Here is a 55,483-nt window from a genome sequence, read left to right on the forward strand (position 1 = left end):
GGGTCATGATCTCGAATCTTCAGGTCAGGCGGCCGGCGAGCGTGACGACGCCGCCGAGGCACACGAGGTAGAGGCAGAGGTCGAACAGCGCCCGGTGCCAGACCAGGCGGTAGAGCCCGAGCGCGCCGATCAGCCGGCGCAGGACGAGGTTGACGAGGAGCGCGACGACCGCCCAGACCAGCAGGGCCGGCACGAAGACGCCGTAGAGGTCGATGTCGGCCATCAGGCGGCCTCCCTCGCGAGCAGAGGGGGGGCGCCGGCGGGCGGCGCCCCGGGAAAGAGCGCGCGGCGCAGGCCTGCGAGACCGAGCAGCGCCTCGCGCCGGCCCTCGGCCGCAGCCCCGGCGCCGATCGCCGACAGCGCCGCGTCGATGGCGGCGAGCAGGGACGCGCAGGCCGGGCCGCGCGGGCGCTCGTAATGCTCCGCCACCGCGTCGAGGGCGGCGTCCAGCGCCGCGACCGCGCCGGGGGGCAGGCCGTGGCGGGCCCGGCGCAGGGAGACGAGGTTCATGCCGACCCGCAGCGCCGCCAGGGTGTCGATCCGCGACAGGTCGCTGTCGGGCCCGGCGGCGGCCAGCCGCGGCACCAGGAGGCCGAGGCGGTCGAGCATCAGGTGGGCGAAGGCGGCCCGGTCGCCCCGCCCGCGCCGGCGCGCCGCCCGGGCGAGGTCGGCCCGGCTCGCCGCGACGAGGCGGCGGGCGCCGTGCTCGGCCCCGACCGAGCGCACCAGCCGGGTCACCACCGCGGCGAGGACGATGCTGACGACGAGCGCCAGGGCCGAATTGACGTAGGCGCCGAATTCCGAGGCGTAGCGGTCCTGGATCGCCAGGAGGGCGTTGCCGTTGACCCCGAGCGCCAGCCCCACCGGCATGGTGCGGGGAATGGTCATCAGGAGGCCGCACAGGATCAGGGGCGGGGCCAGCACCAGCACCAGGGTGGCGAAGTCGTGGACCTGCGGCAGGATGCCGAACAGCAGCACGCCGATCGCCACCGCCGCCACCGCCGTCCAGGTGGCGAAGCCCAGGATCGCCGGGGCCGGGTCGTCCTGGGTGGCGAAGAGGCAGCACAGGACCGCCCCCATCATCGCCGCGGTGGCGCCGTCGGGCCAGGCGGTGGCGATCCAGACGGTCACGCAGGCGAGGATGGCGAGGAAGACCCCGAGGGCGGAGCGCAAGGCCATGCCGTGGTCGCGGTGGCGCGGGGCGCGACCGCCGAACTCGCCCGCATAGGCGAGGGCATGGCGCGGCGCGCTCTCGCCGCGGGCGATACCGTCCTGGAGCGCCCGGCAGTCGCGGCCGATCGCCACCAGCTCGCGCAGGCGGTCGAGGAGGCTCGCCCGCACCAGCGCGCTCCAGAAGCCGGGCGAGGGCGAGGCGAGGCCGGATTCGTCGGCGGCGGCGATGCGGGCGAGCAGCGCGTCGGCCTCGGCCGCCGGGGCGCCGGCCTCCGACCACGCCGCGACGTCGGCCAGCAGCGCCTTCAGCGCCGGATCGAGGCCCGCGAGGTCGCGCAACGCCGCGATCCGGTCGGCCAGGGAGGAGAGGACCGGCAGCAGCATCAGCATCCGGCCGCGCAGGAGCTGGACCAGCGGCACCGCCCGACTCTGCGCCGAGGCGTCGTAGGCGAGATGGGTGGCGAGCGCGTCGATCTCCGCGGCTTCGGCCGCGAGGCGCAGGCGCCGGGCCCGGATTGCCGGCGCCTCGACCGCGCCCGACAGCACGTCGGCGGTCCAGCGCCCGGTCTCGCCGAGCCAGGCTCCGACCCGCGCCGCCAGCACCGGCCCGACGGATTCCGGCAGGACGAGGCCCGCCACCAGGGCGGCGCAGACGATGCCGAGCGTGATCTCCTCGGCCCGCGACACCGCGGTCTCGAAGATGGTGTCGGGCGCCGTCACCGCCGGGAAGCCGATCAGCGCCGCGGTGTAGCCGGCGAGCATGAACAGGTAGGCCCGCGGCGAGCGGTCGAGGAGCGAGAGGGTGAGGCAGGCGGCGGTCCAGAGCGCCAACGCCAGCGTCAGCATCTCGGGCGCGTCGACGAGGGGCGGCACCAGCACGACCGCCATCGAGACGCCCGCCACCGTGCCGATCACCCGGTACAGCGCCTTCGACCGGGTGGCGCCGGAGAGCGGCTGCATGGTGATGTAGACGGTCGCCATCGCCCAGTAGGGCCGCGGCAGGTCGAGCCACAGGGCGAGGCCGAGCGCGAGGAGGGCCGCGCCCGCGATCTTCAGGGCGAACAGCCATTGGCGCCAGCCGGGCAGCATCAGGCGCGCCCCCCGGCGGCGGGCGGGCAGGTGCCCTTCGGGCCCTGGGCCTGGAGCGCACGCAGGACCCGCAGGGCCGCCCGCAGGTCGTCGTCGCCGAGTTCCCCGAACACCGCCTCGCGCAAGCCATCGAACCGGGCCTCGATGGCGGCGGCGCGGGCCTGCCCCTCCGGGGTGAGCGCCAGCACCTTGGCGCGGCGGTCGGTCGGATCCTCCCGGCGGGTGACGAGGCCGGCCTCGCCGAGCTGGTCGAGGAGACGCACCAGGCTCGGCCCCTCGACACCGAGGGCGTCCGCGAGCGCGGTCTGGCGCAGGTCGCCGCCGAGCCGCCCGATCAGCAGCAGCGGCAGCGCCGTCGCCTCGGTCAGCCCGTAGGCGGTCACGACCTCGTCGGCGGCCCGGCGCCAGACGCGGCCGGACTGGAGCAGGGTGAGGGTAAGGGCTTGCAGGAGGTCGCGGCGCATCCGGTCGCCTCGCCGTCGCGGCGGTTGGTTGATCGTCCTCATTGATAGGATGCTAATTATTTGCAGGGAAGCGCTCCCGGTGCGAGGCGGCCATGCGCGCGGGGCCGGGCCATCGAACGGATCCCGCCCGCCGGAAGCGGCACGCGGTGGACGGGAGCGCCCGCGTCCCGCCGCCCGGCATCCGCGGCCCCGGGTCGCCGCCGCAGGAGTGCCCGCGGCGCCTTGCCCACATTCCGGGCTTGCGCTTCACATAAGCGTCTGCTTATCTGTTGCCATGGTCGAGGACGACATCTTCCGGGCCCTGGCGGACCCCACCCGACGCGCGATCTTCGAGAAGCTCGCGGCCGGGAGCATGAACGCCAGCGCGTTGCGCCAGGGCATGGCGATCAGCCAGCCGGCGATGTCCCAGCACCTCGCCGTGCTGCGCGGCGCCGGGCTCGTGCGCGAGGCGCGGCAGGGCCGTTTCGTGAACTACGACGTCGATCCGGCCGGGGTGGCGCTCATCGCGCAGTGGCTGGCGAAGTACCGCGCCTACTGGCCCGCCCGCGTCGATGCGCTCGAGGCCGTGCTGAAGGAGATGGACCAATGAGCGACGCGGCGCGCGACGAGCCCGGCCCCGGCATCGAGCAGGAATACGAGCTGAGCGAGCCGCCCGGGAAGGTCTGGCGCGCGCTCAGCATCCCGGAGCTGCGGGAGCGTTGGCTGCCCGGCGCGGCGCTGGCGGCGCCCGAGCCGGTCGCCGTCACGCCCGGGCGCGAGGTCAGCTACCGGATGCGCGAGGCCGTCCCGCCTCACGTCGAGAGCACGGTGACGTTCCGCATCGCCCCGAACGACACGGGCGGCACCTGCCTGCGCATCATCCACGCCCTGACGGATGCCCGGTTCGCACCGCCGACGACGGCCGCCGCGAACGGCAACGCCCCGGTGCTGCGCGCCGCCTGACGCGGCTCGTCCCGGGTTCAGGCCCCCAAGGTCCTGCTTCCCAAGGTCCTGTTTCCCAAAATCCCCTCCCGGAAGATCGGAGGTCGCCGATGCGCGACACGATGCAACTCGTCCCCATGGTCGTCGAGCAGTCCAGCCGCGGGGAGCGGTCCTTCGACATCTTCTCCCGCCTCCTGCGCGAGCGCATCGTCTTCCTCAACGGGGAGGTGAACGACACGGTCTCCGCGCTGGTCTGCGCCCAACTCCTGTTCCTGGAGGCGGAGAACCCGACCCGGCCGATCCACCTCTACATCAACTCGCCGGGCGGCGTCGTGACGAGCGGCTTTGCCATGTACGACACCATGCGCCACATCCGGGCGCCGGTTCACACGCTGTGCATGGGGACGGCCTACTCGATGGGCTCGTTCCTGCTCATGGCCGGCGAGCCCGGGGAGCGGGCCGTGCTGCCCAACGCCAGCATCCTCGTCCACCAGCCGCTGGGAGGGTACAAGGGGCAGGCATCCGACATCCTCATCCATGCCGCCGAGACCCTGCGCACCAAGCAGCGCATCACGCGGCTCTACGCCGAGCATTGCGGGCGGTCCTACGAGGAGTTCGAGCGCGCCATGGACCGCGACCGCTTCATGACGGCCGAGGAGGCGCTGGAATGGGGCCTCGTCGACCGCATCCTCTCCCCCGCGCGGGCGGGCGGCCTCGCCTGAACCATTTTCCGACGACTCGGATGCCGGTTCGTCGCGGACGATGCGCCGAAATCAGAGAACCAGGGCATCGGCCGGTTGCCACGCAACGGCAGGCGACCTCGACGGAGGTGGATGTCTGAGAACCGTTTGACTTTCGACGACACGATCGCGAGGGGGTTTTCTATCCTACCCTCCGCCTCATCCTGAGATGCTGGCGATCATAGATCACGGGCGATCGAAGATCGCTGAGCCTCGAAGGAGGGAGCCAGTGATCTCGGAGATTTCTGGAGCCCTCCTTCGAGGTCAGTCGATTTTCAATCGACTGACACCTCATGATGAGGTTGCTGATGGGATAGAGTGTATCTATCGGTCAAACAGGATCTGACACGCGGGCGTTCCATGAAAGCTCACGCCCTTTCCCGGACGACGGGCTGGGATCCTGGCGGCACGGCCCTGCCGCCCGGATCCACCCCCCCGACGCGCTCGACCGTGCCGGCGGCCGGAGGTCGGCGCGTTGGCCGAACGCGCCGCGGCAAGGCCCCTGTGGCGTCGCTCTACGGTTTGGCGGCGGACTCGCGCTCCGGCGTCCAGTCGACCTCGACCACCCGCTGGCCGTCCTCGCGGTTGTAGCGGAGCGCCGTCAGCCGCATCGCCAGCAGGGCCTTGGCGTCCTCGGCCCGCGGGCACTGGACGGGATCGTGGGCGCGGTGGGTCCGGTCGAGCATCTGCGCGAAGGCGGCGTCGAGGGCCGGCATCGCCGCGACGGTGGAGAACGGGGCCGAGAGGTAGACGGTGCGGCCGGGCCCGCGGGCGAGGCAGTAGCGCCAGTCGGCGACGGCCGGCGTGGCGGCCAGCACGGCACCCGCCAGGGCGCCGAGACGGAGGATTCTCATCGGGTCGATACGCTCGCAACGGGCCGCGGGGCGGCCCCGATGCACGCACCCTGCGGCCTCAGCAAGGCAGGATCGACACGGCGCGCGGGCCTGGGTCAGGCCCGGGCGGTCTCCGCCTCCGCCGCCTCGAGGCTCAGGCTCCAGACCCGGGCGCCGTCCTCGGCGACGAGCCAGGCCTCGCCGGTCCGGTCCCCGAACATCTCGTCGGCCCGCCCGAGCACTCGCGCCGCGGCGTGGCGCACCGTCGGCGCCTGGATCGGCAGGTCGTGCAGCGGACGGACCCTGCCGCGTTCGCGGACGATGGAGCGCAATCGATAGACGGGCATGAGGAACGAACTCCGTAAGACGGGCGGGGTTCTGGTGACCCCGGATGTCCGGCGTGAGCAGAAGCCTGGCTGTTTCGAACCCTTCCTCGCGCCCCCGCGGCTGCGGCGGGGACACGGCCTGCCTCCTCGTCCCGGCGGACGAGGTCGCGCTTCTTTTAGCGCCTCCCCCGGATCGTTCAATAGCTGACCTAGCGTTCGATGACTGTCGTTGCGACACGGTAAATCGTTCCGGCATGCCGCAGCTCCGCCGCGCCGGGGCCGGGGGTGGATCCGGGCTCCCCCACCCCAGGCCCTTGATCGCGCCGCATCTTTCGCCGCGCGAGCGGTATCCAGCGCCCGCGGAGATGCTCTAGGGAGAGGGATGGACGCGGCGCAGGCCGCCCCGGGCGCGCCGATGCCACCCCCACCAAAGGGGAAGGCGCGGACGGGGGTGCCGGCGCGGACGATGCGCCACCCGGACGGAACGCCGTCCGCGCGCGGGAGGGGGACGGACACGATGACGACGAGGGTCGCCTGCATCGGCGAGTGCATGATGGAGCTGTCGGAGCGGCCCGACGGCAGCCTGCTGCGCGGCTACGGCGGCGATACGCTGAACACCGCCCTCTACCTTGCCCGGCTCGGCGTCGCGGTCGACTACGTGACGGCGCTCGGCGACGATCCGTGGAGCGAGGAGATGCGGGCGGCCTGGGAGGCCGAGGGCATCGGCACCGACCGGGTGCGCCGCCTGCCGGGCCGGATGCCCGGGCTCTACATCATCCGCACCGACGGATCCGGCGAGCGCAGCTTCCACTACTGGCGCGACAGCGCGGCCGCGCGCGATCTCTTCTCCGGTCCCGGTGCCGCCGAGACCCGGGCGGCGCTCACGGGGTACGACCTCGTCTACGCTTCCGGCATCAGCCTGTCGCTCTACGGCGAGGACGGCCGGGCGGCCCTGGCCGAAACCTGCCGGGCCGTGCAGGCGAAGGGTGGGCGCGTCGCCTTCGACACCAACTACCGGCCCCGCGGCTGGCCCGACAAGGCGAAGGCACAGGAGGCTTTCCGCGCCGCGATGGCGGCGGCCGACCTGATCTTCGCCTCCACGGAGGACCTCGAATGGCTCTACGGGCCGGAGGGCGAGGCGGAGGTGCTGCGCCACCGCGGCCGCTGCGAGATCGTCCTGAAGGGCGGCGGCTCGCCCCCCGCCGTGCGGGTGCTCGCGGGCGGGGACGACGTGAGCGTGCCGGCCTCCCCCGTCGCCTCGGTCGTCGACACCACCGCGGCGGGCGACAGCTTCGCGGCCGCCTACATGGCGGCGCGCCTCGCCGGCCGGCCCCCCGCCGAGGCCGCCCGGCACGGCCACCGCCTCGCCGGCGCGGTGATCGGACACCGCGGCGCCGTGATCCCCCGGGCGGCGATGCCCGCCCTCCCCTCCCACCAGGACGACCAGCCATGACCGCCGAATCCCGCGCCCGCCGCCTCGACGCGCTGCTCGCCGCCTCGCCGGTGATCCCCGTCATCACCGTGCCGGAGCTCGCCCACGCGGTGCCGCTCGCCCGCGCCCTGGTGGCGGGAGGCATCACGACCCTGGAGATCACCCTGCGCACGCCGGTGGCCCGGGACGCGGCGCGGGCGATCATGGCTGAGGTTCCGGAGGCGGTGGTGGGCCTCGGCACGGTGCTGAATCCGGCCGACCTCCAGACCGCCCACGACCTCGGCGCCCGCTTCGCGCTGAGCCCCGGGGCGACGCCCGAACTCCTGGCGGCGGCGGCCGCCAGCGACATGGTGTTCATGCCCGGCATCGCCACGCCCTCCGACCTGATGCAGGTGCTGGCCGCCGGCTTCACGGTGGCGAAGTTCTTCCCCGCGGTGCCGGCCGGCGGCATGGCGGCGCTGAAGGCGCTCGGCGGGCCCTTCCCGCAGGCCCGCTTCTGCCCGACCGGGGGCATCGGCGAGGCCGACGCCAAGGCCTGGCTCGCCCTGCCGAACGTCGCGGCAGTGGGCGGCTCCTGGCTGGCGCCGGAGGCCGAGATCCGCGCCGGCAACTTCGCCGCCATCACCGAGCGGGCCCGGCGGACGCTGGCCGCCCTGCGGTAACACACTGGAAACATGCCCGCGCCGCCCCGGTGTGGCGCGGGCACAACGCCAACTTCGCAACTGCGAAGCTTCCCCGGATTTAAGCTTGGCTTTGGATCGTGGGCGTTTACGGCTTGGCTATCGGTTCCGCCGTACGGTGCCGGACGCGTTCGAACCGTCCCGTCCCGCGCTTCCCCATCCGAGAGGCTTTCATGCGCCGCTTCGTTCCCGCCCTGGCCGGGCTGGCCTGCGCCGTCACCGCCTGGGCGGCGCCCGCCGCCGCCTACGAGATCGACCCGCTCACCCGCCAGCCCCTGGACCAGCCGCTCACCGTGACGGTGCGGTCCCCCGCCGCCGCTGCGGCGGCCGTCGATCCCCTCGACGCCGCAGTGCCGAAGCTGAGCCCGATCCCGCGCGAGACGGTCGCCTATTCCGGCGCCTACGGCGCCGGCACCATCGTGGTCTCGACCGCCGAGCGCCGGCTCTACTACGTGCTCGGCAACGGCCAGGCCCTGCGCTACGGCGTCGGCGTCGGCCGCCCGGGCTTCACCTGGAACGGCGTCCAGACCATCTCGATGAAGCGCGAATGGCCGGATTGGCGCCCGCCGGCGCAGATGATCCGCCGCCGGCCCGACCTGCCGCGCCACATGAAGGGCGGCCCCGAGAACCCGCTCGGCGCCCGCGCGATGTATCTCGGCGGCTCGCTGTACCGCATCCACGGCTCCAACGAGCCCGAGACCATCGGCACCGCCGTCTCCTCCGGCTGCATCCGGATGACCAACGACGACGTGATGGACCTCTACACCCGCGCCAAGGTCGGCACGAAGGTGATCGTGCAGCGCTGATAGAGGTGCAGCATTCAAATTGATGGAAAAAGGCCGGCCCCGTGCCGGCCTTTTTCATGTTCGTGCGTCCGATATTCTTGATTGCATGGCGCGGGTGTCCCCCTCCCCCCTCTGCGGGGGAGGGTGGCCCGGCCGTGAGGCCGGGTCGGGAGAGGGGACGCCGCTTCCAGACAGGGCTGAACCGTTCTGACGGTCGCCCCCTGGATCAGCGTCGCGCTGCCCCTCTCCCGCCCGGCGCACGAGTGCTTCGCACTCGCAGCCGGGCGCCCTCCCCCGCAAAGGGGGGAGGGGAAAGCGCTAATCTTCCTAATGGCTTAGCATCCCTCACCGCCCCAGCCCAACGGCCTCCCCCGCATGTAGGCCTGGGGCGCCGCGCCCATCTCGCGGCGAAAGGCGTACACGAAGGCCGAGGTCGAGCCGTAGCCGAGCGTCATCGCGGTGCGGGTCACGTCCATCCCGCCGCCCATCAGCTCGATCGCCTTGAACAGCCGCAGGCGCCGGCGCCAGGTGCGCAGGCTCATGCCGAGCTCGGCCTCGAAGCGGCGGGCGAGCGTGCGGCCCGACAGGCCGACGGCCCGGCCCCATTCCTCCGGCCCGCGGGCATCGGCCGGCGCAGCGTCGAGCGCCTCGCAGAGCGCGGCCAGCGGGCCCTCGCGCGGCCAGGGTAGCGCGCCGGGCAGGGGCGCGGCGCGGCGCAGCTGGTCGAGGATCAGGGCGGCGACGCGGCCGGCATAGCCGTCGTGGTCCGCCACCCCGTCGAGTGCCGCCGCCTCGACGATGAGGGCCTGGAGCAGGGGCGGGACGCCGAGCACCGTCGGCCCCCCGGGAAGCCCCGTCCCGGCCGCGTCGGCGATCCACAGGCTGCGGAACTCGGCGCCGAGCAGCGAGCCGACCCGGTGCCGGTGCCCGGTCGGCAGCCACACCGCCTGCTCGGGCGAGATCACGAAGGAGCGGCCGTCCACCGCCACGGTCAGCACCCCGGAGACGGCGTAGACGACCTGGTGCCAGTCGTGGGCGTGTTCGGGAAAGGCGTGGCGCGCCGGGATCGACTGCACCCGCACCGTGAGCGGCCGCGGCGCCCGCGAGTCGGGCGGCGTCTCGATCGTCTCCCACCGCATGGCCGGGCTCCATTTTGGCCGCCAGTCTACAAGGGATGTCGCCCCGTCGAAATACGGACAGCCGACGCTCGGCTATGCAGGGACGGTTCACCGTTCCAGACCCGCGTCATGGCCCATTACGACCGCCGCTTCCTGCCGCTCTCGACCGCCTCCGATACCGCCGCCGCGCGCTACCGCGAGGGCATCGACCTGATGCTCGCCGCCTGGCCGGGCGCCGCCGAGGCGCTCGACGCGGCGATCGCGGCCGATCCCGGTTTCGCCCTGGCGCATGCCGCCCGGGCCCGCCTGCACGCGATGCGCGCCGAGCCGGCGGCGGCGCGGGCCCGCATCGCGGTGGCGGCCGAGCGGGTGGCGCGGGCCGGAACCGAGCGCGAGCGCAGCCACGTCGCGGTGGTGTCGCTGGCGATCGAGGGCCGGTCGGGGGAGGCGCTGCAGCACGCGCTCGCCCATGCCGAGGCCTGGCCGCGCGACGCCCTGGTGCTGTCGATGCCGCTCGGCGCCTTCGGGCTCCTGGCCTTCTCGGGACGGGCCGACCACGACCAGGCCCGGGTCGATCTCTGCGAGCGCCATGCCGCGGCTTACGCGCCCGACGACTGGTGGTTCTCGGTCTCCCGCGGCTGGGCCCTGACCGAGAACGGCGCCGTGGCGCAGGGCCGGGCGCTCACCGAGGAGGGCTTTGGCCTGCGGCGCGAGAACGCCAACGGCGCCCACGCCCTGTCGCACGCGCTGTTCGAGGACGGGGCCGGCGAGGAGGCCGAGGCGCTGATCGCCGGCTGGCTCCCGGGCTACGACCGCGCGGGCGTCCTGCACGGGCACATCGCCTGGCACGCCGCCCTCGCGGCGCTGGAGCGCGGCGACGCGCAAGCCGCCCTCGCGCTTTACGGCGCGCATGTCCGGCCGGGGGTGTCGGCGGGCCTCGCCCTCAACGTCGTCACCGACGCGGTCTCGCTGCTCTGGCGCCTCTCGGCCTACGGCCACGCCGTCCCGGCCGGCCTGTGGGACGAGGTCCGGGCCTATGCCGCGCCGCGCTTCGGGGAGGCCGGATTCGGCTTTGCCGACGCGCATATGGGGCTGCTCGCCGCCGCGACGGGCGACCGGGAGGGCGCGGCGTCGCGCATCGCCGCCCTCGCCGCCCTCGTCGAGGCCGGCACCCTGGCGGCGGGGCCGGTGGTGCCGGCAATCTGCCGCGCCGCCCTCGCCTTCGCGGACGAGGACTGGGATTCGTGCGTGCGGATCCTCGAACCCGTCGCCGCCGAGGTGGTGCGGCTCGGCGGCAGCGGCGCCCAGCGCGAGGTGATCGAGGACACCCTCCTCATCGCCCTGATGCGCGCCGGCAGGGCCGAGGCGGCACGCACCCTCCTCGACGCCCGCCTCCACCGCCGCCCCTCGCCGCGCGATGCGCGCTGGCAGGCCCGGCTCACCGCCTGACGGGACGAACGATGTCGAACCCCGCCCTCCCCGCCGCGACGGACTCCGCCGGCTCCGCCCCGTCCGGCACCGGCAACGTCCTGCGCCTCGCCGTGGCGCAGGCGCTCGCCGGCGCCAACTCGGTCGTCGTCTACGCCACCGGCGCGGTCATCGGCAGCCGATTGGCGCCGGACCCGGCCCTCGCCACCCTGCCGGTTTCGATCTTCGTGGTCGGCATGGCCGCCTGCACCCTGCCGGCCGGGCGCATCGCCCGCCGCCACGGCCGGCGCGCGGCGTTCCTCGCCGGCACCGGCTGCGGCGTGCTGGTCGGGCTCATCGCCGCGCTCGCGGTGGTGCTGTCGTCGTTCTGGCTGTTCTGCCTCGCCACCTTCTTCGGCGGCGCCTACGCGGCGGTGGTCTTGTCCTTCCGCTTCGCCGCCGCCGATTGCGTCGCGCCGGAGCGCCGGCCGCGCGCCCTCTCGGCCGTGATGGCCGGCGGGGTCTTCGCCGGGATCATCGGGCCGCAGCTCGTCAGCCACACCATGGCCCTGTGGCCCGCCCACCTGTTCGCCGCGACCTTCCTGGCCCAGGCCGCGGTGGCGGCCCTCTCGGCTCTGGTGCTGGCAGGCGTGCGGCTGCCGGGCCCGACGAGCGCGGACCTCTCGGGCGGGCGGCCGCTCGCCACGATCGCCCGCCAGCCCCGCTTCGTTACCGCGGTGGTGTGCGGGGTCGTGTCCTACCTGCTGATGAACTTCTTGATGACCGCGGCGCCGCTCGCCATGCACCTGTGCGGCCTGACGCAGGACGACGCCAATCTCGGCCTGCAATGGCACGTCATCGCCATGTACGCGCCGAGCTTCTTCACCGGGCGGCTGATCGCGCGCTTCGGGGCGCGCCACGTCGTGGCGGCGGGGCTCGCGCTCACCGGGGCTGCGGCCCTCGTCGGCCTCTCGGGGCTGGACCTCGCCCATTTCTGGGTCTTCCTGGTCCTCCTCGGCATCGGCTGGAACTTCGGCTTCGTCGGCGCCTCCGCGATGGTGCTCGAATGCCACCGGCCGGAGGAGCGCACCCGGGTCCAGTCGCTCAACGACTTCGCGGTGTTCGGCACGATGGCGGTCGGCTCGTTCTCCTCCGGCGGGCTCTTGGCCCATTACGGCTGGGAGGTCGTGCTGTGGGTGTCGTTCGGGCCGCTCGCCCTGGCGGTCGCGGCGCTCGCCCTGGCGGCCGCCGCCCGGCCCGCCCCGGCGGTCGGCTGAGGGATGCCTCAGCGCCGCCGCGCCGGCTCGCGGCTCAAGTTGCGGACCGCCAGTTCGTCCTCGTAGCGGGCGAACCGCGTCGCCTGTTCCTCGCCGAGGCGGCGCAGGAAGTCGAAGGCGTAGATCCCGGTATCGTGCATGTCGTCGAAGGTGAGCTTCACCGCGTAGTTGCCGACGGGCGCCACCGCCAGGATCTCGACCTCGCGCTTGCCGGGGATCCATTGCCGCTCGGAGGGGGCGTGGCCCTGGACCTCGGCCGAGGGGCTCTCGACCCGCAGGTACTCCGCCGGGAGCGCGTAGGCCGCGCCGCTCGCATAGGCGACGTGGAGGGTGCGCTTGTCGCGCGAGAGCCGGATCTCGGTCGGCCAGTCGGCATCCGTGGTCGCGTCGGGCATGGGTCCGCGTCTCCCTGCTGCGCCGGCGTCGCTTGCCGGTCGGCCTGCAAGCGCTCATATGCAGACGGGACGCCGGCCGCCAGTGCCGCGCCCGAGGAAAGCCGTCTCCGTCGAGGATTGCAGCCGCATGTGGGGCCCCCGTACCGACGATCCGATGCCGGCGGCGTCCGTGCCGGCACGGCCCGCGCCGCTGATCGATCCGTTCCAGCGCGCGATCACCTACCTGCGCGTCTCCGTGACCGACCGCTGCGACCTGCGCTGCGTCTACTGCATGTCCGAGGACATGGCGTTCCTGCCCAAGCGCGACCTGCTCACGCTCGAGGAGCTGGACCGGGTCTGCTCGGTCTTCGTCGAGCGCGGCGTGAGGAAGCTGCGCATCACCGGCGGCGAGCCGCTGGTGCGGCGCGACATCATGCGGCTGTTCAGGAACCTCTCGCGCCACCTCGCCTCCGGCGCGCTGGAGGAGATGACGCTCACCACCAACGGCACCCGCCTGCGCCAGCACGCCGCCGAGCTGGCGGATCTCGGCATGCGCCGGATCAACGTCTCGCTCGACACCCTCAACCCGGAAAAATTCCGGGCGATCACCCGGCGCGGCGACCTGCCGACGGTGCTCGACGGCATCGCGGCGGCCCGCGAGGCGGGCCTGAAGGTCAAGATCAACGCCGTGGCGCTGAAGGGCGTCAACGAGGACGAGATCCCGGCGATGCTCGACTGGGCCCACGGGCTCGGCATGGAGATGACGCTGATCGAGGTGATGCCGCTCGGCGACATCGAGCCCGACCGGGTCGACCAGTTCCTGCCGCTCTCGGTGGTGCGCGAGCGCCTGTCGGAGCGCTACACGCTCACGCCCCTGCCCGACCGCACCGGCGGCCCGGCCCGCTACGTGCGGCTGGAGGAGACCGGCGGGCGGCTCGGCTTCATCACGCCGCTCACCCACAATTTCTGCGAGAGCTGCAACCGGGTGCGCCTGACCTGCACCGGCCAGCTCTACCTGTGCCTCGGCCAGGAGGACGCCGCCGACCTGCGGGCGGCGCTCCGCGCCTCACCGGACGACGCCGTGGTGGCCGAGGCGATCCGCGAGGCGATCACCCGCAAGCCGAAGGGCCACGACTTCGTCATCGCCCGCCAGGCCAAGCCCGCGGTGGCGCGCCACATGAGCACGACGGGGGGCTGAGGGCCCGCTTCCCACCACCCCTCTCAGATCCGGAACCCCATCCGGAGCGCGCCCCAGTGCCGGCCGTGGACCCGGATCGGGCTCGCGACCTCGCGCAAGGGCGGGCGCCCTGCCTCGTCCTGCGGGCAGGCCTGGACCAGGAAGGCCCGGGTCGAGCGGGCCGCCGACAGGCCGATGCGGTCGTCGTAGAGCCGGCGCTGGCGGGCGTGCAGCGCGTTCCAGGCCGGGTCGCCGGTCCGGGGCGCCTGGGCCCGGGCGCGGTTGTGGACCGGCGCGTAGCCGTTGCGGTCGACCGCGATGCAGAACGCCGTGCGCGGATCGGCGAGCAGCAGCGGCTCGAGGATCGGCGGCAGGATGTCCTCCAGCACCGGCACCGCGGCGGTGAGATAATGCGGCGGCTCGATGCCGGCGACCGGCCGGTAGGTCGTGTCGAACAGGGCTTGGCGGGTGAGCCGGCCTTCGGCCAGCACCTGCTCCAGCGCGGCACCGACGGAAGCGGCGCCGCCCGTCGCCGCCGCGATCAGCGGCCGGTTCTCCTCCTCGATCGCCACCAGGGCGTCGCGCATGCGCTCCTCGGAGACGGCGTCGGCGAGCGTGCAGTGCAGGCCCCGCGGGCTCGTGCCGACGACGAGGACCTGCATCCGGCCGGGACCGCGCAGGTCGAGGGACAGACGGGCGCCGACCGGCGCGGCGCAGCCCTCCGGCGGGGTCAGCAGCAGGCCGCCGCGGCTCACGTCGAGCACCCGCCCGAGGCCCCAGTTGCCGACCCGGACCGCGAGGTCGACCGGGTAGCGGTCGTGCTCGCGCCGGTCGCCGATCTCGGCCTGGCGCAGGGACGCCACGGTGCGCCCGGCGAGCCCCCCGGCGAGGCCCGCGATGCCGGCGCCGACCGATTGGGCGGTCTCCATCCGCCGGGCCGCCTCGCGGGCGGCCGCCGCCGCCGCATCGGCGTCGCGGTCGAGGAGGTCGGTCGCGGCGAAGAGGTCCTGCGCCGTCCCGGCGAGGTGCCGGGCGGTCGCCGCCTGGGCGGTCGCCGCCGCCTCGGCGGTGGCGACCGCCGGGCGCAGGCCGGCGAGCGAGGTCGCGACGCCGCCCGCCGCCACCGCCCCGGGGCCGGAGAGGCGGCGGTTCAGGGCGCGCACCGCCTCGACCGCCCGGGCGGCGTCCGCGGACAGGAGCTTGAACTCCTCCGCCATCTGCCAGAGCGTTTCGCCGCCGGTCCCGGCGCGGACGGCCTCGACGGTGGCGCCGAGGGCGAGGCGGTTGGCCTGGCGCGCCAGGGTCGCCACCGCCTCGACGAGGCGGGCGGAATCCTGGGCGGCCTCGACCATCTCGGTCTCGAGGACGCGGCTCTGGGCGTCGGTGCGTTCGAGGTGGCGGGCGGCCTGGACCAGCACCCCGGCGAGGCCGTCGGCCTCCTCGGCGAGCGTGTCGGCGGCGGCCCCGAGGGCGAGGCCCCGGGCGCCCGCCGTCCCGGCCCCGGCCGCCAGGGCGTCGAGGTTCCGGGCGAGGGCGGCGGCGTCCGAGGCCGCGGCGGCGGTCTCGGCGCAGCCGTCCCGGGCCGCGACCCCGACGGCGCGGGCGGCCCGCACCAGTTCCGCCTCGACCCGGTCGACGGCGTCGCGCCCGGACCGGCCCGCATCGCGCTCCGGCTCCCCAGACGTCGGCGCGGCGACGGCGAGCGGGGGCAGGATCTCGACCGCGTCGGCGCGGTCGCGGGAGGGATGAGGCGGGCGGAAGCTCAGGCGCATGACCGGATGAGAGCGCGCGATTGTCTAAGGAGCGGTTAACCCTGACAGGGGGTTAGCGTCGGCGGGGCCGGGCGCCCGGCGGACCGCGCGAGTTGCGTCCGCGGGCGTCACCGTGGCAGGGTCCGCGCCGCCGTGCCCGATTCCGCATCGGGCCCGGTCCGAGATGCCCCCGGACGATCGTCCTCCACGAGAGAACCCTGCCGGATGAGCCGCCTGCTCTCCCGCCTCCTGCTCCTGTCGCTACTGGCCGCCCCGCCGGCCCTCGCCGAGGATGCGCCCTCCCCGCCCCCGCCCTCCCCGGTGCGCATCGCCACCGAGGGCGGCCGCCCGCCGTTCAACTACGTCGAGGACGGCAAGCCGGCGGGATTCGAGGTCGACCTCGCCCGGGCCTTGTGCGCCGAGGCCCGGCTCACCTGTACGGTCGTGCTCCACCAGTGGGACGGCATCATCAAGGGCCTGGAGGCCGGCGAGTACGACGCCATCATGGCGGCGATGGCGATCACCCCGAAGCGGGCCGCCCGCATCGCCTTCACCAAGCCGTACCTGCGGGTCCCGTTCTCCTACGTGGCGCGACGGGACTCCTCCCTGGCGAACCCGACCCCGGCGGCCCTGAAGGGGCTCACGATCGGCGTGGCGGCGCACGGGCCGCAGGTCGCCTTCCTGGAGCAGCGGGTGCCGGGCGCCACGATCCGCACCTTCGACAACCTCGCCGACGCAACCCTCGACCTGCGGGCCGGCCGGGTCGACCTGGTGCTCGGCGACAAGCTCGAGCTCACCACCTTCCTCTCCCGGCCCGAGGGCGAGGCCTGCTGCCGCCTCGTCGGCGACGTGCCGGCCGGCGAGCCGCTGCTCGGCGAGGGCGCCGGCATCGGCCTGCGCAAGGGCGACACCGCCCTGCGCGAGGCCTTCGACCGCGCGCTCGCGGCGCTCGACGCCGATGGGCGCTACGACCGCATCCGGGCGAAATACGTCCCGTTCGATACGAAGTGACGGATCGGCCCTCCCCGGGCGCGGATCGTGCGGGGAGAGGCGGCGCGCCGGTTTGACGGGCGTGGGCGCGGCTCACTACACCGGGGGCCGAGCGCCGCGGGACGACGGCGTGGGAGGACGAGCGCATGGCAAAGGTCGCGTTTCTGGGTCTCGGCGTGATGGGGGGGCCGATGGCCCGCCACCTCGCCGCCAAGGGCCATGACGTCACGGTCTACAACCGCACCAGGGCCAAGGCCGACGAGTGGGTGGGTGCCCATGGCGGCAAGGCCGCGGCGACGCCCCGCGAGGCGGCGGAAGGCCAGGAGATCGTCTTCGCCTGCGTCGGCAACGACGACGACCTGCGCCAGGTCACGACCGGGCCCGACGGCGCCTTCTCAGCGATGGGCAAGGGCACGGTCTTCGTCGATCACACCACCGCCTCGGCGGAGGTCGCCCGCGAGCTCGCGGCGGCGGCCGAACAGGCCGGCTTCGGCTTCATCGACGCCCCGGTCTCCGGCGGCCAGGCGGGCGCCGAGAACGGCGTGCTGACGGTCATGTGCGGCGGCGACGCGGAGACCTTCGCGCGGGTCGAGCCGGTGATCGGGTCGTATGCCCGCGCCTGCCGGTTGCTGGGGCCCGTCGGCGCCGGCCAGCTCGCCAAGATGATGAACCAGATCTGCATCGCCGGCCTGGTCCAGGGCCTGTCGGAGGCGGTGCATTTCGGCAAGCGGGCCGGGCTCGACATCGAGGCGGTGCTCGACGTGATCTCCAAGGGCGCCGCCGGCTCCTGGCAGATGGAGAACCGCGGCAAGACCATGAACGAGGGCAAGTTCGAGTTCGGCTTCGCCGTCGACTGGATGCGCAAGGACCTGTCGATCGTCCTCGCCGAGGCCCGCCGCAACAAGGCCAAGCTGCCGGTGACGGCACTGGTCGACCAGTTCTACGCCGAGGTGCAGAGCCTGGGCGGCGGGCGCTGGGACACGTCGAGCCTCCTCGCGCGGCTGGAGAAGTAAGGGCGGTCGACACGGTCGAACGCGCTTAAACCCAGCCTCCATCGTCATCCCGGGGCTCGCCGCGGGCGAGAACCCGGGATCCATAACCGCCGACGATGCAGTTTCCGGCGGATCGCGTTCCGCTTCGTTCTGAAACGTCAGCGTTTATGGATCCCGGGTTCCGCTGCGCGGCCCCGGGATGACGTGGTGGATTGGAAGCTCCGGCAGGACGATCTCTCGTCTACTTCCCCACCAGGCAGCTCACGGCCTTGCGCCAGCCGGCGAGCCGGCGCTCGCGCATGGTCGGCTCCATCGCCGGGGCGAAGCGGCGCTCCAGGCGCCAGTGGTCGGCGAAGTGCTCGGGCTCCGGGTAGAGGCCGCAGGCCAGCCCCGCGAGGTAGGCGGCGCCCAACGCGGTCGTTTCCTTCACCTCGGGCCGGTCGACCGGGGCGGCCAGCAGGTCGGCGAGGCGCTGCATCGTCCAGTCGGAGGCGACCATGCCGCCGTCGACCCTGAGCACCGTGGCGCTCCCCTCCCCGTCCGGCCAGTCGGCCCGCATGGCGGCCAGGAGGTCGGCGGTCTGGTAGCACACGCTCTCGAGCGCGGCGCGGGCGAGCTCGGCCGGGCCGGTGCCGCGGGTGAGCCCGAACAGGGCGCCGCGGGCGTCGGGCTCCCAGTGGGGCGCGCCGAGGCCGACGAAGGCCGGCACCAGGTAGACCTCCTGCGCCGGGTCGGCCCGCTCGGCGAGCGCGCCCGTCTCGGCTGCCGATTCGATGATTCCGAGCCCGTCGCGCAGCCACTGCACCGCCGCACCGGCGACGAAGATCGAGCCTTCGAGCGCGTAGGTGCGCCGGCCGTTCAGCTGGTAGGCGATGGTGGTGAGGAGCTTGTTCTTCGAGGCGACCGGCTGGTCGCCGGTGTTGAGGAGGGCAAAGCACCCGGTGCCGTAGGTCGACTTGACCATGCCGGGCCGGAAGCAGGCCTGGCCGACCACCGCCGCCTGCTGGTCGCCGGCCACGCCCCGGATCGGGATCGACGCGCCGAACAGCGCCGGGTCGGTCTCGCCGAAATCGCCGGAGGAATCGCGCACCTCCGGCAGCATCGAGGCGGGGACGCCCAGCAGCGCCATCAGCTCCTCGTCCCAGGCGCCGCGATGGATGTCGAAGAGCAGCGTGCGCGAGGCGTTGGTGGCGTCGGTGACGTGGAGCCGCCCACCGGTGAGGCGCCACAGCAGGTACGAATCGACGGTGCCGAAGGCGAGCTCGCCGGCCTCGGCCCGGGCGCGGGCGCCGGGCACGTTGTCGAGGATCCAGGCGATCTTGGTGCCGGAGAAGTAGGGGTCGAGGATCAGGCCGGTCCTGGCCGTGACCAGCGGCTCGTGACCGGCCTCCTTCAGGCGCGCGCAGATCCCGGCCGAGCGCCGGTCCTGCCACACGATGGCCCGGTGCACGGCCTCGCCGGTGCGCTTGTCCCAGACCAGCGTCGTCTCGCGCTGGTTGGTGATGCCGATCGCCGCCACGTCCCGCGCCGTCACGCCGGCCTGCTTCATCGCCGCCCGGCAGGTCTCGAGGGTGGTGCGCCAGAGATCCTCGGGCTCGTGCTCGACCCAGCCCGAGGCCGGGAAGTGCTGGGGAAACTCGGCCTGGGCGAGGCCCGCGATCGAGGTGTCGGGCCGGAACAAGAGGGCGCGCGAGGAGGTGGTGCCCTGGTCGATGGCGAGGATGAGGGAGGACATCGGTTCTGCGCTCGTCGGAGGGGTGGAGGTTCCGCCGTGACGGTTTCCCTCGCGACGCGCGCGGCGGTTGCCGCCATCCTGGCGAGACCCGGATCATCGCGGAAGGGAGCCGGGGCTTGAGCGCCCCGGCTCCCTCGGCGTCAACCGCGCTTCGGAGGCGAGGCCGGCCAGCTCTTGATCAGGGTGTCGTAGTCGATCGTCTCACCCTTCGGCTTCTCGTCGGCGAGCTTGCGCTGGGGCGCCAGCGTGCCGTCCTTCTTGGCCTGCTCGTACCAGTGCTCGGCCGAGGTCTTGGGGTTGAGCTTCGGGCCGCACTCGCCCTGGACCTTGGAGCGCTCGAGGCGCGCCATCACGTCGTCCTGGGCGTTGGCGAGCGCGTCCATCGCCGCCTGCGGGGTCTTGGCGCCCGAGGAGGCGTCGCCGATGTTCTGCCACCACAGCTGGGCGAGCTTGGGGTAGTCCGGCACGTTCACGCCGGTCGGGGTCCACTGCGTGCGGGCCGGCGAGCGGTAGAACTCGACCAGGCCGCCGAGCTTCGGCGCCCGCTCGGTGAAGGACTTGTCCCAGATGTCGCTCTCGCGGATGAAGGTGAGGCCGACATGGCTCTTCTTCAGGCTGACCGACTTCGAGACGATGAACTGCTGGTAGAGCCAGGCTGCCTTGCGGCGCTCGAGCGGGGTCGACTTCAGGAGGGTGAGCGAGCCGGCATCCTGGTAGCCGAGCTTCATGCCCTCCTTCCAGTACGGGCCCTTCGGCGAGGGCGCCATGCGCCACTTCGGCGTGCCGTCCTGGTTCATCACCGGCAGGCCGGGCTTGACCATATCGGCGGTGAAGGCGGTGTACCAGAACATCTGCTGGGCGACGTTGCCCTGCGACGGCACCGGGCCCGATTCCGAGAAGGTCATGCCGGCGGCCTGGGGCGGCGCGTACTTCTTCAGCCAGTCGACGTACTTGGTGACGGCGTAGACCGCGGCCGGGCCGTTGGTGTCGCCGCCGCGCTCGATCGAGGAGCCGACCGGGCGGCAGCCCTCCATGCGGATGCCCCACTCGTCGACCGGCTTGCCGTTCGGGAGGCCCTTGTCGCCGTTGCCGGCCATCGACAGCCACGCGTCGGTGAAGCGCCAGCCGAGGGACGGATCCTTCTTGCCGTAGTCCATGTGGCCATAGACCTTGACGCCGTCGATCTCCTTCACGTCGTTGGTGAAGAAGTCGGCGATGTCCTCGTAGGCCGACCAGTTGACCGGCACGCCGAGCTCGTAGCCGTACTTGGCCTTGAACTTCTGCTTGAGGTCGGCGCGGGTGAACCAGTCGTAGCGGAACCAGTACAGGTTGGCGAATTGCTGGTCGGGCAGCTGGTAGAGCTTGTTGTCCGGGCCGGTGCCGAAAGAGCGGCCGATGAAGTCCTCGAGGTCGAGGGTCGGCGAGGTGACGTCCTTGGCCTCACCGGTCATGAAGTCGGAGAGCGCCACGGTCTGGCCGTAGCGGAAATGGGTGCCGACGAGGTCGGAATCGTTGATCCAGCCGTCGTAGATGTTCTTGCCCGACTGCATCTGGGTCTGAATCTTCTCCACCACGTCGCCCTCCTGCAGGAGGTCGTGGCGCACCTTGATCCCGGTGATCTCGGTGAAGGCCTTCGCCAGGATGCGGGCCTCGTATTCGTGCGTGGTGATGGTCTCGGAGACGAAGTTGATCTCCATGCCGGCGAAGGGCTTCGCCGCATCGATGAACCACTGCATCTCCTTGAGCTGGTCCTCCTTCGACAGGGTCGAGGGCTGGAACTCGGTATCGACCCAGCGCTTGGCCTCCTCCATGCCGGCGAAGGCGTGGCCGGCGGCGAGGCTGAGCGCCAGCGCGCTCGCGGCGGTGAGCAGAGTATGGCGTTTCATGGATGGTCCCTCCCTGGTGGATTGTTCGCCGGGCCTGCCCGGGCGGGCCCGTCGGTTCTTGGGTCTTTGCGCATCGCTCGGTGACGAGGCGATGTCGCGGCCGGGCGCCTCAGGCGAAGCGGAACATCGCCGCGCCGTAGACGAGCGAGAGCGCGAGCGCCCATTCGAGGCTCGGGCCGACGAGGCCGAGCCAGGCGAGATTGATGAAGGCGGTTCCGACCAGCGTCAGGAAGAGCCGGTCGCCCCGGGTCGTCGGGATCCGCAGGATCCCGACCGTCTCGGTCTCCGGGCGCCAGACGGCGAGCGCGGTCATCAGGGCGAGAAGGCCGGCGATGACCGCGAAGAACAAAGCGGTCTGCCAGGTCCAGGCCATCCAGGCGAAATCAGGCATCTTGGCTCTCCCCGATCACACCCGGCCGAGGGCGAAGCCCTTGGCGATGTAGTTGCGCACGAACCAGATCACGAGGGCGCCCGGCACGATGGTGAGCACGCCGGCGGCGGCGAGCAGGCCCCAATCCATGCCGGCGGCCGAGACCGTGCGGGTCATGGTGGCGGCGATGGGCTTGGCGTCGACCGAGGTGAGGGTGCGGGCGAGCAGGAGCTCGACCCAGGAGAACATGAAGCAGAAGAAGGCGGCGACGCCGATGCCCGACGCGATCAGCGGCATGAAGATCTTCGTAAAGAAGCGCGGGAACGAGTAGCCATCGATCGCCGCGGTCTCGTCGATCTCGCGGGGCACGCCCGACATGAAGCCTTCGAGAATCCACACCGCCAGCGGCACGTTGAACAGGCAGTGGGCCAGCGCCACGGCCCAGGGCGTGTCGAACAGGCCGACCGCCGAGTAGAGGTTGAAGAACGGCAGCGCGAACACCGCCGGCGGCGCCATCCGGTTCGAGAGCAGCCAGAAGAACAGGTGCTTGTCGCCGATGAAGCTGTAGCGCGAGAAGGCGTAGGCCGCCGGCAGCGCCAGGCCGATCGACAGGACCGTGTTGATCGCCACGTAGGACAGCGAGTTCAGGTAGCCGCCGTACCAGCTCGGATCGGTGAAGATCCGGATGTAGTTGTCGAACGTGATCGCATGCGGCCAGAGCGTCATGCTGGTGTTGATTTCCTGGTTGGTCTTCAGGCTCATGTTCACGAGCCAGTAGATCGGGACCATCAGGAACAGGAGGTAGAGCGTCATCACGACGTGGCGCGGGCGCATCAGGCGGCCCTCCGGTCGAGCGGGATGGTGGTGGCCTGGGGCAGGCTGCCGGCGGCAGCCGCATCGGCCGGGTCGTCGGCCAGCACCGTGCGGTTGCCGGCGTCGACGTTGGTCATCACGGTGTAGAACACCCAGCAGACGCTCAGGATGATCAGGTTGTAGACCAGCGACATCGCCGCCGCCCGGCCGAGGTCGAACTGGCCCAGCGCCAGCTTGACGAGGTCGATCGACAGGAAGGTCGTGGCGTTGCCGGGCCCGCCGCCGGTGAGCACGAAGGGCTCGGTGTAGATCATGAACGAATCCATGAAGCGCAGCAGCACGGCGATCAGCAGGACCCGGCGCATCTTCGGCAGCTGGATGGTGCGGAAGATCGCCCACTGGCTCGCCCCGTCGATGCGGGCGGCCTGGTAGTAGGCGTCGGGGATCGACTTGAGGCCGGCATAGCACAGGAGCGCCACGAGGCTCGTCCAGTGCCAGACGTCCATGGTCACGATGGTGATCCAGGCGGCGAGCGCCGAGCCGGCGTAGTTGTAGTCGATGCCGAGGCCGTTGAGCGTCGCGCCCAACAGCCCGATGTCGGTGCGGGCAAACACCTGCCAGATCGTGCCGACGACGTTCCACGGGATCAGGAGCGGCAGCGCCATCAGCACGAGGCAGAAGGCGACCGAGCGGCCCTCCCGCGGCATCGACAGCGCCACCGCGATGCCGAGCGGCACCTCGATCGCCAGGATGATCGCGGAAAAGAGCAGGTTGCGCCACAGCGAATCGAAGAAGCGCTCGCCGAACTGGCTCGACGGGTCGAGCAGCTCCTGGAACCAGCCGAGGCCGTTCCAGAAGAACTGGTTGTTCCCGAACGTGTCCTGGAACGAGTAGTTGACCACCGTCATCAGCGGCAGCACCGCCGAGAAGGCGACGACGGCGAAGACCGGCAGGACGAGGAGCCAGGCCTTCTGGTTGACGGTCTTGGTCATGCGGCCTCCCCCGGCACCAGGGCGCCGTCGGCGTAGATGTGGATCTGGCGCGGATCGAGGGTCAGCGCCGCCTCTGTCCCGTCGAGGCTCTGGCCCTCCGCCACCGTGGCGACGAGGGGCCGCCCCCCCAGTTCGACCCGGGCGAGGCGCTGGCGGCCGATATCGTCGATGCGCTTGACCTGCACCGGGAGCCCGAGGCCCTTCGGCGCCAGATGCACGTATTCGGGCCTGACCCCGAGCTCGATGCGCTTGCCCTTGGGCAGCTCCGGATAGTGGCGCGCGAGCGGGATGGCGTGGCCCTCGATCGTCGCGGTCGCGCCCTGCACCTCGGCCGGAAGCAGGTTCATGCCGGGCGAGCCGATGAAGTGGCCGACGAAGGTGTGGGCCGGGCGCTCGAACAGCTCGTCCGGCGTGCCGGTCTGCACCACCGCCCCGTCATGCATCACCACCACCGTGTCGGCGAAGGTCAGCGCCTCGGTCTGGTCGTGGGTGACGTAGATCATCGTCAGGTCGAGCTTGCGGTGAAGCTCCTTGAGGGTCGAACGCAGCTGCCATTTCAGGTGCGGGTCGATGACGGTGAGCGGCTCGTCGAACAAGATCGCCGCCACGTCCGGGCGCACGAGACCCCGGCCGAGCGAGATTTTTTGCTTCATGTCCGCCGTCAGGTTGTTGGCGCGGCGGTCCAGCACCCGGGTGAGATCGAGAAGCCCGGCGATCTCTTCCACCCGCGACCGGATGGTGGCCGGCGCCACGCGCCGGTTCTTCAACGGGAAGGCCAGGTTCTCCCGCACCGTCATGGTGTCGTAGACGACCGGGAACTGGAACACCTGGGCGATGTTGCGCCCCTCGGTCGGCACCGTGGTGACGTCGCGGTCGTCGAACAGGATGCGGCCGCGGGTCGGGACGACGAGGCCCGAGATGATGTTGAGCAACGTGGACTTGCCGCAGCCCGACGGTCCGAGCAGCGCGTAGGCGCCGCCCTGGCGCCAGACGTGGTCGATTTCCTTGAGCGCGTAATCCTGCGGGCCTTGCGGGTTCGGGCCGTAGGCGTGGGCGAGATGGTCGAGGGTGATGCGGGCCATGGATCCCCTCCGTCTCAGGCGGCCGCCGGCAGGTCGAAGGCGGCGGTGCGGCCGCTCTCGTCGAACACCAGGGCGTGGCGGGGGTCGAGATAGGCGGTCACCGCCGTGCCGGGCTCGAGCCGGCGCACGCCGGAGACGAGCGCGATCAGGCGGCTCTCGCCGGCATCAACGTGAACGTAGCTCTCCGAGCCGGTGATCTCGGCGACCGAGACGGTGGCGGGCAGCGCGATCGCCTCGCCGGGCAGCGGATCCAGGGCGAGGTGGTGGGCGCGAAACCCGATCGTGTAGGCGCCGTCCGGCACGCCTGCCAGCGTCCCGGCCGCCCGGATCTGGTCGCCGGTCGGCAGGGTGACCCGGCCGCCGCCCTTCACGATCCGCAGGGTGTTGAGCGGCGGGTCGGAGAAGACCTTTGCCGTGACGAGGTCGTCGGGCCGGCGGTAGACGTCCGGCGTCGGGCCGACCTGCGTGACGCGGCCCTGGTGCAGGGTGGCGGTGCGCCCGCCGAGCATCAGGGCCTCGGCCGGCTCGGTGGTGGCGTAGACGAAGATCGCGCCGGTGGCCGCGAAGATGCGCGGCAATTCCTCGCGCAGTTCCTCGCGCAGCTTGTAGTCGAGGTTCGCCAGCGGCTCGTCCATCAGCACGAGGTCGGCGCGCTTGCAGAGCGCGCGGGCGATGGCGGTGCGCTGCTGCTGGCCGCCCGACAATTCGAGGGGCTTGCGCTTCAGGTAGGGGGTGAGCCGCAGCAGGCCCGCCGCCTCCTGCACCCGCGCCTCGATCTCGGCCTTCGCGACGCCCGCGACCCGCATCGGCGAGGCGATGTTCTCGTAGACCGAGAGGGACGGGTAGTTGATGAACTGCTGGTAGACCATCGCGACGTTGCGGCGTTGCACCGGCAGGCCGGTCACGTCCTTGCCGTCGGCGACGATCCGGCCCTCGCTCGGGGCCTCGAGGCCGGCCATCAGGCGCATCAGGGTGGTCTTGCCGGCCAAGGTCTGGCCGAGCAGCACGTTGAGCGAGCCCTTCGGCAACGTCAGGCTGACGTCGCGGATATGGGTCTCGGGGCCGACCCGCTTGGTGACGTTCTCCAGGATCAGGGTCATGGCGCCCTCCCGTCTCTTCTTGTCAGGCCGCGTTGGGGGCGGCGGCGGCGCGGCGCATGAACTCGTCGAGGGCTTCGGCCTCGGCGGGGGTGACCCTAAGACCGAGCTTCGAACGGCGCCAGAGCACGTCCTCGGCGCGCGATGCCCATTCGCGGCGCATCAGGTGGCGCACCTCGCGCTCGGTGAGGTCGGCGCCGAACAGCCGGCCGAGATCGGCCATGGAGCGGGCCCCGCTCAGGATCTCGCGGGCATCGGTGCCGTAGGCCCGCACCAGCCGGGCGACCAGCGCCTCCGGTACGCCCGGATGCTGGCGCGCGAGCCCCGCCACGACGTCGTCGTAGCTCTCCTTAGGGAAGTTGCCGCCCGGCAGGACGGCGCCCGAGGTCCAGGGCTCCTTGCGGGCCGCCGGCAGGTGGTCCTTCAGGCGGTCGAGCGCCGATTCGGCGAGGCGGCGATAGGTGGTGATCTTGCCGCCGAAGACCGAGAGCATCGCCGGCTGGCCCTGCGGCGCGTCGAGGGTCAGCACGTAGTCGCGGGTGGCTTCCTGGGCCTTCGAGGCGCCGTCGTCGTAGAGCGGGCGCACGCCGGAATAGGTCCACACCACCTCGTCGCGGGTGACCGGATCGCGGAAGTACTCGCTGGCGGCGGCGCAGAGATAGGCGATCTCCTCCTCGCTCGCCTTCACGTCGGCGGGGTCGCCCGTGTAGTCGCGGTCGGTGGTGCCGATCAGCGTGAAGTCGCGCTCGTAGGGGATCGCGAAGATGATGCGCTGGTCGGCGTTCTGGAAGATGTAGGCCCGGTCGTGCCGGAACAGGCGGCGCACCACGATGTGGCTGCCCTGGACGAGGCGCACGCCCTCCGACGAGTTGGCCCGCGCCACGCCGGTGAGCACGTCGGCGACCCAGGGGCCGGCGGCGTTGACGAGGGTGCGCGCCCGCACCGTGTCGCGGGCGCCGGTCTCCCGGTCCTCGACCGTCAGCTCCCACAGGCCGCCGCTGCGCGCGGCGGTGACGACCCGGGTGCGCGGGCGGATCACTGCGCCGCGCTCGGCGGCGTCGCGGGCGTTCAGCACCACGAGGCGCGAATCCTCGACCCAGCAATCCGAATATTCGAAAGCGCGGCGAAAGCCGGCCTTGAGCGGTTCGCCGGCCGGATCGCGGGTCAGGTCGAGGGTGCGGGTACCGGGCAGGCGCTTGCGGCCGCCGAGGTTGTCGTAGAGCAGGAGCCCGAGGCGCAGGAGCCAGCCGGGGCGCAGGCCGGCATGGTGCGGCAGCACGAAGCGCAGCGGCCAGACGATGTGGGGCGCCATGCCCCACAGGACCTCGCGTTCCATCAGGGCCTCGCGGACCAGGCGGAACTCGTAATGCTCCAGGTAGCGCAGGCCGCCGTGGATCAGCTTGGTCGAGGTCGAGGAGGTGCCGCTGGCGAGGTCGTTCTGCTCGAACAGCACCACCGAGGCGTCGCGGCCCACCGCGTCGCGGGCGATACCGCAGCCATTGATGCCGCCGCCGATCACCGCGAGGTCGAACACCCCGCGCGCGTCGCCGGGCTGCTGCCTGGGGGCCAAGCTGGGGGCCAAGGCCACCTCCCTGTCGAAGCCTTTCGGCTCTTTCGTTTGCATCCTGGCGCGAATCTAGACGCGGGCGCGGATCGACGCAAGCGAAACCGAAAGCGAACAGGTGCGAACGAAAGTCGATGACTTTCGGTTTCGCCTCACTCAGCGGCGTCGGAGGTCTCCTGGGCGGGCGCCTCGGCACCGGCCTCGACCAGGGCGACGCGGTGGGCCGCGCACATCTCGCGCAAGGACGCGGAGGGCAGCGCGTCGGTGACGAAGTAGTCGAGCTCGCGCAGGTGGCCGACCCGGATCGGCGCCGAGCGCTCCAGCTTCAGCTTGTCGGCGACCAGGATCACCCGCCGGGCATTCTCGATGATGGCGCGGGCGACGCGGACCTCGCGGTAGTCGAAATCGAGCAGCGTGCCGTCCTCGTCGATCGCCGAGGCGCCGATCACCGCGTAGTCGACCTTGAACTGGTTGATGAAGTCGACCGCCGCCGAGCCGATCACCGCCCCGTCGGCCCGCCGCACCGGCCCGCCGGCGACGATCAGGTTCATCTTCGGATGGCGGTAGAGCAGGGTCGCGACGTTGAGGTTGTTGGTGATGACCAGCAGATCCTCGTGGTCGCCGAGCGCGCGCGCCACCTCCTCGGTGGTGGTGCCGATGTTGATGAACAGCGACGCGCTGTTGGGGATGAGCCTTGCCGCCGCCTCGCCGATCGCCCGCTTCTCGCCGTGGGCGACGAGGCGGCGCGCCTCGTAGGACACGTTCTCGACGCCCGAGGCCACCACGGCGCCGCCGTGGATGCGCGACAGGACCCGGCTGTCGCACAATTCGTTGAGATCCTTGCGGATCGTCTGCGGCGTCACCTCGAACCGCGCCGCCAGTTCCTCGACGCTGACCCGCCCGTGCAGGCGGGCGAGGGCGAGGATGTCCTGCTGGCGCTGGGAAACCTGGTCGATCACGACGCGCATGCCTTGGTGTTGGCCCGCCGGGGCGCTTCTTGCGCGCCGAGGCGCGGGGGCGGGCATTGTCGGGGGAAGCGGGGGTGGGCGCAATCGGGATGGAACGTCCGAAGCTCCGCTTGGCCAGATCGTCCTGCTAGCGAAGTACCAATTTTTGGTATATTCGTCGGGAGGTGGAGGCAGCCATGGCTCACAACACGTCGGTCTCGCTCGGTGACCACTTCACCCAGTTCATCAACCGGCAAGTCGAGGGTGGTCGATACAACTCCGCCAGCGACGTCGTTCGTGCGGGGCTGCGCCTTCTCGAAGAGCGCGAAGCAAAGCTCGAGGCGCTGCGATCGGCCCTGATCGAGGGAGAAGCCAGCGGTGATTTCCAGGATTTCGACACCGACGGCTTCCTGGCCTCCATGCGCAAATCACGCGGACAATAAGTGCGCATCCGCCTCTCCGCAGCCGCTCGCCGCGACCTGTCCGGCATCTGGACCTATTCGGCCGAGCGCTGGGACGAAGCACAGGCCGACCGCTACGTCAGGCTGATCGCAGATGGCTTCGATCGCCTCGTCAAAGGTACGGCGAGAAGCCGCGGCGCCGATGACATCAGGCCCGGCTACTTCAAGCTTGCAGTCGGTTCGCACGTGGTCTTCTACCGAAATCACGCCAGTGACGTGATCGACGTCGTCCGCATCCTGCATCAGCGGATGGACTTCGATCGCCACCTGTGATGCGGCATCGCTTTCGGCCGTGGTCGGGATGCGCTCGTCACACGATCCCCCACGCCCGATACCGCCGCCGCTCCGTCAACTCCCGCGGCCGGGCCGATCCCAGTTCCGCCAGCATCCCCTCCACCGCCTGCGGGGTGACGGCGAGCGCTCGCGCCGCGCTCGCCACCGTCACCAGCGGGGTGCCGACGAACAGGTCGACGAGCTGCGGCAGGCGCGAGGTCCGGCGCTTGCCGGCGCAGGCGCGCAGCATCACCTCGCGGGCGAGCGCCAGGCGGTCGAGGTCGCGTCCCATCAGGCGGGCGGCGGTCTCGACCGCGCCCAGAAGGCCGGCCAGGCGCTCGGTGAGCGGCAGCGCCCGCGACCAGCGCGCCCGGCTCTCGCGCAGGCCCAGCGCCAGGGCGGGCAGGTGCGCCCGCGCCTTGCCCCGGGCCCGCAGCAGGGCCGCCGCCGCGAGGAGCCCGCGATGGCCCCGGCGCGGCGCCGGATCGAGCACCAGCCAGGCATCGAGGGCGACGGCGGCGGCCAGGACCGCCGGCAGGTCGCGGGTCTCGTCGAGTACCCGGCGCCAGGCGGCGGAGGGGTCGTCCTCCGCGCCGAAGGATGGGGCCGGCGCCCCTGCCTCGTGCGCCGCGAGGGTCCGGCGGGTGCGGGCGAGGAGCCGGTCGATGGCGGCGAAATCGGCGTCGGGCCCGTCGGCCTCCTCATCGTCCTCGTCCTGCGCCGGCTCGTCCTGCGGCGGCTCGTGGGCGTCGGCCCCGGCGAGCAGCGTCCAGCCCTCCGTCGAGAAGGCCCATCCCGGGGCCGCGGCGGCGAGCCGGCGGCGCTCGGCCAGCACCGCGACGGCGCGGCCGAGCGCCAGGTTCGGGCGGCGCACGTCCATCGCCGCCTCGTGCAGCACCAGGTCCTCCAGGGCGACGAGTTCGCCCTCGAGATGCAGGGCGGCCTGTGCGTCGAACAGGTGCGCCCGCGCCCGGGCGCCGTCGGCGAGCACCGGCTCGGTCCGGACGAGCCGCTCGTCGAGGCGCACGAGCTCGTCGGACGCCGCCTCCAGCGGCGCGGCGAGGCGCCGCCAGGCGGCCGGGAGCCGGATCGGATCGAGATCGTAAACCATTACGGTGGCACGATACGGATTCTCAAACCCAAGGAAACTAAGCCTTGTCTTGGATCCACGGGTGATCGAGGCGGGGGGCTGAAATCGGCGTGCAAGCCGGATCGCCGCAATTCCGCTGCCGCGGCGGCGTATTGACCGGCGCGATCCGACGGCCCTAGGGCGACGGGCCGCCCCCTCCGATCGAGCATGCCCGAAACCTCGCCCCCGCCCCTCCCCTCCCCGGTCGCCATCGGCGTCACGGTCTTCCGGCCGACGCCGGAGCAGGTCGCCGCCCTCCTCGCCCGGGCCGCGGCCGAGCCGCGGCGGACGATCGTGTTCGACAATGGCGGCCTGCCGCCCGACGCGGCGGCCCGGCTGCGCGCCGGCGGCGGCCTGGTCCTGTCGGGGGACGGCAATATCGGGGTCGGCGGCGCCCTCGACGCGATCGCGCGGGCCGCCGCCGCGGCGGGGGCGCGCCAGGTGCTGCTCCTCGACCAGGACGCCGCCTTCACGCCCGACCAGGTCTCGGACCTCGAGGCGGCGATGGCGCGGCTGCGGGGGTCGCACCCGCCTCCGGCCGTCGTCGGCCCGCGGCCGGAGGCGGCGCCCGGCCGCAAGGCGCCGGCCTATCCGCGCCGGCCGGGCGTGCCGGATCGCGGCGGGCTCGTGCCGGTGGAGTTCCTGGCGACCTCGGGCTCCCTCGTCGACCTCGCCGCCTACGCGGCGATCGGCCCGTTCCGCAGCGACTTCTTCATCGACGGCGTCGACCTCGAATGGTGCTTTCGCGCCTGGGCCCGGGGCCATGCCTGCTGGATGGCGCCCGGGACCGCCCTCCCCCATCGGGTCGGCGCCGGGGTGATCCGCCTGCGGGCGCTCGGGATCGAGATGCCGCGCCAGCCGCTGTTTCGCATGGCGGCCTACCTGCGCAACAGCGTCTATGCCTGGCGGCTGCCGCACGTGCCCCGGCGCTGGATCATGCGCCAGGCCGCCTACCTGCCGCTCCAGGCCCTGCTCGTCTGGGCCGATTCCGGCTATCGCCCCGCCGTCGCGATGCGGCTCGCCGGCGCGGTGATCGACGGCCTGCGCGGCCGGCTCGGACCGCCGAAGGGATTGTCATGACGCCCGTGACCCCCGCCCTCGACGTGGTGATCGTCAACTGGAACGGCGGCGCGCTGCTGCGGGCCTGCCTTGCCAGCCTGGCGGCGGCCGAAGCCGCCCTCGGCGACGCCCTCGCCCTGCACGTCGTCGTGGTCGACAACGCCTCGAGCGACGGCTCGCTGGAGGGGCTGGCGCGCCTGCGCCACGGCCCGGCCGTGGTCGCCAACCCCGACAACCAGGGTTTCGGCCGGGCCTGCAACGCGGGTGCCGCGCGGGGCGAGGCCGCCGCGATCCTGTTTCTCAACCCCGACGCGCGGGTCACCGCCGAGGCACTTCTCGGCGCCCGCGCGGCCCTGATGGCGGACGAGGCCACCGGCATCGTCGGGGCGCAGCTCCTCGACGAGGCCGGCGCCGTGCAGCGCGCCTGCGCCCGGCGGCCGACCGCCCTCTCGCTCCTCGGCCAGGCGCTGCTCCTCGACCGGGCCGGCCTCGTGCCCTCCCACTTCATGACCGAGTGGGATCACGCCGACGAACGGCCGGTCGATCAGGTGATGGGCGCGTTCCTGATGATCCGCCGCCCGCTCTTTACGGCGCTCGGCGGCTTCGACGAGCGCTTCTTCGTCTATTACGAGGATGTCGATCTCTGCGCCCGGGCCTGGGACGCGGGCTTCGCGGTGCGCCACCTCCCCGGCATCCGCGTGCGGCACGAGGGCCAGGGCACCACGCGGGCGGCCAAGGCGCATCGGCTGGCCTGCTTCCTCGACAGCCAGATCCGCTACGCCGCCAAGCATCACGGCCGGGCGACCGCGCTCGCACTCGTCGGCACGGCCTTCTGCGCGCAGGTGCCGCTGCGCCTCGTCCAGGCGCTGGCGCGGCTGTCCGTGCGGGAGGCCGGCGAGGTCCTGCGCGGCGCCGGGCTGCTGGCCCGCCGGCTGCCCGGCCTCGCGCGATCCTCCACCCGCTGATCGCCCTCCCCTCCCCCGACGACGTTCTGACGAGTCCGCGATGCGCGCCCTGATCGACCTTCTCCGCGCCATGACCCCGCGCGAGCGCCGCCGCGCCGGACTGATCGGGGCCGGGCTGGCGCTCGCGGCCCTGCTCGAGGTGGTCGGCGTCGCCTCGGTGGTGCCGTTCCTGACCCTCGTCGGCGATCCGGCGGCGGCCTCGCGCATCCCGGCGCTGGGTGCGATCCGCGACGGGCTCGGGCTCGCCGACGACCGCGGCTTCCTGATCGTCGTCGGGCTCGGCGCGCTGAGCGCGATCCTCGTCACCTCCTGCGTCAATGCCGGGCTCACCTACGCCCAGCTGCGCTTCAGCCACGCCGTCGGCTACGGCTTCGCCCGGCGCCTGCTGTTTCGCACCGTCGACCGGGAGCGGCTGTTCTTCTCCACCGCCAACAGCGCCGAGCTCGCCAAGACGATCCTGAGCGAGACCGACCGCCTCGTCGTCGGCGTGCTGACCCCCGCCACGGTCATCGCCTCGCGGGCGACCTCGGCCACCGCCGTCATCGTCTTTCTGCTCGTCGTGTCGCCGCGCCTGGCGCTGATCCTCGGGGCCGGGTTCGGCGGGCTCTATGTCGGCATCTTCCTGGTGGTGCGGGCGCGGCTCGCCCGCATCGGCGCCCGCGCCGTGGCCGGCAACGAGGGCCGGTTCCGGGTGGTGCACGAGACGATCGGCGGCCTGACCGAGCTCAAGCTCTACGGCCGGGCGGAGAGCTTCGCGAGCCGGTTCGAGGCCCCGGCCCGTGCCTACGCGCAGGCGAGCGCCGAGAGCCTGCTCACCGGGCAATTGCCGCGCTTCGTCATCGAGGCCCTGGCCTTCGGCGGGGTCATCGTGGTGGTGCTGTTCGCGCTCTCGCAGGGGCTCGACACCGCCGGCCTCCTGCCGCTGCTCGGCCTGTTCGCCTTCGCCGGCTACCGGATGCTGCCGGCGTTCCAGAACGTGTTCAACGCGCTCGCGCTCCTGCGCTTCACCCTGCCGGCGGTGCGGCTCGTGGTCGACGGCCTCGCCGGCGAGCGGGAGACCGTCCGCCGTACCCCCGAGCGGCTGCCGTTCCGCGACGCGATCCGCCTCGAGCGCGTCGGGTTCGACTACGAGCCCGGCCGTCCGGCACTCTCGGGCATCGACCTCGTCATCCCCGCCCACGCCACGGTCGGCCTGGTCGGCCGCACCGGCTCGGGCAAGTCGACCCTGATCGGGCTGATCCTCGGCTTCCTCACGCCCACGACCGGCCGCCTCGCGGTGGACGGGGTCGCGCTCGACGCCGCGACCCTGCCCGCCTGGCAGAACCGCATCGGCTACGTGCCGCAGGACATCTTCCTCGTCGACGGCACCATCGCGGACAACATCGCCTTCGGGCTCGACGCGATCGACGATGCGGCGGTGGAGCGGGCGGCGCGGCTCGCCGGAGCGCACGATTTCATCGCCGCCCTGCCGGAGGGCTACGCGACCCGCGTCGGCGAGCGCGGCGCCCGGCTCTCCGGCGGCCAGCGCCAGCGCGTCGGCATCGCCCGGGCGCTCTACCACGACCCCGACGTGATCGTGTTCGACGAGGCGACCTCCGCCCTCGACGACGAGACCGAGGGCGTGGTGATGCGGGCGGTCCAGGGGCTCGCCGGCACCCGCACCCTGATCATGATCGCCCACCGCCTCACCAGCCTCGCCGGGGCCGACACGGTGCACGTCCTGGAAGGCGGCCGGATCGTCGCCACGGGCCCGCCCGCCGATGTGCTGCCGCAGGTGTCGCGGGCGGAACCACTCCTGGATCGCGAGTGATCTCGTGGCGGCATGCCCGGGATGGCGGGCCGTCCATGCCGATGTGCGATTTCGAATCTTCCGGTTACCAGACCGGTCTCCGATCCGGCAATTTATTAACCATCATCATTGATCACTGAGCATCAGTGATGATGGGACCGACCGATGATTCCCAAGGGCAACCTGTCCAGTAAATTGACGCTCATGGCCGGCTCGGCGATCGGCCTGACTGTCCTCGTCTTCGTCGGTGTCGCGGGATGGACGGCGGCCGAGCGGACGAACGCCGAGATCATGCAGCTCGCCACGGAAAAGGCCGCCGGCACCACGGCGGAAACCTCGATCCAGATCGTGGACGCGATCTCCGCCAGCCGGGCGCTCGCCGCCACGATGTCGGGCCAGCTGAGCGGCGGCGCCCTGCGCAAGGCCGATGCGGTCGCGGCGACCAAGGCCCTGATCCAGGATTACCCGACCCTCTTCGGCGCCTGGATGACGGACACGACCGACAAGCGGGCGGCGAAATCCCTGACGGGCTCGGGCTACGAGAACGAGGCCGGCCTGTTCACGCCGTACTGGACCCGCAAGGACGACGGCACGCTCGCCTTCGCGACCTTCCCGGTCAATCCCGCGCAGCAATGGTATCGCGACCCGATCCAGTCCGGCGCGAGCCTCCTCGTCGAACCGTACGTGACCAGCCAGGGCCAGCTCGTCACCTCGATCAGCGCACCGCTCAAGGTCGACGGCGCGGTCGTCGGCGTGGCCGGCGTCGACATCCGGTTGAGCGGGCTGGCGGCCGCGTTCGCGGCCCTGAAGCCGTTCGAGGGCGGGCGCGTGCTGCTGCTGTCGAACGCCCGCAAGTGGATCGTCCCGCCGAAGGGCGATCTCCTGATGAAGGACTATGACGGGATCGGCGCGGCCGAGGTCGCGGCCGCCCTGGCCGACCGGCGCCCGCGCACCCTCCGGGGCAGCCCGGACGGCGCGGTCCGCCTCGTCTATCCCTTCACCCAGCCGGGCATGAACACGACCTGGGCCCTGGTGATGGACGTCCCGGCCACCGCCTTCACCCAGCCGATCTACCGGCGCGTCGCCGAGACCGCCGCGGGCGGGTTGTTCATCCTCGTCGTCCTCGTCGGCGTCGTCGCGGCGGCGAGCCGCGCCCTGATCGGAACGCCGCTCAAGCGCTGCCTCGACACGGTCCAGGCCCTGATCGACCGGCGCTACGACGTGGCGATCACCGGCACCGAGCGCGACGACGAGATCGGCCGGATCAACCGGGCGCTCGCGGTGTTCCGCGACAAGGCGCACCAGGCCGACCTCCTGACGAGCGAGAGCGAGGCGGAGCAGCAGCGCCGCGTGGCCCGCGCGCAGCGCATCGACCATCTCGTCTCCGACTTCCAGCTCACCATCGCCGGCTCGCTCGAGATCGTCACCTCGGCGGCGACCGAGCTTGACGCCACCGCCCGCTCGATGACCCAGGTCGCCGACGACACCAACGGCCAGGCCGTCGCCTCGAGCGCAGCGGCCGAGCAGACGGCGGTCAACGTGCAGACCGTGGCGGCGGCGGCCGAGGAGATGGTCTCCTCGCTCCGGGAGATCGAGCGGCAGGTGCTGCGCTCCAACGAGGTCGCCAGCCATGCCGCGCACGAGGCCGCGGCGACCGGTACCGCCATGGCGGCCCTGACGGCCGCCGCCGACCAGATCGGCGCCGCCGTCACCCTCATCTCGACCATCGCCGGGCAGACCAACCTTCTCGCGCTCAACGCCACCATCGAGGCGGCCCGGGCCGGCGAGGCCGGGCGCGGCTTCTCGGTCGTCGCGGCGGAAGTGAAGGAACTCGCGAGCCAGACCGGCCGGGCCACGGAGGAGATCACCGGCCAGATCGGCGCGATCCAGGCCGCCACCGGCCAGGCGACGGAGGCGATCCGGCAGATCGACCGCACCATCGCCGGGATGGGCGAGATCAGTGCCGCGATCGCCGCGACGGTCTCCCAGCAGACCGCCGCCACCGGCGAGATCTCCCGCAACGCGAGCGAGGCCGCGCGCGGCACCCGCGACGTGTCGCAGACCGTATCGCGGGTGCTGGTCTCCTCCGGCGAGACCGGCAGCGCCGCCTCGCAGGTGCTGAGCGCCGCCGCCGAGCTGGCGACGCAATCGCTCAGCGTAAAGCAGAAGGTCGACGGCTTCCTGCGCGACATCCGGGCGGCCTGACCCGTCCACCCTCCCCTCCGCTCGTCCCGTTCCCCCGCGCGCCGCACGGCGTCGCGGGGGTTTTTCGTCACCACATCGTCCGGCGCGCCCGTTCGGCCCAGGCCTCGTCGTAGGCCGCGCCGCCGACCCGGCCCTCGCTCAACTCGGCCAGGATCTCGCCCGGGCTCGGCAGGCTCTTCGGATCGACCTGGGCGTCGGCCCGCCACAGGCCGGAGCGGATCAGCGCCCGGGCGCACTGGAAATAGACCTCGCCCACCCGGATCACCATCACGGTGCGGGGCGCCTTGCCGTCGACCGCGAAGGAGGCGCACAGCTCCGGATCGTCGTCGATCGCCGCGCGGCCGTTGACCCTGAGCGCGTTGCCGATGCCGGGGATCAGGAACATCAGCCCGACCCGCGGATCGCGCACGACGTTGCGCAGGCTGTCGATCCGGTTGTTGCCGCGGCGGTCCGGCAGGAGCAGCGTCGTCGGATCGGCCACCCGCACGAAGCCCGGACGGTCGCCGCGCGGCGAGCAGTCGAGCCCGTCCGGCCCCACGGTTGCGAGCGATACGAACGGTGCCGCCGCGATGAAGCGCCGGTAATGCGGCGTGACGTGGTCGGTCACCTTGGCGGTCGAGGCCTCGCCGACCGCACCGAACTCGCCGTAGATCCGCTCCAGTTCGTCCACGCTCCTCAGGATCGCCATCGGCCCGTCTCCTCTCGCGCAAAGGCGGGGCCTGCATAAACCACGGGGCGGCGCGGCCCTATCGCGGTTGCCCGCACGCGGCGCGCGAGGTCCGTCCACGCTGGAGCTTCCGCGGGCGTTGCCACCTGGCAACCGCGGCCGCCACATCAGGCCGGTTAAGGATCGTTAACCAAAAACCGTTTGCGTCGCCACGGCCACGCTGGCATCGTCTTACGGAATTTTTCCGCGATGCGCCCGAGTACCGTAAATGCCAGATGTGCCGCAGGAGCAGGCAAACGCCGCAGCCTCCGACCGTCCCTCGATCACCCGGATCATCGCCGAGGACGGCAGCGCCCTGTCGAGCGAGCTGAACGCGCTCCGGCGCACCCTCTTCCCGCCGGCCTCGCACAAGCTGCTGCGCTCGTTCTCCTCCGGCGAGGCAGCGAAGCTGATCGGCGTGGCGGACGGCTACCTGCGCCAGCTCTCGCTCGCCAGCAAGGGCCCGCAGCCGGAGATCGGCCCGGGCGGGCGCCGCTCCTACACGCTCGGCCAGATCAACGAGTTGCGCCAGCTCCTCGACGACGGGCCGAAATCGAAGCGCTACGTGCCCCACCGCTCCGGCACCGAGCATTGCCAAGTGCTGGCGGTGGTGAACTTCAAGGGCGGGTCGGGCAAGACCACCACGGCGGCGCATCTCGCCCAGTACCTGGCGCTCCGCGGCTACCGGGTGCTCGCCGTCGACCTCGACCCGCAGGCCTCGCTGACCGCGCTCCACGGCTACCAGCCGGAATTCGACGTCGGCCCGAACCAGACCCTCTACGCCGCGATCCGCCATGACGACGAGCAGAAACCGCTCTCCGAGGTGGTGCGCAAGACCTACTTCCCGGGGCTCGACCTCGTGCCGGGCAACCTCGAACTGATGGAGTTCGAGCACGACACCCCGCGGGTATTGGCCGACCGCAACGCCGAACCGTTCTTCGGCCGCATCGCCACGGCGCTCGGCAGTGTCGCCGACGATTACGACGTGATGATCCTCGACTGCCCGCCGCAACTCGGGTTCCTGACGCTGGGCGCGCTCTGCGCCGCCACCGCGATGCTGGTCACGGTGCATCCGCAGATGCTCGACGTGATGTCGATGTGCCAGTTCCTGCTGATGGCCTCCGACCTCCTCGGGGTGGTGCAGGAGGCCGGGGCCGACCTCGACTACGACTTCCTGCGCTACGTCGTGACCCGCTACGAGCCGTCCGACGCCCCCCAGACCCAGATGGTCGGCTTCATGCGCTCGCTGTTTCGCGAGCGGGTGCTCACCCACCTGATGCTGAAATCGACCGCCGTGTCGGATGCCGGCCTGTCGAAGCAGACGCTGTACGAGATCGGCCGCGAGAGCTTCACCCGCGCGACCTACGACCGGGCGATCGAGGCGCTCGACGGGGTCAACGGCGAGATCGAGGCCCTGATGCACCGCGCCTGGGGACGCGTGCCGTCATGAAGCGCAAGGACGCCCTCCGCGCCGCACTCGGCGCCCGCTCCCTCGACCGCGAGACGCCGCCGGCGGAGTTGCCAGCTGGCAACCCGGCCGAGACGCCGGCCGCGGCGCCCGATACCACCCCGGAGGCGCCCCGACCGCTGGTGCGCTCCGGGGCCGTCGGCGCCATGGGGCGCAGCCTCGGGCGCATCGCCAGCGCGGCGGCGGAAGCCCGCGCCATGGTGGCCTCCGGCGACCGGGTGGTCGAGCTCGAGACCGCGCTCGTCGACGGCTCGTTCGTGAAGGATCGCCTGTCGGTCGATCCGGAGGATCACGCCGCCTTCGTGGCGCTGATCCGCGAGCGCGGCCAGCAGGTGCCGATCCTGGTGCGGCCGCACCCGACCGAGGCCGGCCGCTACCAGGTCGCCTACGGCCACCGCCGCCTGCGGGCGGCGATCGAACTCGGCCGGCCGGTCCGGGCGGTGGTCAAGACGCTCTCGGACGAGGATCTCGTCGTCGCGCAGGGCCAGGAAAATTCGGCCCGGGCCGATCTCAGCTACATCGAGCGGGCCTTGTTCGCGATCGCCCTCGAGGATCGCGGCTTCGACCGCGCCACCGTCATGGCGGCGCTCGCGGTGGAGAAGACCCAGCTCTCGCGCCTGCTCGGCATCGGCCGGGCGGTGCCGGCCGACATCGTGGCGGCGATCGGCCCGGCACCGAAGGCCGGGCGGCCGCGCTGGACCGCGCTCGTCGAGGCGCTGGCCCGCGAGGGGGCCGGAGACGTGATCGCCCGCGTCCTAGCAACGCCGGATTTTTCGGATCTGTCCTCGGACGACCGCTTCGCCCGGCTGTTTTCGGCGCTCACCGCGCCGGCGCCGCGGCCGGCGCCGGTGCCGGCGGTGTGGACCACCCTCGGCGGCCGGCCGGTGGTGCGGATCGACCGCGGCCGCCAGGGCACCCAGCTCACCGTCGACGACAGCCTCGAGCCGGACTTCGCCGCCTACCTGATCCAGAGTCTTCCGCAGCTCTACGCCGCGTTCGCCGAGTCGAAGACCCGCGACGAGACCGATTAAGGTTCGTCCCACGTCAGAGCCGGAGAGACGAAGACTCTCCGGTTAGCCACACCGATTCACAGGAATCTGGCGATCTGCTTCGGAATCTCGCCCGACTCGACTCTGTCGAGTCGGGTTTCGCGCGTTAGGACTCACCAAACAGTGTCACGATGCGCGCCTGCACAAGGCGACATGCCCCTGCGGAGCCCCTTGGTGGAGATGACGACCCCGCCGCCATCCGTCCTCGAACCGGTCGAGGGCGTGCGCGACCCCGACCTCCTCGAGATCGTCGAGAAGGCGCGCGGCAGCGTCGCCTACAAGGCGACGCTCGCCTTCGTGCGCGCCAGCCAGGCCAAGCGCGACGCCGAGTTGGAAGCGCGCGACAAGCTGGTGGTGCTGAAGGCCGAGGCCGCCGCCGAGCGCGCCCGGCTGCCCCGCAACGCGCGCCGCCGCGACATGGTCCGCGAGGTGATCGAGAACGAGCCGGCGGCACCCGAGAACATCCAGCACATCCACTCGGTCCTGGCGCTCTGCGGCCTGCCGTATCGCGAGCCGAAGGGCGTCACCAACGTCTCGCGGGAATACGGCCGCAACACCCTCGCCATCAATGCCGGCCGGCTGATCAACCCGTCGACCGGCGAGATGGAGATGCAGGGGCTGCCCTACGGCCCGAAGGCGCGCCTGCTGCTGCTGCATCTCTGCACGGAAGCCGTGCGCCAGCGCAGCCCCAAGGTCGAGGTGGCGCAGAGCATGTCGGGCTTCATCCGCGACATGGGCTTTCCGGTCACCGGCGGCGAGCGCGGCACGCTCAAGCAGTTCAAGGAGCAGCTCAACCGGCTCGCCGCCTGCTCGATGCAGATCGGCCTGTGGGACGGCACCCGCGCCTCGACCCTCAATGTGCCGCCGTTCCGGCAGATGGACGTGTGGCTGCCGCTGCACAACCACCCGGACCAGGGCCTGCTCTGGTCCTCGACCATCACCTTCCACCGCGAGTTCTACGATAACCTGATCCAGCACGCCCTGCCGGTCGACATCCGGGCCGCCCGGGCGTTTGCCGGCTCGGCGCGCAAGCTCGACCTGCTTTTTTGGGTCGGCTACCGGCTGTCGCGCCTGGAACGGCCCCTGCGGCTCACCTGGGACAACCTCTACAAGCAGTTCGGCAGCGAGAACGGCTCGATCCGCTCCTTCCGCCAGGAATTCCGCAAAGACGTCGCCCACCTCACCGAGGTGTTTCCGCGCCTGCGCCTGACCCTCGACGACGGCGGCATGCAGCTTTTGCCCTCCGATCCGAAGGACCTCCTGGTGCCGCCCAAGGCAGCACTGGCGAATAGGCGAGCCCGCGCAAGGGCTTGACTCCGCCGACTTGCCTACGTGCCGGCTCGGGAGAGGGGAGGGGCGTCGGCTGCGCGTGACGTCTCGCGCCGGCGGTGCGGGGTCGTCCGCGTGACGTCGTGACGAGAAATAGGATTTATTTCCTTTATCTGATGACGACTCGGTTCCATTTTTCGGTCGCGACATCCGCTTGTCCGGCAGAGCCGCCAACCGGCGTTTCTCCTCGGCATCCACGCCGGATCCCATCTCTCGGGTGGTCGATCGCGTGCACAGAGATCGCCCCAAGAGCCATTGATTTCGCTCGAAACATTCAATCTCATTCGCGCCCTCATCCCGAGGTATCAGGCGATTGAAGATCGGCTGACTTGGACGAAGACTTCCAGAACTCGCTGCGGTCCCTGGATCGTTCCTTCGAGGTACGTCCATCTTCCATGGGCCACCGCCCCAGGATGGGGCCGAGAACGGCATAGACTTTTCAGCTCTGGTCGAACATGCCCTCGAAGGAGACGTGCGGATCCGCCGGGATCTTGCGAGAGAGGAGGCGTGCCGGCCCTATGGTCGGACGGCCTTCCCCGCGAGGGCGCACGGGCCGTCTCGTCCCGGTTGCCAGCTGGCTGGATCCTCCTCGACGCGACGACCTGCGCTACGCGTGAGCCGACGCCGGGATCGCAGCTGCTGCCGTCAGGCGTCACGCTGCTCGGCGGTCGCTCGTCGACCCGGCGTACCTCATCCGGCAATGATCGTGACGCGTGGCACGCAGGAGACCTACAAGTCTCTCGGCGCGGCCCGGAGTCCTCGTATCGAGTCTCGTCCCTGCGAGAGCCTCGGGGCGCGGTCGTAGCGATGGTCGTTTTTGATTTTTATCGATATATTTTTATTTTTCCTGCCAAATAAGACGGTGATTGCTTCGAAATACACTTTGAATGGCGAATAACATAGGTTAAATATCGAAAAACTCGAGCGATCATTTGTAAAAAATACTTGCATGATCGATCGCACCTGTCCAGCCTCGCACGCCTATCCTACGCCGAGTTGCCTACGCTTCACCCACTTCGGACACGCCCGTCGGCACGCTGAACTGCCTACGCCCCCGCACACCGCCGCCGCCCCCGGAATCGAACGCTTCCGCGTTGAGATTCCGCATCTTTTCCGGGACCGGTGCCACGCAGAGCCGCCTACGGTCCGTGACCGGATCGACGCCGAATTGCCTACGCGGCCGCGGGACGGCGCAGGCTCCCGCCAACCCTCCGGGGCGACAGCGCCGGGAGTCGCGCCAAAGTATATCCGGCCGCCGGCAAGGCCCGGCGAGTCGAGACGGAGTCCCGCATCGGGACGGCGAATCATCAGGGGGCGTCGAGGCGAGTCGGTTCGCCCGGCTCAAGCCTCGGCTGGACTCATCCCCGGGGAAACGCAGCCGGTTGTTCTGGGCTTTGTCGAACGAGGACTCGGGCGCCGCGAGTCTCCGACTCGCCGCCCGAGGCTCCAAGACTCTCAGCCTCGGTCGGATGACGGGCCCGAGCTCTGAAAACGAAGCGGGGAGGGGAGGGCGCTCCCGCCAAGCCGGCACGGGTCCCGCGCACCTGCCGGTCGAGCCCGAGAACCCCCTCAATCCCGATCCCCAAATCCCTTTTTATGAGAGATTCAGAATCTAGATTCAGAGTCTGAATCCGTAGAGCTATATGGGTATTATATGGGGTGGCGATTTCCCGTTGCCGATCAACGGCTTAACCCCTGTTTGCGTAGGCAGGTCTGCGCGGTCGCGTAGGCAACTCGGCGCAGGCCCGTAGGCTCGTCTGCGTGGAATCCGGGGGGCGGGGAAGGCGACTCTGCGCGGCCTCGTAGGTTACTCGGCGCAGGGCCCCGATTAACAGCTTGGAAAGCTGTGTGAATCGCGGATGGCCCGCCGTAGGCAACTCGGCGTGCCGGTCGGGGCCCGCAGCAGGCCCCGGCGAGGCCCGATTCCGGGCTCGCGCCCGACCTCGATTCTCACCCCCGGCACGGCCGGAGCCCGAAACCCCGGATTCTCCGCCAGGAGGCCCGTGGAGGCCCGTCCGTCCCGAGGACAGTTGTACGGCACCTGCCGGCCTCGAATCCAGCTCAGCGGCGATCCTGGCGGCTTGGCGCGGGTTGTCCCACGGCTATGCCCGAATCCGGCGCGTGGCCCGGGCCGGACCGATCCCGTTGTGGTCCAAGGCCTTGCGACTCGGGCCGAGGCCGTTGTCCCCGCTGCCGTCAACAGGCGACCGGGATTCCGTGGGCCGGTGAGGCCGTCCATCCACAGCCCCGGTTGACACCCCCCCGAAACCGAACAAAACAGGAACATATTCGGGTTTCGGTCGGTGATGGGCATGAGATGCGACAGGCCGGGCGGGAGCGGCAGCTCGCGGCGTTGCGCGAGCAGATCGGCGGGCTGGCGCCCGAGGCGGCGGGACGTCCGGTCCTGTCCTTCGGCGTCGACCCGATCGACACCCATCTGCCGGGCGGGGGCCTGCGCCTCGGCGCGGTGCACGAAGTGCTGGCGGCGGGCCCGGTGGACGGGGAGGGGGCGCTCGCGGCCCTGTTCGTCGCCGCGATCCTGGCCCGGCTCCCCGGCCCGGTCCTGTGGTGCCTCACCCGCCGCGACCTCTTCGCCCCCGGCCTCGCCGCGGTCGGGCTCCATCCCGACCGGGTACTCTACGCCGAGACCCGGCGCGAGACCGAGGTGCTGCCCACCATGGAGGAGGGGTTGCGCCATCGCGGCCTCGCGGCGGTGGTCGGCGAGGTCGCCCGGCTCGGGCTCACCCCGTCGCGCCGGCTCCAGCTCGCCGCCGAGGGCAGCGGGGGCCTCGCCCTGGTGATCCGCCGCTGGGGCGCCGCCGTGCCCGAGCCCAACGCCGCCGCCACCCGCTGGGGCGTCACCGCGGCGCCGTCCCCGGCTCTCTCCGTTCCGGGCCTGTCGCGGGCCCGCTGGACCGTGGCGCTCGTTCGCGCCCGGGGCGCCGAGCCCCGCACCTGGCTCCTCGAGGCTCCCGATGCGAAGGGTCGTCTGCGTCTTCCTGCCGAGCTGGCCGACCGACCGCTGGCGGCGCCGGCACGGCGCGCCGCCGCCGGATGAGCCGGTGGTGGCCGCCGGCCAGGACGGGCCGCGCCGGGTGATCACCGCCCTCGACCGGGCCGCCCGGGCGGCGGGCCTGCGCCCCGGCCTCGCGCTGGCGCAGGCCCAGGCGATGGTCCCGGGCCTCACGGTCATCGCCGCCGACCCGGAGGGCGACGCGGCGGCGCTCCACCGCCTCGCGGCCTGGTGCCTGATCTACGCGCCCCTCGTCGCCCCCGAACCGCCGGACGGGATCTGGATCGACGTCGCGGGTGCCGCCCACCTGCAGGGCGGCGAGGCGGCGTTGCTCGGCTCCCTGCGCCGCCGCCTCGCCCGGGCCGGCTACCGGGTGCGGGTGGCGCTCGCCGACACGCCGGGCGCCGCCTGGGCCGCCGCCCGCTGCCTGCATCCCGAGACCGTGCTGCCGCCGGGCGGGCAGCGCCCCCACCTCCTCGACCTGCCGCTCTGGGCCCTGCGCCTCGATCGTGGAACCGTCGCGGGGCTGGCCCAGCTCGGCCTCAGCCGGGTCGCCCACCTCGTCGACCAGCCCCGGGGGCCGCTGCGCCTGCGCTTCGGCGAGGAGCCCGGCCGCCGCCTCGACCAGGCCCTCGGCCATGCTCCCGAGCCGCTCGCCTATCTCGCGCCCCCGGCCGAGCACGCCGTGCGCCTCACCTTCCCGGAGCCGATCGGGGCGCCGGAGACCCTGGCCCGGGTGGCCGGGCGGCTCTGCGCCATGCTGGCCGAGGCGCTCGCCCGGCATGGCCTCGGGGCACGCCGGCTCGACCTGGTGTTTCGCCGCGTCGACGGCCTCGACCAGGCGGTCAGCGTCGGCACCGCCCGGCCGAGCCGCGACCCCACCCACCTCGCCCGCCTGCTGACCGAGCGTCTGCCGCAGGTCGATCCCGGCCACGGCCTCGACGAGGCCCGGCTCTCGGCTCCCCGCGTCGAGCGGCTGGACGCGCGCCAGCTCGCCGCCCCCGGCGAGGAGCCGGATCCGGACGCGATGGCCGAACTCGTCGACCGGCTGGTGCTGCGCCTCGGCCCCGGCCGGGTGTTTCGCCGCAGCCCGGTCGAGAGCGAGTGGCCCGAGCGAGCGGTGCGCCGGGTCGCCCCCCTGAGCCCCGCCACCGGCGTCACCTGGCCCGCCGACCTGCCGCGGCCCGGCCGGCTGCTGCCCGTGCCGGAGCCGGTGGCGGTCCTGGCCGCGCTCCCCGACGCGCCGCCCACCGCCTTCACCTGGCGCGGCACCCGCCGCCGGGTGGCGCGGGCCGACGGGCCGGAGCGCATCTTCGGCGAGTGGTGGCTCGCCGAGGACGAGGTCGCGGCCACCCGCGACTATTACCGGGTCGAGGACGAGACCGGCGCCCGCTACTGGCTGTTTCGCGATTGCTTGAACCGGGAGGGCGCGCGCTGGTGGCTGCACGGCCTGGGGGAGGCGTGATGCGCCGGATCGCTCGGAGCCTGCTCGATCGGGCCGGATCTCGTCCCATCCGCGACCTCATCCTGAGGTGCGACCGGAGGGAGCCTCGGAGGAGGGCTCCAGGGATCACTGCGACATCTGGAGCCCTCCTTCGAGGCTCCCTGACGGTCGCACCTCAGGATGAGGTCGCGGGCGGGACGGAGCATGCCGACGGTGCCGTCGTCGGCAGCCGGTCGCGCCCCCGATGACCGTCGAGCTCCAGGTCACCACCCACTACTCGTTCCTGCGCGGCGCCTCCTCGCCCGAGGAGCTGTTCGCGGCCGCCGCCCTCCTGGGCATCCGGGCGCTCGCCGTCACCGACCGCAACTCGCTCGCCGGGCTGGTACGGGCGCATGCGGCCGCGCGCACCACCGGCTGCCGGCTCGTCGTCGGCTGCCGGCTCGACCTCGCGGAGGGCTGGAGCCTCCTCGTCTACCCGACCGACCGGGCGGCTTATGGCCGGCTCTGCCGGCTCCTCACCCTCGGCCGCTCGCGCGAGCGCGCGCCCCGCGGCGGTTGCCACCTGACAACCGCCGACGTGGCGCAGTGGAGCCGGGGCCTGCTCGCGGTGCTGCCGGCCGACCGCGCCGACGAGACCCTGACGGAGCGCCTGCGCCTCTTGAAGGCGATCTTCGGAAAAGACCTGTCCTGCGGCCTGTCGCGCCGCTTCGGCGTCAACGACCACCTGCGGCTCGCCGAGATCGCCGGCCTCGCCCGGGCGGCGCGGGTGCCGACCGTCGCCCTCGGCGACGTGCTCTACCACGTCCCGGAGCGGCGGATGATGCAGGACGTGGTCACCTGCATCCGCCTGAAGACCACGATCGAGGCGGCGGGCTTTGCCCGCGAGCGCCATGCCGGGCGCCACCTGCACGAGCCCGACGAGACCGCGCGCCTGTTCGCCCGCCACCCGGAGGCGCTGGCCCGGGCCGTCACGATCGCCGAAGCCTGCCGCTTCTCCCTCGACGAGCTGACCTACACCTACCCGGACGAGGCCGGCGAGGACGGCCGGCCGGCGCAGGTGCGGCTGGCCGCGATGACCTGGGAGGGGGCGGTGAAGCGCTTCCCGGCCGGGGTGCCGGAGGCGGTCCGCAAGCAGCTCGCGGACGAGCTCGATCTCGTCGCCCTCAAGGCTTACGCGCCGTACTTCCTCACCGTCGAGGCGATCGTCCGCTATGCCCGCTCCCAGGGCATCCTGTGCCAGGGCCGCGGCTCGGCGGCGAATTCGGCGATCTGCTACTGCCTCGGCATCACGGCGATCGATCCGGTGGCGCAGGGCCTGCTCTTCGCCCGCTTCATCAACGTCACCCGCGACGAGCCCCCCGACATCGACGTCGATTTCGAGCACGAGCGCCGGGAGGAGGTGATCCAGTGGATCTACGCCACCTACGGCCGCGCGCGCGCCGCGCTCACCGCCACGGTGATCCGCTACGGCGCCCGCGGCGCGGTGCGGGAGGTCGGCAAGGTGCTGGGCGTGCCCGAGGACGTCACCGGCGCGCTCGCCCGCCTGGTCTGGGGCTGGTCGCGCGACGGCGTCGGCGAGCGCGAGGCCAAGGCGCTCGGCCTCGACCTCTCGCAGCGCCGCTTGCGCCTGACGCTGGAGATCGCCCGGGCGCTGATCGGCACACCGCGCCATTTCGGCCAGCATCCGGGCGGCTTCGTCCTCACCCTCGACCGGCTCGACGATCTCTGCCCGGTGGTCCCGGCCCGGATGGAGAACCGCCAGATCATCGAGTGGGACAAGGACGACATCGAGACCCTGCGCTTCATGAAGGTCGACGTGCTTGGCCTCGGCATGCTCGGCTGCCTGCGCCGGGCCTTCACGCTGCTCGCCGAGCACCGGCCGGAGACGAATCCGCCGCGGGAGATCGCCGACATTCCGTCGGACGACGGGCCGACCTACGCGATGATCCGGAAGGCCGACACGATCGGGGTGTTCCAGATCGAGAGCCGGGCCCAGATGGCGATGCTGCCGCGGATGCAGCCCAAGGATCTCTACGACCTCACCATCGAGGTCGCGATCGTGCGGCCGGGCCCGATCCAGGGCGACATGGTCCACCCCTATCTGCGCCGCCGCCGCGGCCTCGACCCGGTCAGCTACCCGACCGAGGCCCTGAAGGCGGTGCTCGAGCGAACCCTCGGCGTGCCGCTGTTCCAGGAGCAGGCGATGCAGGTCGCGATCGTCGCCGCCGGCTTCACCCCCGCGGAGGCCGACGGCCTGCGCCGCGCCATGGGCACCTTCAAGGGCGACGGCACGATCAACCTCTACGAGGAGAAGCTCGTCGGCGGGATGATCGCCAACGGCTACGACCCGGATTTCGCCGCCCGCACCTACCGCCAGCTCGAGGGCTTCGGCTCCTACGGCTTCCCGGAGAGCCACGCCGCCTCCTTCGCCCTCATCGCCTATGCCTCGTCCTGGCTGAAGTGCAACCATCCCGACGTGTTCTGCTGCGCGCTCCTCAACGCCCAGCCGATGGGGTTCTACGCCCCGGCCCAGATCGTGCGCGACGCGCGCGCCCACGACGTCGAGATCCGGCCGATCGACGTCAACGCCTCGCGCTGGGACTGCACCCTGGAGCCGGCGGGGGAGGGGAGGCTGGCGGTGCGTCTCGGCCTGCGGCTGGTCCGGGGCCTGGGGAACCAGGACGGCGCCCGGATCGCCACCGTGCGGGAGGCCGACCTGTTTCGCTCGGTCGAGGACCTGTGGCGCCGGGCCGGGCTGTCGCTGAAGGGCCTGCGGAGCCTGGCCGCGGCGGACGCCTTCGCGGGCCTCGGCCTTGATCGCCGCGCCGCCCTGTGGGCGATCCGTGGCCTCGCGCCCGAGCCGCTGCCGCTCTTCGCGGCGGCCGACCGGCGCGAGGCCGCGCCGCTCCCCGAGATCGCCGAGCCGCCGGTGCGCCTGATCCCCCTGGGGGAGGGGGCCGCCGTGGTGGCGGATTACCGGGCCGCGGGCCTGAGCCTCGGCCGCCACCCGCTCGCCTTCCTGCGAATGGACCTGTCGCGCGACGGCGTCTCGGCCTGCGCGGCGCTCCGCCGGCTGCGCGACGGCGCCCGGGTGACCGTGGCGGGGCTGGTGCTGGTGCGCCAGAAGCCGGGCTCGGCCAAGGGCGTGATGTTCATCACGCTGGAGGACGAGACCGACACCGCCAACCTGGTGATCTGGCCGTCCCTGTTCACCCGCCAGCGCACTCTGATCCTCCAGGCCGGCCTGATGGCCGCCCGCGGCCGGGTGCAGCGCGAGGGCGAGGTGATCCACCTCGTCGCCGAGCACCTGATCGACCGCTCGGACCTGCTCGCCCGCGTGGCCGAGGACGCGCCGGGCGAGCCCCTGGCGGTCGATGGCGGGCGGGGCGACGAGGCGCGGCGCGGCGGCGGCGATGCGCGGGGCGCGGCACTGCCGCTGCGGGTGGGGAGCCGGGATTTCCGGTGAGGGGGCGGGTCGTCCGCGCGCCGCATCGGACGGGATCGTCGTTGACCGCTTGTCTCCCGCCAGTCCCGGATCTCGTTCCGCTGGCGCTCCCATGGTCCGGGACTGGGGAGAGAACTTCTCGACGGCGGGTAAGCAGGAGGCAGGGATGTACCCGCCCCCCCCCCCCTCATCCCCCGAACCGGTCCGCCCGCGCCTGGTGTCCGGCGAGGTCGACCAGGTCGGCGAAGGCGCCGTAGCTCGTCATGGCGTCGGCGCGACCGCTCGGCGTGCCGTCGCGCCGGAGCGCCGCCAGGGTCTCCTCCATCGCCCGCACGGCCGAGAACAGGGCGCTCAGCGCGTAGAAGGCGAGGCTGAAGCCCATCGCCTGGAGGTCGGCGGCCGTCAGCGCCACCGCCTCGGTGCCGTCGACGATCGACACCACCTTCGGCCCCGGCACGGCGCGGGCGATCGCCTCGACCTCGGCGACGCGCTTGACCCCGTCGACGAAGACGAGGTCCACCCCCGCCTGGGCGTAGAGGGCGGCCCGGCGGACCGCCTCGTCGAGGCCCATCGCCGGCAGCGCGTCGGTGCGGCCGATGACCAGGAGGTCGTCCTCGCCCCGCGCCTCCAGGGCGCAGGCGAGGCGCCGGGCGTTCTCCTCGGCGTCGACGAGGCGGATCCCGGCGAGCTGGCCGCAGCGCTTCGGCGCCACCTGGTCCTCCAGGTGGATCGCCGCCACCCCGGCCTGGACGTATTCGCGCACCGTGCGGTGGAGGTTGGCCGGCCCGCCATAGCCGGTATCGGCGTCGGCGACGACCGGGATGGTCACCGCCCGGGTCATGATCCGGGCGTGCTCGGTCATCTCGGTCTGCGACATCAGGCCGAGATCGGGCAGGCCGAGCCGGGATGCCGTGGCGCCGAAGCCCGTCATGTAGACCGCCGGGAAGCCGGCCCGCTCGACGAGACGGGCCGTGAGCGCGTCGGCCGCGCCCGGCGCCATGACGATCCCCTCCGCCATCCCGGCGCGCAGCCGGGCGGCGGGGGTCATGCGCGCCGTCATGCCAGCGCTCCCCGTCATGCCAGCGCCCCCTTGGAGGCGACGGCGTCGGCGCGGGCCTCGTCCCTAAGCTCGGCCCGGGCCGGGATCAGCGCGACGAGGAGCGAGGCGAGGAGCGCGCCGCCGCCGATCACCCACAGGCCGGCGAGGCCGGTGCCGGCCCAGCCCTCGGCCGCGACCTTGAGGTTCGGGGCCACGAAGCCGCCGAGATTGCCGATCGCGTTGATGACCGCGATGCCGCCGGCCGCCGCGGCGCCGCCGAAATACCCCATCGGGAAGGTCCAGAAGATCGGCTGGGCGCTGATCAGCCCGGCGACCGAGACGCAGAGCGCCGCCACGGCGACCAGCGGCGGCAGGTAGCCGGACGCGATCATGCCGAGGCCGGCGCAGAAGAGCGAGACGACCGCGAAGGTCCGCCGGCGCCCGCTGCGCTGGGCGAGGCCCGGCCAGAACGCGCTGACCGCGAAGGCACAGAGCCACGGGATGCTGGTGACCAGGGTCACGCCGAGGCCGATCTTGGTGCCGAGCAGCGCGCTCACCTGCGCCGGCAGGTAGAAGGCGATGCCGTAGCCGCAGATCGCGATCGAGAAGTAGGTGAGCGCGAAATGCGCCAGCAGCGGGTTGCGGAAGATCGCCCCGAGATGGACCGCGCCGTGCGCCGACTTGGCGGCGTTCTCGGTGGCGATCGCGGCCTCGAGCGCCGCCTGCTGGCGGGCCGGCATCCAGGCGGCGTCGCGCGGCCGGTCGGTGAGGTAGAAGTAGGCCCACACGCCGACGAGCGAGGCGGCCAGGCCCTCGACCAGGAACATCAGCTGCCAGCCGGTCAGCCCGAAGGCGCCGTGCATGTCGAGGAGGAGGCCCGAGATCGGCCCGCCGAGGATGAAGCAGAGCGGCTGGCTCAGGTAGAACAGGCCGAGGATCTGGGCCCGCTCCTTCGCCGGGAACCAGTAGGTCAGGTAGAGCAGCACGCCGGGGAAGAAGCCGGCCTCGGCGATGCCGAGCAGCACCCGCAGCACCGCGAACGAGGTGTCGCCCTGCACGAAGGCCATGGCGGCGGCGAGCAGGCCCCAGGTCACCATGATGCGCGACAGCCAGACCCGCGCCCCGACCCGGTGCAGGATCAGGTTGCTCGGCAACTCGAACACCGCGTAGCCGATGAAGAAGATGCCCGCCGCGAAGGCGAAGGCCGCTTCCGAGATCCCGGTCGAGAGCTGGAGCGCCTGCTTGGCATACGCCACGTTGGCGCGGTCGAGGTAGGCCAGCAGGTACATCAGCACCAGGAACGGCACCAGGCGCCGCCGGGCAGTGGCGACGGCGGCCTCGGTGTCCGACGGCGGTAAGGCGACGGCAGGTGTCATCGGGCGTTTCCTTTCGTTTGTTGTCGTGATTTTTGGTCGTCGTGGCTGTCGTGGCGGCGCTCAGTCCGCTTCGTCCGGCAGGACTTTGCCTGGCAGGACTTTGCCTGGATTGAGGATGCCGAGCGGATCGAGCGCCTGCTTGATCGCCCGCATCACCCCGATCGCCGCGCCGTGCTCGAGGTCCATGAACTTGACCTTGCCGGAGCCGATGCCGTGCTCGCCGGTGCAGGTGCCGTCCAGGGCGATGGCGCGGCGCACCAGCCGGTCGTTGAGCGCTGCGGCCTCCGCCAGCTCCGCCTCGCTCGACGGATCGACGATCAGGCCGAGATGGAAGTTGCCGTCGCCGACATGGCCGACCGTGGTGATCGGGAACGAGGCGCCGGCGATGTCGGCCCGGGTCTCGGCGAGACAGCGCGGCAGGCTGGCGATCGGCACGCAGACGTCGGTGCTCCAGACCCGGCCGTTGGGGCGAAGCGCCTGGACCGCGTAGTGCACGTCGTGGCGGGCCCGCCACAGCCGGGCGCGGGCATCGGCATCGGCGGCGGTCTCGAAGCCGAGCGCCCCGTTGCCCTCGGCGAGCGCGCCGACCAGCGCCATCTGCTCGGCGGTGCCGGCCGCCGTGCCGTGGAACTCCATGAACAGGGTCGGCGCCTCGGTGAGCGCGGTGCCCGAATGGCGGTTCACCGCCGCGATGGTGACCGGATCGAGAAGCTCGACCCGGGCGATCGGCACCCCGCACTGGACGATCTCGACCACGGTCGCCACCGCCGCCTCGACGCTCGGAAAGGCGCAGACCGAGGCCGCGACCGCCTCCGGGATGCCGTGGAGCCGCACCGTCAATTCGGTGACGATGCCGAGCGTGCCCTCCGAGCCGACCAGCAGCCGGGTCAGGTCGTAGCCCGCCGAGGATTTGCGCGCCCGCGAGCCGGTGCGGATCACGGTGCCGTCCGCCATCACGGCGGTGAGGGACACGACGTTGTCCTTCATCGTGCCGTAGCGCACCGCGTTGGTGCCGGACGCCCGCGTCGCCGCCATGCCGCCCAGCGTACTCTCGCCGCCGGGATCGACGGGAAAGAACAGGCCGGTGTCGCGCAGATGCGCGTTGAGCTGCTGGCGCGTGACCCCGGCCTCCACGGTCGCGTCGAGGTCGTCGGCCCGCACCGCGGCGATGCGGGTCATCCGGCTCAGATCGAGGCAGACGCCGCCGTGGAGCGCCGCGACGTGGCCCTCGAGCGAGGTGCCGCCGCCGAACGGGATCACCGGGACGCGGTGGCCCGCGCAGGCGCGCACGACGGCCGACACCTCGTCCGTCGTGAGGGCGTAGCAGACCGCATCGGGCGGTCGCGTCGGGTGGTAGGATTCGCCGCGGCCGTGATGCTCGCGCTCGGGCAGGCCGCGGGTGAAGCGGTCGCCGAGGAGGTCGGCGAGCGTCTGCGCCAGCCCATCCGGCAGGCCGGCCCGGAGCGGACGGGCCGCGATGCTTCCTTCCATGACGCCCCTCCCGGCGATTCGATCGTTGCCCGGGAGCGTGCCGCAATCGCGGCCCGCGATCAAGTCGATCGTACCTTGGATACAATAGATGCGCCGGTCGCGGACGGGATGGGCCTGTGCGATAAGCCGGCATGCCGCCGATCCAGCTCGATCTCAAGGTTCCGAAATCGCTCTCCGCCGCGGTCGAGGAGCGCATCCGCGACGCCATCGTGAACGCGGAACTCGCCTTCGGCCAGCCCCTGCCGGAGGACGGCGTCGGCCTCGCCATGGGGGTGAGCCGCACGCCGATGCGCGAGGCGCTGACGCGCCTCCAGGCGCAGGGGCTGGTGGTGATCGTGCCCAAGAAGGGCACCTTCGTGTTCGACCCCTCGCCCGACGACGTCGACCAGCTCGCGGCGTTCCGGCTGATGCTCGAGAGCGAGGCGGTGCGCCTCAGCCTCGCGGTCGCCCCGGAGGCGGCGCTGGCGGGCCTGCGGGCGGCCCACGCGGCGATGGAGCAGGCGCGCCGGGCCGGCGACGGCCGCGCCTATGCCCGGGCCGACACCGTCTTCCACGCCAGCTTCCTGCGCCAGTGCGGCAACGGCTACCTGGCGAAGGCCTACGAATCCATCGCCTGGCAGGTGGCGGCGCTGCGCGCCCATCTCTCGGTGCCGCGCCTGCACGAGCAGGACACCTCGTTCTCCGAGCACGCGGCGATGATCGGGCATTTCGCGGCGGGCGAGGCGGAGGCCCTGCTGGCGATCCTGAGCCGCCACATCCTGCGCTCCGCCGCGGTGTACCGCGAGGCGATCCGGGTGCGCGCCGGGTAGGCGGCCGGGCGGCGCCGACCCCACCCCGCGGCGCGGTCGCCGTCCGCGCGGTCGCCGCCATGGTCCGGGCGGGCCTGCGCGTGCCGGAGGGTTGGCGCCGAGTTCCCGGATGCCGAATCGGGACGTCGGTCGCGGCGGCCCGCTCCGGGCGGAGCGGGCCGTGAACCACCCTCAATGCGCCGAGACGCCCCGGGTCGGCACGATGTCGTTGGCGATCACCTCGCCGAACGGGCCGTCGTTGCGGGCATTGGTCGCCGCCCGGCCGGTGGTGCTGCGCAAGGGGAGCTTGGGGAAGACCAGCTCGGCGAAGCGGTAGGCCTCCTCCAGGTGCGGGTAGCCGGAGAGGATGAAGCGGTCGATCCCGAGGTCGATGTATTCCTTCATCCGGTCGGCGACCTGGTCGGGCGAGCCGACGAGCGCGGTGCCGGCCCCGCCCCGCACCAGGCCGACGCCGGCCCAGAGGTTCGGCGAGACCACGAGCTTGTCGCGCCGGCCGCCGTGGAGCTGCATCATCCGGCTCTGGCCGACGGAATCCTGGCGCGCCAGGGTCGCCTGCGCCTTGGCGATGGTCGCGTCGTCGAGGCGCGAGATCAGCGACTCGGCCGCCTCCCAGGCGGCGGATTCGGTCTCGCGCACGATGACGTGCAGGCGGATGCCGTACGAGAAGGTCTTTCCGCGCTTGTCCGCCGCCTCGCGGGCCCGGGCAATCTTCTCCGCCACGCCGGCCGGGGGCTCGCCCCAGGTCAGGTAGACGTCGCAATGGTCGGCCGCGACCTCGATCCCGGCCGGCGACGAGCCGCCGAAATAGAGCGGCGGATAGGGTGTCTGCACCGGCGGGAAGATCAGCCGGCCATCCTCGACCTGCAGGTGCTCGCCCCGGTAGGTCACGGTCTCGCCGGAGAGGAGGGCGCGCCAGACCCGCAGGAACTCGTCGGTCACCGCGTAGCGCTCGTCGTGGCCGAGAAAGACGCCGTCGCCGCGCAGCTCCACGGGGTCGCCGCCCGTGACCACGTTGATGAGGAGCCGCCCGTCCGAGATCCGGTCGAGGGTGGCGGCCATGCGGGCGGCGGTCGAGGGCAGTTGCAGGCCCGGCCGCACCGCCACCAGGAATCGCAGGCGCTGCGTCAGCGGCGCCAGCGCCGAGGCGACGACCCAGGAATCCTCGCACGAGCGCCCGGTCGGCAGCAGCACCCCGTAATAGCCGAGCTCGTCCGCGGCCTGGGCGATCTGGCGCAGGTAGGGCAGCGAGACGGCGCGCGCGCCTTCCTGGGCGCCGAGATAGCGGCCGTCGCCGTGGGTGGGCAGGAACCAGAGGACGTCGGTCTGGCCGGTCATGGGGGGACTCCGGGGGAAAGGGGCGCCTGTTCGGCGGCAGTGATCGAGTTTTCCCACCCGCGACCTCATCCTGAGGTGCGACCGCAGGGAGCCTCGAAGGGGGGCTCCAGAAGTCTCAGGGCTAGCTGGAGCCCTCCTTCGAGGTCAGTCGATCTGCGATCGACCAACACCTCAGGATGAGGTCGCGGGCGGGGCGTGGCGGGCGTTTCGTCCGATTGTTCTCCGAACGATCCGTCAGCCCCGCCCATCCAGCAGGTGATCGAGAATCCGCCCTTCGAGGGCCGCCAGGTCCGGGTCGCCGCGCCGGCGCGGGCGGGGCACCGGCACCGCCACGTCGAGGGCGATGCGGCCGGATTCGACGACGAGGATGCGGTCGGCGAGCGCCACCGCCTCGGCGACGTCGTGGGTGACGAGGAGCGCCGTGAAGCCCTGCGCGCGCCAGATCCGCTCGATCATCGCCTGCATGTCGATGCGGGTGAGCGCGTCGAGGGCGCCGAGAGGCTCGTCGAGGGCCAGCAGCCCCGGCCGGCTGACGAGGGCGCGGGCGAGGGCCACCCGCTGGCGCTGGCCGCCCGAGAGGGTGGCGGGCCACTGCTCCGCCTTCTCGGCGAGGCCGACCTCGCGAAGCGCCGCCGCGGCCCGGGCACGCCGCTCCGCCGCCGTGCCGCCGCGCAGGCCGACCGCGACGTTGTCGAGGACGCTGGCCCAGGGCAGGAGGCGCGGCTCCTGGAACATGATCCGGCGCGGGGCGTCCGGGCGCGGAATGTCCTCGCCCTCGACCGCGACGCGGCCGGCGCTCGGCGCCTCGAGGCCGAGGATCAGGCGCAGCAGGGTGGACTTGCCGCAGCCCGAGCGCCCGACCACGGCGACGAACTGGCCCTCCGGGATGTGCAGGTCGAGCCCGTCGATGACCGGCTTGCCGCCGTCGAAGCTCTTGGAGAGGCCGCGCAGGGTGAGGCCGAGGCCGGGAGCGGCCCGGTCGCGGGCGATCTCGCGGTCGATGGCCTCGCGGCGCAGGCGCGCAGGGGCGGCGGGGGCGCCCTCGAACCGGCGCAGGGTGCTGGCGAACATGTGGGGAGACCC

The 55,483-nt window shown here is 72.3% G+C and carries 49 protein-coding genes (1 of these 49 only partly in view); 24 read left to right on the forward strand and 25 right to left on the reverse strand.

What is annotated here, in order from left to right; all coding sequences use genetic code 11:
- The 4 genes in view from BMX97_RS06130 to BMX97_RS06145 are tightly spaced (at most 12 nt apart) and all read right to left on the reverse strand, a layout consistent with a single transcriptional unit that may run on beyond the window.
- Positions 1 to 7 carry the start of an efflux RND transporter periplasmic adaptor subunit gene (locus BMX97_RS06130; protein WP_091746705.1) on the reverse strand. 956 nt of this gene lie to the left of the window's left edge, so 7 of the gene's 963 nt are visible here — the first part of the coding sequence; it begins with the start codon at positions 5 to 7; its stop codon lies beyond the left edge, outside the window.
- A gap of 12 nt (positions 8 to 19) precedes the next feature.
- Positions 20 to 223 carry a DUF1656 domain-containing protein gene (locus BMX97_RS06135; protein WP_091746708.1) on the reverse strand — a complete coding sequence of 68 codons (204 nt, stop codon included), beginning with the start codon at positions 221 to 223 and terminating at the stop codon, positions 20 to 22.
- Positions 223 to 2,265, reverse strand: coding sequence for an FUSC family protein (locus BMX97_RS06140; protein ID WP_091746711.1), 2,043 nt, complete (start codon positions 2,263 to 2,265; stop codon positions 223 to 225). Before BMX97_RS06140 ends, BMX97_RS06135 begins: the two co-directional genes overlap by 1 nt.
- Positions 2,262 to 2,726 carry a MarR family winged helix-turn-helix transcriptional regulator gene (locus BMX97_RS06145; RefSeq protein ID WP_091746714.1) on the reverse strand — a complete coding sequence of 155 codons (465 nt, stop codon included), beginning with the start codon at positions 2,724 to 2,726 and terminating at the stop codon, positions 2,262 to 2,264. Before BMX97_RS06145 ends, BMX97_RS06140 begins: the two co-directional genes overlap by 4 nt.
- 274 nt (positions 2,727 to 3,000) lie before the next feature.
- On the opposite strand from BMX97_RS06145, the gene BMX97_RS06150 reads away from it, so the two are divergent.
- The 3 genes from BMX97_RS06150 (at position 3,001) to BMX97_RS06160 (ending at position 4,369) form a co-directional block, all read left to right on the forward strand.
- Complete coding sequence (locus BMX97_RS06150; RefSeq protein ID WP_091746717.1) at positions 3,001 to 3,315, forward strand: ArsR/SmtB family transcription factor; 315 nt, start codon at positions 3,001 to 3,003, stop codon at positions 3,313 to 3,315.
- Positions 3,312 to 3,668 carry an SRPBCC family protein gene (locus tag BMX97_RS06155; protein WP_091746721.1) on the forward strand — a complete coding sequence of 119 codons (357 nt, stop codon included), beginning with the start codon at positions 3,312 to 3,314 and terminating at the stop codon, positions 3,666 to 3,668. The genes BMX97_RS06150 and BMX97_RS06155 overlap by 4 nt, the downstream gene beginning before the upstream one ends.
- A gap of 89 nt (positions 3,669 to 3,757) precedes the next feature.
- The gene (locus tag BMX97_RS06160; protein ID WP_091746724.1) at positions 3,758 to 4,369 is read left to right on the forward strand and encodes an ATP-dependent Clp protease proteolytic subunit; all 612 of its coding nucleotides are present in this window, start codon (positions 3,758 to 3,760) and stop codon (positions 4,367 to 4,369) included.
- A gap of 533 nt (positions 4,370 to 4,902) precedes the next feature.
- On the opposite strand, the gene BMX97_RS06165 is transcribed toward BMX97_RS06160, so the two are convergent.
- Positions 4,903 to 5,241: a hypothetical protein gene (locus tag BMX97_RS06165; protein ID WP_060846961.1), complete on the reverse strand. Its 339-nt coding sequence runs from the start codon at positions 5,239 to 5,241 to the stop codon at positions 4,903 to 4,905.
- Positions 5,242 to 5,336: 95 nt separating this feature from the next.
- On the reverse strand, positions 5,337 to 5,567 hold the full coding sequence (locus tag BMX97_RS06170) for a hypothetical protein (protein WP_091746727.1): 231 nt from the start codon (positions 5,565 to 5,567) through the stop codon (positions 5,337 to 5,339).
- A gap of 496 nt (positions 5,568 to 6,063) precedes the next feature.
- On the opposite strand from BMX97_RS06170, the gene BMX97_RS06175 reads away from it, so the two are divergent.
- From BMX97_RS06175 to BMX97_RS06185, 3 genes are all read left to right on the forward strand, one after another.
- Positions 6,064 to 6,999: a sugar kinase gene (locus BMX97_RS06175; protein ID WP_091746730.1), complete on the forward strand. Its 936-nt coding sequence runs from the start codon at positions 6,064 to 6,066 to the stop codon at positions 6,997 to 6,999.
- A complete protein-coding gene (eda, locus tag BMX97_RS06180; RefSeq protein ID WP_091746732.1) occupies positions 6,996 to 7,640 on the forward strand; it encodes a bifunctional 4-hydroxy-2-oxoglutarate aldolase/2-dehydro-3-deoxy-phosphogluconate aldolase in 645 nt (214 codons plus the stop codon). The genes BMX97_RS06175 and eda overlap by 4 nt, the downstream gene beginning before the upstream one ends.
- 191 nt (positions 7,641 to 7,831) lie before the next feature.
- Positions 7,832 to 8,464, forward strand: a complete 633-nt coding sequence (locus BMX97_RS06185) for a L,D-transpeptidase (protein ID WP_091746735.1) — start codon at positions 7,832 to 7,834, stop codon at positions 8,462 to 8,464.
- Positions 8,465 to 8,778: 314 nt separating this feature from the next.
- Here the strand turns inward: BMX97_RS06185 and BMX97_RS06190 are convergent, their stop codons facing one another.
- On the reverse strand, positions 8,779 to 9,582 hold the full coding sequence (locus BMX97_RS06190) for an AraC family transcriptional regulator (RefSeq protein WP_091746737.1): 804 nt from the start codon (positions 9,580 to 9,582) through the stop codon (positions 8,779 to 8,781).
- 108 nt (positions 9,583 to 9,690) lie between these two features.
- On the opposite strand from BMX97_RS06190, the gene BMX97_RS06195 reads away from it, so the two are divergent.
- Together BMX97_RS06195 and BMX97_RS06200 are read left to right on the forward strand one after the other, a co-directional pair.
- Positions 9,691 to 11,010, forward strand: a complete 1,320-nt coding sequence (locus tag BMX97_RS06195; RefSeq protein ID WP_091746741.1) for a tetratricopeptide repeat protein — start codon at positions 9,691 to 9,693, stop codon at positions 11,008 to 11,010.
- Between the two features lie 11 nt (positions 11,011 to 11,021).
- Positions 11,022 to 12,245 (forward strand): MFS transporter, encoded by a 1,224-nt coding sequence (locus BMX97_RS06200; RefSeq protein WP_091746745.1) that lies wholly within the window; start codon positions 11,022 to 11,024, stop codon positions 12,243 to 12,245.
- 8 nt (positions 12,246 to 12,253) lie between these two features.
- On the opposite strand, the gene BMX97_RS06205 is transcribed toward BMX97_RS06200, so the two are convergent.
- On the reverse strand, positions 12,254 to 12,640 hold the full coding sequence (locus BMX97_RS06205) for a gamma-butyrobetaine hydroxylase family protein (RefSeq protein WP_091746748.1): 387 nt from the start codon (positions 12,638 to 12,640) through the stop codon (positions 12,254 to 12,256).
- Between the two features lie 154 nt (positions 12,641 to 12,794).
- Between BMX97_RS06205 and moaA the strand changes: the two genes are divergently transcribed.
- Positions 12,795 to 13,817 (forward strand): GTP 3',8-cyclase MoaA, encoded by a 1,023-nt coding sequence (moaA, locus tag BMX97_RS06210; protein ID WP_091747048.1) that lies wholly within the window; start codon positions 12,795 to 12,797, stop codon positions 13,815 to 13,817.
- Positions 13,818 to 13,840: 23 nt separating this feature from the next.
- Here the strand turns inward: moaA and BMX97_RS06215 are convergent, their stop codons facing one another.
- Positions 13,841 to 15,568, reverse strand: a complete 1,728-nt coding sequence (locus tag BMX97_RS06215; protein ID WP_091746751.1) for a methyl-accepting chemotaxis protein — start codon at positions 15,566 to 15,568, stop codon at positions 13,841 to 13,843.
- A gap of 204 nt (positions 15,569 to 15,772) precedes the next feature.
- Between BMX97_RS06215 and BMX97_RS06220 the strand changes: the two genes are divergently transcribed.
- Entirely contained in the window at positions 15,773 to 16,558 is a 786-nt protein-coding gene (locus BMX97_RS06220; protein ID WP_091746754.1) for a transporter substrate-binding domain-containing protein, read from the forward strand.
- A gap of 125 nt (positions 16,559 to 16,683) precedes the next feature.
- Entirely contained in the window at positions 16,684 to 17,550 is an 867-nt protein-coding gene (locus BMX97_RS06225) for an NAD(P)-dependent oxidoreductase (RefSeq protein ID WP_091746757.1), read from the forward strand.
- A 220-nt stretch (positions 17,551 to 17,770) separates the two neighbouring features.
- Here the strand turns inward: BMX97_RS06225 and glpK are convergent, their stop codons facing one another.
- The 9 genes from glpK to BMX97_RS06270 form a co-directional block, all read right to left on the reverse strand.
- A complete protein-coding gene (gene glpK, locus BMX97_RS06230) occupies positions 17,771 to 19,264 on the reverse strand; it encodes a glycerol kinase GlpK (RefSeq protein WP_091746760.1) in 1,494 nt (497 codons plus the stop codon).
- Between the two features lie 140 nt (positions 19,265 to 19,404).
- Positions 19,405 to 21,150, reverse strand: coding sequence for an ABC transporter substrate-binding protein (locus BMX97_RS06235; RefSeq protein ID WP_091746763.1), 1,746 nt, complete (start codon positions 21,148 to 21,150; stop codon positions 19,405 to 19,407).
- A 109-nt stretch (positions 21,151 to 21,259) separates the two neighbouring features.
- Complete coding sequence (locus tag BMX97_RS06240; RefSeq protein ID WP_091746765.1) at positions 21,260 to 21,541, reverse strand: DUF2160 domain-containing protein; 282 nt, start codon at positions 21,539 to 21,541, stop codon at positions 21,260 to 21,262.
- A 15-nt stretch (positions 21,542 to 21,556) separates the two neighbouring features.
- Positions 21,557 to 22,354, reverse strand: coding sequence for a carbohydrate ABC transporter permease (locus tag BMX97_RS06245; RefSeq protein ID WP_060846945.1), 798 nt, complete (start codon positions 22,352 to 22,354; stop codon positions 21,557 to 21,559).
- Positions 22,354 to 23,325 (reverse strand): carbohydrate ABC transporter permease, encoded by a 972-nt coding sequence (locus BMX97_RS06250; protein ID WP_091746768.1) that lies wholly within the window; start codon positions 23,323 to 23,325, stop codon positions 22,354 to 22,356. The genes BMX97_RS06245 and BMX97_RS06250 overlap by 1 nt, the downstream gene beginning before the upstream one ends.
- Entirely contained in the window at positions 23,322 to 24,407 is a 1,086-nt protein-coding gene (locus BMX97_RS06255; RefSeq protein WP_091746770.1) for an ABC transporter ATP-binding protein, read from the reverse strand. The genes BMX97_RS06250 and BMX97_RS06255 overlap by 4 nt, the downstream gene beginning before the upstream one ends.
- A 14-nt stretch (positions 24,408 to 24,421) precedes the next feature.
- Positions 24,422 to 25,507, reverse strand: a complete 1,086-nt coding sequence (locus BMX97_RS06260; protein WP_091746773.1) for an ABC transporter ATP-binding protein — start codon at positions 25,505 to 25,507, stop codon at positions 24,422 to 24,424.
- Positions 25,508 to 25,529: 22 nt separating this feature from the next.
- Positions 25,530 to 27,086, reverse strand: a complete 1,557-nt coding sequence (gene glpD, locus BMX97_RS06265; RefSeq protein WP_244538304.1) for a glycerol-3-phosphate dehydrogenase — start codon at positions 27,084 to 27,086, stop codon at positions 25,530 to 25,532.
- Between the two features lie 134 nt (positions 27,087 to 27,220).
- Complete coding sequence (locus BMX97_RS06270) at positions 27,221 to 28,024, reverse strand: DeoR/GlpR family DNA-binding transcription regulator (protein WP_091747051.1); 804 nt, start codon at positions 28,022 to 28,024, stop codon at positions 27,221 to 27,223.
- Between the two features lie 188 nt (positions 28,025 to 28,212).
- On the opposite strand from BMX97_RS06270, the gene BMX97_RS06275 reads away from it, so the two are divergent.
- Entirely contained in the window at positions 28,213 to 28,458 is a 246-nt protein-coding gene (locus BMX97_RS06275; RefSeq protein ID WP_091746779.1) for a type II toxin-antitoxin system ParD family antitoxin, read from the forward strand.
- On the forward strand, positions 28,459 to 28,749 hold the full coding sequence (locus BMX97_RS06280; protein WP_091746782.1) for a type II toxin-antitoxin system RelE/ParE family toxin: 291 nt from the start codon (positions 28,459 to 28,461) through the stop codon (positions 28,747 to 28,749).
- 37 nt (positions 28,750 to 28,786) lie between these two features.
- Here BMX97_RS06280 and BMX97_RS06285 read toward each other — a convergent pair whose 3' ends face one another.
- A complete protein-coding gene (locus BMX97_RS06285; protein WP_091746785.1) occupies positions 28,787 to 29,860 on the reverse strand; it encodes an RHE_PE00001 family protein in 1,074 nt (357 codons plus the stop codon).
- Positions 29,861 to 30,046: 186 nt separating this feature from the next.
- Between BMX97_RS06285 and BMX97_RS06290 the strand changes: the two genes are divergently transcribed.
- The 4 genes from BMX97_RS06290 (at position 30,047) to BMX97_RS06305 (ending at position 35,896) form a co-directional block, all read left to right on the forward strand.
- Entirely contained in the window at positions 30,047 to 30,958 is a 912-nt protein-coding gene (locus BMX97_RS06290; RefSeq protein ID WP_091746787.1) for a glycosyltransferase family protein, read from the forward strand.
- Complete coding sequence (locus BMX97_RS06295; protein ID WP_091746790.1) at positions 30,955 to 31,902, forward strand: glycosyltransferase family 2 protein; 948 nt, start codon at positions 30,955 to 30,957, stop codon at positions 31,900 to 31,902. Before BMX97_RS06290 ends, BMX97_RS06295 begins: the two co-directional genes overlap by 4 nt.
- A 40-nt stretch (positions 31,903 to 31,942) precedes the next feature.
- Positions 31,943 to 33,712, forward strand: a complete 1,770-nt coding sequence (locus BMX97_RS06300) for an ABC transporter ATP-binding protein (RefSeq protein ID WP_091746793.1) — start codon at positions 31,943 to 31,945, stop codon at positions 33,710 to 33,712.
- A 144-nt stretch (positions 33,713 to 33,856) separates the two neighbouring features.
- The gene (locus BMX97_RS06305) at positions 33,857 to 35,896 is read left to right on the forward strand and encodes a methyl-accepting chemotaxis protein (protein ID WP_143074563.1); all 2,040 of its coding nucleotides are present in this window, start codon (positions 33,857 to 33,859) and stop codon (positions 35,894 to 35,896) included.
- Between the two features lie 67 nt (positions 35,897 to 35,963).
- Here the strand turns inward: BMX97_RS06305 and BMX97_RS06310 are convergent, their stop codons facing one another.
- Positions 35,964 to 36,584 (reverse strand): pyridoxamine 5'-phosphate oxidase family protein, encoded by a 621-nt coding sequence (locus BMX97_RS06310; protein WP_091746796.1) that lies wholly within the window; start codon positions 36,582 to 36,584, stop codon positions 35,964 to 35,966.
- A 247-nt stretch (positions 36,585 to 36,831) separates the two neighbouring features.
- On the opposite strand from BMX97_RS06310, the gene repA reads away from it, so the two are divergent.
- From repA to BMX97_RS06340, 6 genes are all read left to right on the forward strand, one after another.
- Complete coding sequence (gene repA, locus BMX97_RS06315) at positions 36,832 to 38,052, forward strand: plasmid partitioning protein RepA (protein WP_091746799.1); 1,221 nt, start codon at positions 36,832 to 36,834, stop codon at positions 38,050 to 38,052.
- Positions 38,049 to 39,101 (forward strand): plasmid partitioning protein RepB, encoded by a 1,053-nt coding sequence (gene repB / locus BMX97_RS06320; protein ID WP_091746802.1) that lies wholly within the window; start codon positions 38,049 to 38,051, stop codon positions 39,099 to 39,101. The genes repA and repB overlap by 4 nt, the downstream gene beginning before the upstream one ends.
- A gap of 198 nt (positions 39,102 to 39,299) precedes the next feature.
- The gene (locus tag BMX97_RS06325) at positions 39,300 to 40,433 is read left to right on the forward strand and encodes a replication protein RepA (RefSeq protein ID WP_091747057.1); all 1,134 of its coding nucleotides are present in this window, start codon (positions 39,300 to 39,302) and stop codon (positions 40,431 to 40,433) included.
- Positions 40,434 to 42,765: 2,332 nt separating this feature from the next.
- A complete protein-coding gene (locus BMX97_RS06330) occupies positions 42,766 to 43,506 on the forward strand; it encodes an ImuA family protein (protein ID WP_091746805.1) in 741 nt (246 codons plus the stop codon).
- Positions 43,424 to 44,926, forward strand: a complete 1,503-nt coding sequence (locus tag BMX97_RS06335) for a DUF6504 family protein (RefSeq protein WP_091746808.1) — start codon at positions 43,424 to 43,426, stop codon at positions 44,924 to 44,926. Before BMX97_RS06330 ends, BMX97_RS06335 begins: the two co-directional genes overlap by 83 nt.
- A 223-nt stretch (positions 44,927 to 45,149) precedes the next feature.
- On the forward strand, positions 45,150 to 48,371 hold the full coding sequence (locus BMX97_RS06340; protein ID WP_091746811.1) for an error-prone DNA polymerase: 3,222 nt from the start codon (positions 45,150 to 45,152) through the stop codon (positions 48,369 to 48,371).
- 166 nt (positions 48,372 to 48,537) lie between these two features.
- On the opposite strand, the gene BMX97_RS06345 is transcribed toward BMX97_RS06340, so the two are convergent.
- From BMX97_RS06345 to BMX97_RS06355, 3 genes are read right to left on the reverse strand one after another with little or no spacing between them, the layout of a single operon-like run.
- Complete coding sequence (locus BMX97_RS06345) at positions 48,538 to 49,410, reverse strand: isocitrate lyase/PEP mutase family protein (RefSeq protein ID WP_244538305.1); 873 nt, start codon at positions 49,408 to 49,410, stop codon at positions 48,538 to 48,540.
- A gap of 14 nt (positions 49,411 to 49,424) precedes the next feature.
- Positions 49,425 to 50,765 carry an MFS transporter gene (locus BMX97_RS06350; RefSeq protein ID WP_091746812.1) on the reverse strand — a complete coding sequence of 447 codons (1,341 nt, stop codon included), beginning with the start codon at positions 50,763 to 50,765 and terminating at the stop codon, positions 49,425 to 49,427.
- A 60-nt stretch (positions 50,766 to 50,825) separates the two neighbouring features.
- Positions 50,826 to 52,256 (reverse strand): FAD-binding oxidoreductase, encoded by a 1,431-nt coding sequence (locus tag BMX97_RS06355; RefSeq protein ID WP_091746815.1) that lies wholly within the window; start codon positions 52,254 to 52,256, stop codon positions 50,826 to 50,828.
- A gap of 131 nt (positions 52,257 to 52,387) precedes the next feature.
- Between BMX97_RS06355 and BMX97_RS06360 the strand changes: the two genes are divergently transcribed.
- Positions 52,388 to 53,065, forward strand: a complete 678-nt coding sequence (locus BMX97_RS06360; RefSeq protein WP_091746818.1) for a GntR family transcriptional regulator — start codon at positions 52,388 to 52,390, stop codon at positions 53,063 to 53,065.
- A 171-nt stretch (positions 53,066 to 53,236) separates the two neighbouring features.
- On the opposite strand, the gene ssuD is transcribed toward BMX97_RS06360, so the two are convergent.
- Complete coding sequence (ssuD, locus tag BMX97_RS06365; RefSeq protein ID WP_060846925.1) at positions 53,237 to 54,400, reverse strand: FMNH2-dependent alkanesulfonate monooxygenase; 1,164 nt, start codon at positions 54,398 to 54,400, stop codon at positions 53,237 to 53,239.
- Positions 54,401 to 54,634: 234 nt separating this feature from the next.
- Positions 54,635 to 55,471, reverse strand: coding sequence for an ABC transporter ATP-binding protein (locus BMX97_RS06370; protein ID WP_091746821.1), 837 nt, complete (start codon positions 55,469 to 55,471; stop codon positions 54,635 to 54,637).
- Positions 55,472 to 55,483: the final 12 nt, after the last annotated feature.

Origin of the sequence: Methylobacterium sp. ap11 (genome assembly GCF_900110515.1) — a bacterium.
Lineage (GTDB): Bacteria > Pseudomonadota > Alphaproteobacteria > Rhizobiales > Beijerinckiaceae > Methylobacterium > Methylobacterium ajmalii.

What these genes read in the sequence shown, in the direction of transcription:
- BMX97_RS06255 (WP_091746770.1), bottom strand. Translation starts at nt 24,407, where the DNA reads ATGGCCCGCATCACCCTCGACCATCTCGCCCACGCCTACGGCCCGAAC.
- BMX97_RS06170 (WP_091746727.1), bottom strand. Translation starts at nt 5,567, where the DNA reads ATGCCCGTCTATCGATTGCGCTCCATCGTCCGCGAACGCGGCAGGGTC.
- ssuD (WP_060846925.1), bottom strand. Translation starts at nt 54,400, where the DNA reads ATGACCGGCCAGACCGACGTCCTCTGGTTCCTGCCCACCCACGGCGAC.
- BMX97_RS06235 (WP_091746763.1), bottom strand. Translation starts at nt 21,150, where the DNA reads ATGAAACGCCATACTCTGCTCACCGCCGCGAGCGCGCTGGCGCTCAGC.
- BMX97_RS06220 (WP_091746754.1), top strand. Translation starts at nt 15,773, where the DNA reads ATGAGCCGCCTGCTCTCCCGCCTCCTGCTCCTGTCGCTACTGGCCGCC.
- BMX97_RS06225 (WP_091746757.1), top strand. Translation starts at nt 16,684, where the DNA reads ATGGCAAAGGTCGCGTTTCTGGGTCTCGGCGTGATGGGGGGGCCGATG.
- moaA (WP_091747048.1), top strand. Translation starts at nt 12,795, where the DNA reads ATGCCGGCGGCGTCCGTGCCGGCACGGCCCGCGCCGCTGATCGATCCG.
- BMX97_RS06345 (WP_244538305.1), bottom strand. Translation starts at nt 49,410, where the DNA reads ATGACGGCGCGCATGACCCCCGCCGCCCGGCTGCGCGCCGGGATGGCG.
- BMX97_RS06330 (WP_091746805.1), top strand. Translation starts at nt 42,766, where the DNA reads ATGCGACAGGCCGGGCGGGAGCGGCAGCTCGCGGCGTTGCGCGAGCAG.
- repB (WP_091746802.1), top strand. Translation starts at nt 38,049, where the DNA reads ATGAAGCGCAAGGACGCCCTCCGCGCCGCACTCGGCGCCCGCTCCCTC.
- BMX97_RS06340 (WP_091746811.1), top strand. Translation starts at nt 45,150, where the DNA reads ATGACCGTCGAGCTCCAGGTCACCACCCACTACTCGTTCCTGCGCGGC.
- BMX97_RS06250 (WP_091746768.1), bottom strand. Translation starts at nt 23,325, where the DNA reads ATGACCAAGACCGTCAACCAGAAGGCCTGGCTCCTCGTCCTGCCGGTC.
- BMX97_RS06275 (WP_091746779.1), top strand. Translation starts at nt 28,213, where the DNA reads ATGGCTCACAACACGTCGGTCTCGCTCGGTGACCACTTCACCCAGTTC.
- BMX97_RS06240 (WP_091746765.1), bottom strand. Translation starts at nt 21,541, where the DNA reads ATGCCTGATTTCGCCTGGATGGCCTGGACCTGGCAGACCGCTTTGTTC.
- BMX97_RS06305 (WP_143074563.1), top strand. Translation starts at nt 33,857, where the DNA reads ATGATTCCCAAGGGCAACCTGTCCAGTAAATTGACGCTCATGGCCGGC.
- BMX97_RS06165 (WP_060846961.1), bottom strand. Translation starts at nt 5,241, where the DNA reads ATGAGAATCCTCCGTCTCGGCGCCCTGGCGGGTGCCGTGCTGGCCGCC.
- BMX97_RS06175 (WP_091746730.1), top strand. Translation starts at nt 6,064, where the DNA reads ATGACGACGAGGGTCGCCTGCATCGGCGAGTGCATGATGGAGCTGTCG.
- BMX97_RS06150 (WP_091746717.1), top strand. Translation starts at nt 3,001, where the DNA reads ATGGTCGAGGACGACATCTTCCGGGCCCTGGCGGACCCCACCCGACGC.
- BMX97_RS06310 (WP_091746796.1), bottom strand. Translation starts at nt 36,584, where the DNA reads ATGGCGATCCTGAGGAGCGTGGACGAACTGGAGCGGATCTACGGCGAG.
- eda (WP_091746732.1), top strand. Translation starts at nt 6,996, where the DNA reads ATGACCGCCGAATCCCGCGCCCGCCGCCTCGACGCGCTGCTCGCCGCC.
- BMX97_RS06300 (WP_091746793.1), top strand. Translation starts at nt 31,943, where the DNA reads ATGCGCGCCCTGATCGACCTTCTCCGCGCCATGACCCCGCGCGAGCGC.
- BMX97_RS06285 (WP_091746785.1), bottom strand. Translation starts at nt 29,860, where the DNA reads ATGGTTTACGATCTCGATCCGATCCGGCTCCCGGCCGCCTGGCGGCGC.
- BMX97_RS06245 (WP_060846945.1), bottom strand. Translation starts at nt 22,354, where the DNA reads ATGCGCCCGCGCCACGTCGTGATGACGCTCTACCTCCTGTTCCTGATG.
- BMX97_RS06155 (WP_091746721.1), top strand. Translation starts at nt 3,312, where the DNA reads ATGAGCGACGCGGCGCGCGACGAGCCCGGCCCCGGCATCGAGCAGGAA.
- glpK (WP_091746760.1), bottom strand. Translation starts at nt 19,264, where the DNA reads ATGTCCTCCCTCATCCTCGCCATCGACCAGGGCACCACCTCCTCGCGC.
- BMX97_RS06295 (WP_091746790.1), top strand. Translation starts at nt 30,955, where the DNA reads ATGACGCCCGTGACCCCCGCCCTCGACGTGGTGATCGTCAACTGGAAC.
- BMX97_RS06370 (WP_091746821.1), bottom strand. Translation starts at nt 55,471, where the DNA reads ATGTTCGCCAGCACCCTGCGCCGGTTCGAGGGCGCCCCCGCCGCCCCT.
- BMX97_RS06350 (WP_091746812.1), bottom strand. Translation starts at nt 50,765, where the DNA reads ATGACACCTGCCGTCGCCTTACCGCCGTCGGACACCGAGGCCGCCGTC.
- BMX97_RS06145 (WP_091746714.1), bottom strand. Translation starts at nt 2,726, where the DNA reads ATGCGCCGCGACCTCCTGCAAGCCCTTACCCTCACCCTGCTCCAGTCC.
- BMX97_RS06205 (WP_091746748.1), bottom strand. Translation starts at nt 12,640, where the DNA reads ATGCCCGACGCGACCACGGATGCCGACTGGCCGACCGAGATCCGGCTC.
- BMX97_RS06290 (WP_091746787.1), top strand. Translation starts at nt 30,047, where the DNA reads ATGCCCGAAACCTCGCCCCCGCCCCTCCCCTCCCCGGTCGCCATCGGC.
- BMX97_RS06260 (WP_091746773.1), bottom strand. Translation starts at nt 25,507, where the DNA reads ATGACCCTGATCCTGGAGAACGTCACCAAGCGGGTCGGCCCCGAGACC.
- BMX97_RS06215 (WP_091746751.1), bottom strand. Translation starts at nt 15,568, where the DNA reads ATGCGCCTGAGCTTCCGCCCGCCTCATCCCTCCCGCGACCGCGCCGAC.
- BMX97_RS06200 (WP_091746745.1), top strand. Translation starts at nt 11,022, where the DNA reads ATGTCGAACCCCGCCCTCCCCGCCGCGACGGACTCCGCCGGCTCCGCC.
- BMX97_RS06355 (WP_091746815.1), bottom strand. Translation starts at nt 52,256, where the DNA reads ATGGAAGGAAGCATCGCGGCCCGTCCGCTCCGGGCCGGCCTGCCGGAT.
- BMX97_RS06160 (WP_091746724.1), top strand. Translation starts at nt 3,758, where the DNA reads ATGCGCGACACGATGCAACTCGTCCCCATGGTCGTCGAGCAGTCCAGC.
- BMX97_RS06190 (WP_091746737.1), bottom strand. Translation starts at nt 9,582, where the DNA reads ATGCGGTGGGAGACGATCGAGACGCCGCCCGACTCGCGGGCGCCGCGG.
- BMX97_RS06360 (WP_091746818.1), top strand. Translation starts at nt 52,388, where the DNA reads ATGCCGCCGATCCAGCTCGATCTCAAGGTTCCGAAATCGCTCTCCGCC.
- repA (WP_091746799.1), top strand. Translation starts at nt 36,832, where the DNA reads ATGCCAGATGTGCCGCAGGAGCAGGCAAACGCCGCAGCCTCCGACCGT.
- BMX97_RS06195 (WP_091746741.1), top strand. Translation starts at nt 9,691, where the DNA reads ATGGCCCATTACGACCGCCGCTTCCTGCCGCTCTCGACCGCCTCCGAT.
- BMX97_RS06185 (WP_091746735.1), top strand. Translation starts at nt 7,832, where the DNA reads ATGCGCCGCTTCGTTCCCGCCCTGGCCGGGCTGGCCTGCGCCGTCACC.
- BMX97_RS06335 (WP_091746808.1), top strand. Translation starts at nt 43,424, where the DNA reads ATGCGAAGGGTCGTCTGCGTCTTCCTGCCGAGCTGGCCGACCGACCGC.
- BMX97_RS06135 (WP_091746708.1), bottom strand. Translation starts at nt 223, where the DNA reads ATGGCCGACATCGACCTCTACGGCGTCTTCGTGCCGGCCCTGCTGGTC.
- BMX97_RS06325 (WP_091747057.1), top strand. Translation starts at nt 39,300, where the DNA reads ATGACGACCCCGCCGCCATCCGTCCTCGAACCGGTCGAGGGCGTGCGC.